The sequence below is a fragment of the Rhodococcus sp. KB6 genome (assembly GCF_001445685.1).
Taxonomy (GTDB): domain Bacteria; phylum Actinomycetota; class Actinomycetes; order Mycobacteriales; family Mycobacteriaceae; genus Rhodococcus_F; species Rhodococcus_F qingshengii.
Window position 1 is genome coordinate 854,240 of record NZ_LNAK01000134.1, and the last position, 57,671, is coordinate 911,910.

Genomic DNA, 57,671 nt, shown 5'->3' on the forward strand with positions numbered 1-57,671 from the left:
GCGGTGGATGTCTTTGAGCACGTCGGGACGGGTGTCGTTGAGGATCTCATTGCACCCCTCGAGGCCGAGGAAGTCGTCCAGGGTGAGGTCCGCGGCCTGCAACATGGTGCCCATCGCTCCGTCGCCGATGACAACGCGCTGTTTCAGCGCATCAAGCAGGGCAGAGTTAAATGGGGCAGACATGCCGTCCAGAGTAGTGGGCGCACCGACAAGCTCTGGCCGTAGGCTGGGTGGGTGAGTCCAAGTGAGTTCCCCGTCACTCCCGACGGCCCGGTCGATTTCGATGATTCCGCGGCCTTCGAGAGCCCTGACGGCTTTGCCGTCGACAGCAGCGACCGCCTCGAGGGCGACATCCCTGTCCTACGTGATCCCATCCTCGTTGCAGCTTTCGAGGGCTGGAACGACGCCGGTGACGCAGCCAGCGGTGCGGTCGAACATCTCGAGCTGATCTGGGATGCCCAGCCGCTCGCCGAACTCGATTCAGAGGACTACTACGACTATCAGGTCAACCGCCCCACAGTCCGGCAGGTCGACGGTGTCACTCGCGAAATCGTTTGGCCGGCAACACGTTTGTCGGTCTGTTCGCCTCCTGGCAGCGAGAGCGACATCGTCCTGCTTCGCGGGATCGAGCCCAACATGCGGTGGCGCAGTTTCTGCGAGGATCTGCTCGAGCTGATCGACCAACTGAACGTCAAGACGGTCGTCATCCTCGGCGCCCTGCTCGCCGATACTCCGCACACCCGACCGGTCCCGGTGACGGGCACGGCCTACAGCAGTGAATCCGCCGCCCGATTCAACCTGGAACAGACGCGGTACGAAGGCCCGACGGGCATCACCGGGGTTCTTCAGGACGAGTGCGTTCGTGCTGGTGTACCCGCTATTTCGTTCTGGGCGGCGGTTCCGCACTACGTCTCGCAGCCACCCAACCCGAAGGCCACAGTGGCCCTCCTTCAACGAGTCGAGGATGTTCTCGACATCGAGGTCCCACTCGGGGAGCTCCCGGCTCAGTCGGAGGATTGGGAGGAAGCGGTCAACGAAATGACCGCGGACGACGAGGAAATCGGCGAATACGTGCGCACCCTGGAAGAACGGGGAGACGCCGAAACCGACATCAGCGAAGCAATCTCCAAGATCGACGGCGATGCCATCGCCGCGGAATTCGAGCGCTACCTCAGACGGCGAGGCCCCGGCAGCTTCGGACTGTGAGCAAGAACACTCCAGAAGAAGGCGGAAGTACACAGCGCCCACTGCGCCTCCGGCTTCAGCTGATCGCGCTGTACGCCGGCGGGTTCCTCGGCCCGTTCGGCGGCGGCGTGGTTGCTTCGATCCTTCCCGAGATCGGTGACGATCTAGGGGTCGGTCCGTCGGCGGCCGCCTCTTCCCTCACCGCGTACCTGCTCCCCTTCGCCGCTCTGATGTTGGTGTCGGGGACACTCGGGACGCGGTGGGGCAAGGTTCGGACGGTGCGCATCGCTTACGGCGTCTACGTCCTCGCGTCGTTGGCATGCTTCCTCGCCCCGACACTCGAGATCTTCCTTGCCGCCCGGGTACTGCAGGGCTCCGCGAACGCATTCACCACGCCGCTACTGCTTGCCTCGTTGGCGGCCGCAACACCGCAGGCACGGCTGGGTCGAGCCCTCGGAGCCTTCGGCGCTTTCCAGGCCGCAGGGCAGTCGTCGGCTCCGTTGATCGGCGGACTGGCGGCCGAATTCGACTGGCGTCTGGCCTTTCTCGTCATCGCAGTGGTCGCGGGCATTCTGGGAGCCGTCGGACTTCCGAAGTCCGAAGCACCGGCAGCGACCACTCCCGCCCGTCTCCGCGATGCATTACGCCCCGAAGTGCTCCGCATCGGTATCGCTGCATTGCTCGGCTGGGGCGCCCTCGGTGGACTGAGCTTCCTGCTCGCCTTCCGCTTCGAAGACGAGTTCGGGCTGTCCCCCACCGTCCGCGGCCTACTGCTCACCGTCTTCGGCGTGGCCGGCATCCTCTCGGCCCGGCGCATCGGAATCCTCATCGATCGCATCGGCGCACGCTCCTCCGTGATGATCGGCGCCCTGGGCGGAGCAGTTCTGGTCTCCGTAGTCGGCCTTGCCGGCTTGGTGCCGGTGATCGCGATCGCATGGTTTGTCGCAGGCGTCGCGAGCCAGTTCGTGCTGGTCGGCGTCAACGCGGCGGTCCTCGGATCCGCGGGGCCGAACCGTGGCGGCGCCGTGTCCGTCGTCCAAGCGATGCGCTTCGGCGGCGCCGCTCTTGCTCCCCTGTCCCTGACACCGATTTACGACTCTTCGCCTGCCGCGAGCTTCCTGATCCCCGCACTACTGCTCGCCGTCGTCGCTCCCCTGATCATGCCGAAGCAACGCTGATCGGTCTCGGCAATTTCGAATTTGAAGTTGTGTAGGTAGTGAGTTTCTCGGCGAAAGCGACCACCGTTGTCGCGAGGCTGTCAGGCCGAACGTTATTCGGAAAATCTTGTGTTTCCGTCGTCGACAGATATTGATACCATTGGAACATGAGCGATTCTGAGTCGGAACCGGAACGGCCGATCGACATTTTTCGGCGATCGGTTGCCGTCATCGAAGAAAATTTGCCTCCTACCTGGTCTTTGTCGACGCAGCGCTCCCCCGACCTGTCCGAGGCGCCACTCCGACTCGACCTCCGCTCCCCTGACGGCTCGGTGGCCAAATTCGGCGTGTACGCCGCTCACGGTGTCCTGAGCAGCGACGTTCCCGGTATCGCCGATCGCTTCCCCACCGGTCAACCCGGCTTCGTGTGCGCAAAATATCTGTCCGAGCCGGTTCGCCGGCAGCTCGATTCCCGCGCGATTTCGTACGCAGACGCCACGGGCAACGTGTCGTTGACCGCTGATCGACCCGCCGTCTGGGTGCGTGGACGCGGAGCCGACGCCGATCCGTGGCGGGGGCCCGGACGTCCTTCCGGACAGCTGACGGGTGATCCGTCAGCTCGCGTCGTGCGTGCGCTTGCCGATTTCGCGGCGCCACTGGCGATCACTGCCTTGGTGCGCCTGGCCGGTGCGTCGACGGGAGCAACCTATCGGGTGGTTCAGACACTGTCGGATCGTGAACTGGTGACCAGGCTCCCCCGCGGTGGGATCGGTGACGTCCGCTGGCCGAAGATGCTTCGTGAATGGGCGGCTGAGGCCGGGGCCAAAGCGCCGACGCCTCACGGCTTTCACGCGCCGGACGGGTTGGAAGCACTCTTCGATCAACTGCGTCAGCTCAGCGGTCACATCTACGCCGGTACCGCCTCGGTGGCCGCCGCACCCTTTGCTCGGTACGCGCCCACTCGACGTGCCCACTTCCATGCCGACAACGTCGATCAGTTCGCCGACGCTCTCGGACTACGGCGGGTGGAATCCGGCGGTGACGTGTGGATCACCGCTCCCCTCTCACCGTCTGCCTTCGACCGATTGCTCACCCGCGACGGCATCCGCATCGTCGCCCCCAGCCAAGCGTTCGCCGATCTGCTGGTCGGCCCGGACTCCGACGAGGCGGCGGCCGAGCACCTGCTCACATGGATGATCGAGAACGAATCGCAGTGGCGACGCGCCGCATCCCCTGCTACGGATCGCCCGTAGGAAAAAGAGGGGGCGTCTCTCGCCTACCCTGTCATGGTGGAAGAAACGAGTGCGCCCGATTACGCCGCGTACGCCGACACCAATCGACTGAAGCTGTTTTCGTTCACGATCGCGGAAAAACGGGCCGAGTACCTCTGGGTACTTCGTGCCTTCGACCATGCTCGCGCCAACTACACCGTCCTGCTGCATGCCGGAGCCGTCGCGCAAATCCTCGAGAAGATCGGTGGATCGGATCCGGCGGCCGATCTGTCGGCAGCAGAGGTCACTCCCCTGTTGGATCAGCTCCACGTGTGGGAGATCCTCGAGCGCAGCTACGACGGCACCCGCGCGGCCACGCTGGCCGAGTACCGCAATCGCCACTTCGTCTACCAGTTCGGTCAGGCCGGATACCAGGTCTATCGATCAGTCGAAGACGTTCTCGCCGCACGCCTGGACTCGGCGTCGCTCTCGCGTCTCGCTTTGCCGGACCTGCTCGCAGACATGTCCGAACTCGCCGAGGCCAACCGAAGCTCCGACGGCGATCTGATCTTCCGCAAGCTCAAGCGCCTCGACTCGACACTCTCCGACATGGCTGATCGAGCCGCGCACTTCTATCTGACCCTCGGGGACCTCGTACGGACCACGGAGATCACTCCGCAGGCTTTCCTCACGCACAAGGACGCTCTGCTCACGCACATGCGGGAGTTCAGCTCCGATCTGGCGCGCTACGCCCCCAAGCTCAAGGAAGCGATCGAGCACGTCGAATCCACCGGGGTCGATCGCATGATCCGCCTCGCCGCCGCCAGTGACGAACGGGTGTTCGTCCCGATCTCCGAACGCGAGGACGACTGGGCTGCGCGTTGGCGAGGATTGACCGCCTGGTTCGTCTCCGCGGAATCGGGGATCAGCGAGTCCGAGCGTCTACGTGAGGGCACGATGAGCGCGATCGCCGCGGTTCTGGCGCTCCTTCGCCGCGTCACGGAAACCCGTCGCGGCGGCGTCAGCCGTGAGAGCCAGCTCCGGCACCTCGCCGGCTGGTTCGCCGCCACGCCGTCCGAAGACGCAGCTCATGCTCTGTTCCAGGCAGTGTTCGACCTCGGTCGTCCACGCCATCTCTCGATGGTGCATCCGGACGCCGACATCATTTCGCACTCACGCTCGTGGTGGGAGGCACCGCCGGTCGAGATCGCGCGAACACTCGCCGAAACCGGTCGCCCGCCCTCACCCGGCTTGCCGAGCAAAGTCGCCCGCAACGACGGCAGCATCCGCCGCCTGCGCGAAGAGCAGTTGGCGGCGCAACGTACGCGCAGTGCCGCGGCGCAATCACTCGCGTCGAACGGCGTCTATCAGCGTGAACTCAACGAGCAGGAGACCGAAGTTTTGCTGAGTCTGCTCAATGCAGCACTGACCGCGCGCGTTCCGGTGGTGGGACGCGTCAAGAGCTCCACCGGTAGTGAGAACGGGGTGAAGCTGACGCTCAGTCCCTCGGACGGTTCGACCACCATCAAGACCGCCCGCGGGCGTATGCACCTCGACGGGATCGAGGTCAGTGTTCGATGAGAGCTCGCGAGATCACGCCCCTTGCCCTCGACTCGTATCAACGCGCGGCGCGAGTGATCCTGTCCAACCACCTGATCACCTCGACGTACCCGGATCGAATTGCGTTGCCGCTCTTGCGCCGGTGGGCCACCGAGCTGCGTGACGACCTACTCGAACTGTTCGGCTACCGCCTCGAGGTGACGGAGACCACCGCGCGCCTGTTCACGGTGTCGGATCGACTCAACCCGTCGGCACCGGCCCGAACTTCCTCCGAGCGAACCTTCGATCGCACGCGTTACGCCTACCTGGCATTGTGCCTGGCCGCGTTGGGCCGCGCCGGAAACCAGATCACGTTGTCGGAGTTGGCCGATCACGTCGCGGCCGATGCTGCACAAGTCGACGGCGTCGAACTCTCCACCGATCGTGCGTCCGACCGCGACGCCTTCGTCGACGCAGTGGGCTGGCTCGGAGTCAGAGGCGCCATCGCCCTCGCCGACGGTGACGCAAACGGCTGGGCGTCCAATCCCGAAGCGGGAGAAGCGCTCTACGACATCGACCGTTCCGTCGTCGTAGCGCTGTTCCGTCCACCGCGCGCCCTGCAGCACCTTCACTCCATCCGCGGACTCCTGGCCGCCGAGACCTCGAGCGCCTCCGAGGACGACGGAATTCCCGTGGACGCGAAAGAGATCGGACGCCGAGTACGTCGGGCACTCGTCGAGCGCCCGGTCGTACTGGCCGGTGAACTCGATCAGCACGAATTGATCGCGTTGGCGCAGCCCAAGACCGCGTCGGAAGTCGAACTACTGACGGGGTTGGTGGCCGAGCGCCGCGCCGAGGGAATCGCGATGATCGATCCCACCGGTCGCCTCTCCGACGTCCGCTTCCCGAGCACCGGAACGATCGCTCAGGTGGCACTTCTCCTGGCCGGCGAGATTGCCGACCGCGTACTCGACGTCGACGCTCCTGAACTGCCGAAACTTCCGATCCCGCACGTGTCGGACGATCACCTGATCGAACAACTCGATGCCGCCATCCCCGAGGCCGGGATCTTCGAGGACCTCGCCGACGAGGACGACGACTTCGTGCTGCCCGCCGGCGAACCGGCCGAGCCACCGCCACCCGTCACGTACCCGAAAATCGACGACGACTGGCTCGCTGACAAGGTCACCGAGTTGGTGGACCAGTTCGGGCGAACTTTCGCGGCGCAGTGGCAGGCCGATCACAACGGGCTGCGCAAGCAGGCGCTCGGGTTGCTGCAACGTCTGCGCCTGACGCATGCGGTCGACGGCGGCGTACTGGTGTTGCCCGTCCTTGCCCGGTACCGCGACGTCGTGGTCTCCGTGCGCGAACGCGATCCTCAGATCGACTTCGCGGTGGACAACTCCGCACCGGATCCGGTCGACGAATTCGGCCCCGAACCTTCCCCCAACGGCGAACTATCAGAGGTAGAGAACGTATGAGCAACGCCCGCTTCCGACCTACTCGGGCTGGAATCATCAACCTCTGGGATTACCGAGACCAAGAGTTCTCGTTCGCCGACGGTCGACTGGTTCTGCGGGGACCCAACGGATCCGGCAAGACCAAGGCCCTCGAGGTCCTGTTCCCGTTCGTCTTCGACGGCCGCATCGAACCGCGGCGCCTCAACCCGTTCGCCGGTGAAGAGCGCACGATGAAGTCCAACCTGCTCTACCGCGGTCAGGACAGCGCGCACTCCTACGTGTGGATGGAGTTCTGCCGCGGCTCCCTCGAAGATCCCGAGTCGGTGACCGTGGGCATCGGCATGCGCGCAACCCGCACCAACGACAAGGTCACCCGCTGGTACTTCGTCGCCGACGGCCGCGTCGGAGTCGACTTCTCGCTGATCGGCAACGACGATCGTCCTCTCACCAAGAAGCAGTTGGCCGAACAACTCGGCAGCGATTCCATCACCGACCGTCCCCTCGACTACCGCACAGCCATCGACGCGCGAATGTTCGGTCTCGGTGTGCAGCGCTACGACCAGCTGATCAATCTCATTCTCACGCTTCGCCGCCCCCAGCTCGCGAAGAACCTCGACCCGAAGGGCCTTTCGCAGGCACTCACCGACGGTCTCCGTCCACTCGACGATCAGTTGGTCCTCGAAGCTGCGCGTTCGTTCAGCGACATGGAGGAAGTCGGCCGCGCGCTCGAGGGGCTCGCGGCCGCCGATCAGGCAGCCCAGAGTTTCATCGGGGTCTACACCAAGTACCTGCGTCAGCAGTCTCGCGGAGAGATCGAACAGGTCAGCACCCGCCTCGCAGCGGTCACCAGAGGTGTTGCCGCCATGGACGAGTCGTCGCTCGCCCAGACCCGCAGCCGTGAGGCGCGGGCAGCAGCCGAGGAGCGCTTCAACCAGGCCGAGCAGGCACTCGAGAACGCGCGCGCCAATGTCGAAGCACTGCAACGCTCGAGCGCGTACGAAGGCAAACAGCAACTCGACGACCTCGCCCAGGCCGTCGCGACGCTCAAGCTCTCGACCGAGCAGCAGGCAGACAAGTCCCGGAAAGCGCAGGCCGCACTCGCTCAACGCGGCGACGAAGCCGACAAGGCTGCATCGTCGGTCAAGCGTGCGGCCGAAGCACTCTCGCGCGCCGAGGACGAACTTCAGGCAGCAGCCGAGGACGCCGGCATCGTCTGGACTCCCCTGCCCGACGGCTCACGCAGTGACCAGATCACGGCAGCCGTCCGTGGCCATGCCGAGGAGCGTGACGGTGACGTACGCGTCGTCCGCACCGCACTGGCGACCGTCGAGAAGGCGGCGACCGAACGAACCCGGGCCGAAAACAGCTCTCGCCGTGGACAAGAGCTGCTCGAAGCGTCCAAGGCCGCGGTACTCGAGGGCGAAGCTGCCGTGGAACTCGCACGCAGTCAGTGCGCCAGCGGGCTGCGCGCGTGGTGGACCGATCACTCCTCCCTGTTTTCGGCTGTCGGCGCCGACACGTCGCTGTTCGAAGCTCTCGACGCGGCGCTCGCCGAGGTCGGCGACGAAGACGCTCCGGCGCTGTCCGCAGTTCTCGCCGAGCACACCGAGGCCGGCACCGAGACGCTGCGCGAGCGTCGACGTGAGGCCGAAGCTGAAATATCTGCATCACACGCCTCCATCGCGGCTCTCAAATCCGAGCGCAAGGCCGTCTCCGCGGAACACGACGACGCTCCGCCTGCCTTCCACGCACGCTCCGACAACCGCAGTGAACTGGGTGGTGCACCGCTGTGGCAGTTGGTGCGCTTCGCCGATTCCGTCGAACCAGACGTGGCCACGGGAATCGAATCCGCACTCCAGGCGGCAAATCTGCTCGACGGCTGGGTCTGCCCGGACGAGAAGATTCCCGAGCACGTCAGCGAGCAGTTCCTGACGGCTCTGCCCGTCAAGCAGCGTCCGAAGGGACGAACGCTGGCCGACGTCCTCGAGGTCGAAGGCAATGCCGACGTACCCGACGCTCGGGTACAGGACATTCTCGCGTCGATCAGTCTCGTCGAGGCGCCGGGCGACTCCGACGCAAGCGTCGCGATCGGCGTCGACGGCCGCTTCTGGCAGGGCGTCGCGCGTGGCCGGCACGTCAAGGCCGACGCCGAGTACATCGGCACCACAGCACGGGCGCGTCGACGCGAGGCTCGGATCACCGAGATCGACGCGGCTCTGGAAGAACTTGCCGCGGCAGTCGATACGGCCAAGGCACTGGTGGCGCAGACCAACGAGCAACTGAGCCGGATCAACTCTGCGGCAAAGGAATTGCCGAAGACAGGTTCGATCCTGCGCGCAATCAAGACGGTCACCGAATCCGCCGGCGCACTCCGTACTCGCTCGGAGGCCACGGAAACGGCACAACGCGAACTCGATGCGGCGATCGCTGATCTCGCGGCGAAGGAAAAGCAACTCCGAGCGACGGCGTCGCAGCACCGGACGCCGCATATCGGCCGTGAACTCGACTCCCTCGCGGCGGCGATCCGTCATTTCGAGAAGCAGGGCGAACTGGCGCTGCGCTGCCGACGGGAGCATGCCAAGGAAGTCGAACTCGAACGCGAGTCTCGCGACCGTCTCGACGAATCACGCGCCAATGCGGAGGAATTCGCCGAGGAAGCCGCCATCGCCGAGGAGAGTCTGCTCCAGCAGGTGCAGCGTCTCGAGACGCTGCGCGACACCCTCGGTGCCAGCGCCGAGCAGATCGACCTGGACCTGGCAAAAGCCCGCGCGAAGATCGAAGAATGCAAGGTCGAACAGCGTGCGGCGCGAAAGGCGTACGACGCCGCCGTCCTCCAGATCGGCACGGCGGAGGGTGCGTACAACACCGCCGTGGAGACTTTGCGTCACACCCTGACCGAAACCCGCAGTGATGCAGAGCGACTCGCACCCTACGCGCGCCCGGACCTTCTCGAGTTGTTGGGCGTCAAGGAACATCTGAGCTGGCCGGCAAGTTCAGCGGCGTGGATGAGCCCCGATCAGTTGGTCTACCGCATCCAGAACGAAGATCGCAGCGAGGACGCAGCCCACCCGCCCGTCCTCCCCGAAGACGTCGACAAGTTGTACCGAGCGCTCGAGGCTGCGACCTCGGCAGTCCGAGTCACCGACGGCGCCCGAAAGGCAACCCGCACGGCACTGACCTCGGCGCTGCAGGACTTCGACGCGCAACTCGCAGCAGCCGGACAGGACTACCGTCTGCAGTGGGATGCACCGGATGGGCTGACCGTCGTACGAGTCCAGGACGATCAGGGCTATTCGTCGATCGGCGAGTTCGCAACGCGGATCCACGACGCTCGCGGCGATCAGGAGCAGTTGCTCACCGAATCCGAGCGTCGCATTCTCGAAGATGCCCTGTTGACGGGATTGGCTCAGCAGATCCACGAGCGCACGGTCGACGCACGCGAGTTGATCGCACAGATGGGCACCGAGATGCGTGAGCGTCGGATGTCCTCAGGTAATACCATCGGCGTTCACTGGGTGCTCGCCGACAACCTCGACGACAGCTCGCGGGCGATCTCCAAGCTGCTGGATCGAGACGCGTCGGCCCTCGGCGTCGATGAACTGGCAACTCTGCGAGCACATTTCGCGACGCAGATCCGTACCGCCCGCGCGGCGCACCCCGAACGCTCGTACCCGGAGATTCTGTCCTCGGCGCTCGACTACCGTCAATGGCGCGTGTTCTCGTTCACCCTCATCAGCGGTGAGGGCAAGGAAGACCGTCTTACCGTCGCGCGGCACAGCGCGCTGTCCGGTGGCGAGCAGTCCGTCTCGCTGCACCTTCCTTTGTTCGCCGCGGCGCACGTCATGTTGGACTCGGCCGACCCGCACGCCCCGCGTCTGCTGGCACTCGACGAGGCCTTCGCCGGTGTCGACGACAACGGTCGCAGCGAGCTTCTCGGCTTGAGCGTTCAGTTCGACCTGGACCTCTTCATGACCGGCTACGACCTGTGGATCACGTACGCAGACGTCCCCGGCTGTGCGCACTACGACCTCGCGCACTCCACGGCCGAACAGGCTGTCAGCGCCGCGCTGCTGGTCTGGTCGAACGGTGAGCTGCTCGCCGAGCACGACGGAACGGATCTGGCGAGGGCATTGGGCTCGCCGCTACGGCGCCGGGTGCCGACACCCGCCGAAGGTGCGTTGGACTACGCCTAGAAACTGCTGTGCGCCTTTATTAACCGCGGGCGGTTTATAAAGGCGCACAGCAGGGGTTCAGCGAAGCGAAATACCCAGTAGGGCGTCGACGGCATCGGCGAACTCGCCGGGTGCCTGCGTGTCGGATCCGCCGCCCTCGATGGCGCGGCGGGCCCAACCGTCGAGCGCGTCGAGCGCCTTCGGGGTGTCGAGATCGTCGGCCAGGTGCTGACGCAAACGCGCAACAGTGTCAGTGGCTGCCGGCGCAGAACCGAGAGCCGCGGCCTCGCGCCACACCTTCAGGCGCGACTGAGCATCCGCGAGGACCTGATCAGTCCACGCGCGATCCTGGCGGTAGTGGCCGGACAGCAGTCCGAGACGGATTGCCGCTGGGTCCACCCCCTCACCGCGCAGCTTGGAAACGAAGACCAGGTTTCCGCGACTCTTCGACATCTTCTCGCCGTCGAGACCGATCATGCCGGTGTGCACGTAGTGCCGCGCGAAACGGCGATCACCCGTTGCCGATTCGGCATGCGCGGCCGAGAACTCGTGGTGCGGGAAGATCAGATCGCTGCCACCGCCCTGGACGTCGAAGCCGGAGCCGATGCGGTTGAGTGCAATGGCCGCGCATTCGATGTGCCAGCCGGGGCGCCCCGGCCCGAAGGGTGAGGGCCACGAGGGCTCGCCCGGACGCTCCGCACGCCAGACAAGTGCGTCGAGCGGATTGCGCTTTCCGACGCGATCGGGATCTCCGCCGCGTTCGGCAAAGAACTTCTCCATCGTCGCGCGGTCGTAGCCCGACTCGTAGCCGAACTGCTCGGTCGCGTCGGCACGGAAGTAGACGTCGGGGAACTCCGCGTCGTCGACGATGTACGCGGCGCCGGACGCCACGAACTTCTCCACCAACTCGACTACTTCGTTCACCGATTCGACGGCGCCGATGTAGTCCTTCGGCGGAAGCACACGCAGCGCTTCCATGTCCTCGCGGAAGAGTGCCGTCTCACGCATGCCGAGGACGATCCAGTCCTCGCCGTCGCGATTGGCTCGCTCGAACAGCGGGTCGTCCACGTCGGTCACGTTCTGGACGTAGTGGACATCGTGTCCGGCGTCGCGCCAGATGCGGTTCACGAGGTCGAACGTGAGGTACGTGGCCGCGTGGCCGAGGTGGGTGGCGTCGTACGGGGTGATGCCGCAGACGTACATCGTCGCCTTCTCGCCCGGGGTGACGGGGCGAACCTGACGGTCGGCTGTGTCGTACAGCCGCAACGGCGGCCCCTGACCGGGAACGGACGGGAGTGCGGTATCGGACCAAGACTGCATGCTGCCGAGCCTAGTGGAGACTGCTCTGAGGCTGGGAAGGTGCTGGCTGATCCTGCTCTGGTTCGGGCGTCGACGCGAGCTTGCTCGGCCACCAGATCTTCTGACCGATGTCGTAGGTCAAGGCCGGGACCAGCAAGGATCGGACGATCAGAGCGTCGAGCAGGACACCGAACGCCACGATGAACGCGATCTGGGCGAGGAACAACAGCGGGATCACCGCCAACGCCGAGAAGGTTGCTGCCAGAACAACTCCGGCAGATGTGATCACCCCGCCGGTCACCGTGAGTCCCCGCAGAGCGCCCGCCCTGGTGCCGATCTTCAGCGCTTCCTCACGCACCCTCGTCATGAGGAAGATGTTGTAGTCGATTCCCAGAGCCACGAGGAACACGAACGCAAAGAGCGGGACCACCGGATCCGCGCCGGGGAAACCGAAGATGTGGTCGAACACCAGCGACGAAATGCCCAGTGTCGCAGCAAACGAGAGCACAACGGTGCCCATGAGAAGCAGCGGTGCGAGAAGCGAACGCAGCAAGAGCGAGAGAATCACGAACACCACGATGATCACCACGGGAATGATGAGTGTCCGGTCCCGTGTCGAGGTGGTCTTCGTGTCGAGGTCGGTCGCAGTGACGCCACCGACCAATGCGTCGGCGCCCTCCACTGAGTGAACTGCATCACGCAGTCGCACGATGGTGTCTTCGGCCTCGAGCGAGTCGGCAGCGTCAGTCAACGTCGCCTGCAGGGAGACTCGCCCGTCGACAACCAGTGGGGCTCCCCCGTTCTGCACGACGCTTACGTCGCTGACACCCTCCACGCGACTGGCTGCCGCAACGGCATCCACTTGGTCTGCATTCGCGATGACCACGGCCGGTGAACCCGAACCCGCGTCGAAGTGCTCGCCGAGAATCTCCTGGCCTGCAACCGAATCGACATCGAGCAAGAAGATGTCGGACGACGAGACACCGCTGGCTTTGAACTGCGGCATCATCATCGCGAAGATCACCAGCACCAGCGTCGACGCCACCCAGAAGCGGCGCGGATGCCTACCGATTCGAGCAGCGAGCCCGGCCCAGAACCGGTGATCGTTCGCCTCGTCGTGGTGCTCGCGGTCGGCATCGAACTTCGGCTTGGTCGGCCAGTACGCCGTCCTCCCGAACAGAACCAGGACAGCAGGTAGGAAGGTCATCGATGCGAGGAAGGACGCGGCGATACCGATGGCGGCCACCGGACCGAGTCCGCGGTTCGAGTTCAGGTCGGAGAGCAACAGGCACAGAACGCCCGCGATGACCGTTCCTGCAGACGCTGCGACAGGTTCGAGCGTCGCGCGCCACGCAGTGCGCATTGCTGCGTACTTGTCCTTCTCGATCCGCAATTCTTCCCGGTAGCGAGAGACCAGCAGTAGCGCGTAGTCGGTGGCGGCACCGAACACCAGGATGAACAGGATGCCCTGGCTCTGACCGTTCAGTGCGATGACGTCCGCGTCCGCGAGCAGATACACGAGCAAGCTCGACAATCCGAGTGCGAAGATCGCCGAGAAGATCACCACGAACGGCAGGATCGGGCTTCGGTAAACGATGATCAGGATCACGATCACGACGGATCCGGCTACCAACAACAGCAATCCGTCGATACCGGCGAATGCTGCCGACAGATCCGCAACCTGCCCAGCGGGGCCGGTGACCTTGACTGTCAGTCCGTCAGGGCTCGACTCCAGCGCCGCGCGCAGCGCTTTCACGCTGTCCTTGACTTCGAGGGTGCTGTCGACCGGCAGGAACATCTGGAGTGCCTGGCCGTCGGCCGACGGGATCGGCGGCGATGAGGCGTCGCCGAATCCTTCGGTACCGACAAACGAATCGACGGTCTGGGAAAGGAAGGTGGAGTCGGCGGGCTCGAGGCCACCCGGTCGTTCCGCCACGATGATGGCCGGCACGAAGCGCGTGTCCGTGAAGCTCTCTTGAAGCTTTGCCACCTCGGTCGCTTCGGCCGACGCGGGCAGGAACGACGTGTTGTCGTTCTGCTGCACCGTGCTGAGCTTTCCGGCGAACGGACCGCCGAATCCTCCGATTGCCAGCCAGCCGATCACGAGGAGAGCTGGCACAATCCATCGAAGGCGACGAACAGGACGATTTTGTACTGGTGTGCTCACTGGGTCTCCAGGGATCGGCAGCAGAGGACTTGCCGACTATTTTGTTCAGCATGCTGAGTAATTGCAAACGGAAGGCAGAAAAATGAGCAGCGACGGCCTGGACGACTGGCCCACCGGCCGGCTGTTGTCCACCGCTGCACGCCTGGTGGAGCACTCATGGGAGAAGGTCTTGCGGTCTCAGGACATGACGCACGCGGGCCTGATCGTGCTCCACTCGATCGCCGGTGGGGCGGCGTCTCAACGCGACATCGCGAAGAACGCCCGAGTCACCGATCAGACGATGAGCCGCACGATCGACCGTCTCGAACGAGCGGGTTACGTCACTCGTGACACCGATCCGAGGGACGAGCGTCGGCGCGTGATCGCGATAACCGACGCCGGAAGACTGACGTACGAGCGACTACTGACGCTCGAGAAAGAAGATGCGGCGTTGACCGTCGGCGTCGGGGATGTCGCCGCGCTGCGCGAACAACTACTGCGATTGGTTCGCTCACCCGGATTGAAGACGGCAACTCGCGAACAGCAGGAAACGTCTCGCGACTAGAAGGCCGGCCAGGGAATCGTTCGATGGCCGTTCGGCTCAGGCATCACAGCGGACTCGGCGAACTGCATCGCCCGCACCGCCAAGGCCACGATTTCCTCTTCGGTGATCAGTTCGGACAACTCGTCGCCGAGATCCCCGTCGAGAGTTGTCGCGAATTCGGCGACGTCGGCGATCAAAGCACCGGGTACGGGCTGCCCGGCCCACCCCCACAACACGGTCCGCAGCTTGTTCTCCGAGTGAAGACAGATTCCGTGATCAACGCCGTACACCGAGCCGTCGACGCCTTCGAGGGCGTGACCACCTTTGCGGTCGGCGTTGTTGATGAGGACGTCCAGAACGGCCATTCGCTGCAGCCGTGGATCGTCCGCATGGATCAGGGAGACTGGTTCACCCTCCGAGTCGAACGCCTGCAGGACCTCGAACCACCCCGGCGGAACGTTGCCGGGACTGCACAGGTCCACCATCTCGAGTCCGCCAGATCCATCCGCGCGGCGATCGACGGTGTCGATCCATCGCTGCACCATGCCTGGACCGAAGGGGCCGTCCCGCAACACTGTTCGCGGAATCACTCCCCAACCCAGCGCCTCGGACACGCGGTACGACGCGACCTCACGCCCCGCCAGAGTGCCGTCCGGGAAATCCCACAGTGGGCGTTCACCCCGGACCGGCTTGTAGACCACGCGGGTGGACTTCTCCCCCAGAGTCGACTCACATACCAGCGTGGCGTTGCTCGCCGTGGTGATCTGACCGATCAGAGTCAGATCACCCTCGAGCAGAACGTCCGGCACACCAGATTCGGACACGACGTCAGACCTCGTCGTCGTCTGCATCGTCGATCGCGAAACCGAAGGACTCGCCGCGTCGGTACCCATTGGTGCGGATGCAGACGTGCCCCTCGGGCGCCAACGGTTCACCACACAGCGGGCACGGCGCGCGTCCCGCCGCGATGACGCGTTCGGACCGCAGCGAAAACTCGCGCGCTTGCTCCGGAGTCAGGAACACACGGACTGCGTCCGGACCGTCGTCGGCGTCGTCGAGGACAACCGATTCGTCGAACTCCGTCTCGCTGACGGCAAGCAGCTCCACGACGACCGCCCCGGCATCGGCGTCCCAACCGAGCCCCATCGTGCCGACCCGGAACTCCGCGTCGAGTGGTGTGACCAGCGGGCTGAGGTCGGAGACGTCGTCGGCTTGTGGCGGAACCTCGGTTCCGAAGCGTCGATGTACCTCTTCGAGGAGTAAGCCCATGCGATCGGCGAGGACCTGAACCTGCTGCTTCTCTAGCAGCACACTCACCACCCGTGATTCGTGCACGGCCTGGAGATAGAAAGACCTGTCACCGGGTTCGCCCACCGTTCCTGCGACAAATCGGTCAGGAGTGCGAAATACGTGAATCGCGCGCGACATTGCACCTCCTCGAGTTCGAGCAGAACATCACTGAATACCCATTATCCGTCACAGCTCACGCACCGACCTCTCCGCCGGGGACGGACTCCTGCGCGGGAGCCGAACCGTTGGTCGCGGCCTTCGCTGCACCGATCGCGGCGAGTACGTCTCCGGTGTCGTTGACGCGAAGAACGAACGGCAGTGTCGCCGTGTAGCGAATCACACTGACCGAGGCGGGCTCGGCGACGATGCGCTGGAACGAATCGAGATGCATCGCAAACGCGTCGGCGAGAACCGATTTGATGACGTCACCGTGCGTGCACGCGATCCAGACGACGTCCTTGCCGTGTTCTTCGGCCAGCCGTGCGTCGTGCTCTCGGATCGCGGCAACGGCTCGCGCCTGTACCTGGGCCAGCCCTTCACCGCCGGGAAACACTGCACCGGAAGCGTGGCGCTGCACCACTTTCCAGAGCGGTTCTTCCAAGAGTTCCTTGAGCGGGCGACCCGTCCAGTCGCCGTAATCGACCTCGATGAGGCGATCCTCGACCACCGGCGTCAGACCACGGTCGACGGCAATGGGGCCGACCGTCTGCTCACACCGCAACAGCGGCGAGCGGACGATCTCCGCGATGTCCAGACCGACCAGCCGATCGACGACGCCTTCGGCCTGTTTCCGGCCGTGGTCGTCGAGTTCCACACCCGGCGTTCGACCGGCCAGGGTATGGGCAGTGTTGGACGTCGACCGCCCGTGCCGCAGTAGGACAACTGTCATTCCACAACCCTAATGGGGCGGTGGCCGCACGGACGGGTGGTCGACGTCGAAACGGGCCCTATGTCGCGGACACGACCCCTGTGGCCAGCAACGCAAGGACGACTACGCCGAGAGCGATTCTGTATCCGACGAACCAGTACATGGAGTGATCGACAACAAATCGAAGCAGCCAGGCGATCGCTGCGTAACCGACCGCGAAGGCGATGACGGTTGCCACCAGCAACTGCGGACCGCTCGCGTTCAGACCCTCACCGGCCGGCTCGAAGGCATCCGGGAGGCTGAACAAACCGGAGGCGAGAACTGCCGGAATCGCCAACAGGAACGAGTAACGGGCTGCGGCCTCACGGGTGAGTCCGAGGAAAAGGCCGGCACTGATCGTGCCACCCGAACGTGAGACACCCGGGATGAGCGCGAGCGCCTGAGCCGAACCCATGATGATGCCGTCACGCGCTGTGAGCGATTCGATCGGGCGCGTCTTGCGTCCGTAGTACTCGGCAGCAGCGATGACGAGCGCGAACACGATCAGCATCGTGGCAATCAGCCACAGATTGCGTGCGCCGGTACGGATCTGGTCTTTGAAGAAGAACCCGAGGATGCCGACCGGGATGGTGCCGATGATGACGTACCAGCCCATCCGGTAATCGAGATCGCCCCGGTGCTCGGCATTGAACACACCTCGGAACCAGGCAGTGATGATCCTCACGATGTCGCGTGCGAAGTAGATCAGGACCGCCAACTCGGTGCCGAGCTGCGTCACCGCGGTGAACGATGCGCCGGCGTCACTGCCGAAGAATATCTCCGACACGATTCGCAAATGTCCGGAAGACGAGATGGGCAGGAACTCGGTCAAGCCCTGCACGAGGCCCAGGATCACGGCCTGGAGCCAGGTCATCGCTTCGCCCATCACTCACCGATCCCGGCTGATTCGAATGGGGTTACTGCACACAGGTTTCGTGTGTCGGGTTCACGTTTCACCGGCGCCACGCTACCGGGGCCCACGGCGCCGCGCCGCGCCCGGCACGTCCGTGTCCGAATACCCCGACTCGAGGCGACCGCCTACTAGTCTGCACGTGGTGAGATCTCTCGGGTGCCGCACTTGCGCACACGAGTCGGGCGCGAGATGCAGGCGGTTATGAAGCACAGATCTGTCGGAACGAGCGGACTTCGGGTCTCGCGACTTGGGCTCGGCACACTGACATGGGGACGCGACACGGACGGCGACGAGGCTGCTGCGCAGCTACTCGCGTTCGCCGAGGCCGGCGGAACCCTGGTCGACACCTCGCCCGCCTACGGCGCCGGTGCGGCGCAACGGATCCTCGCCGAGTTGCTCGACGACGTCGTTCCACGTGACGAACTCATCATCAGCTCGAGCGCCGGCATCGACCCCACACCGATCGGCACCGACCGCGTCGACTGCTCGCGGCGCGGATTGCTCCGCCAGCTCGACGCGACTCTTCGTGAACTCGGAACCGACTTCCTCGACATGTGGCAGGTCGCAACCTGGGATCCGCTCACGCCCGTCGACGAGGTTGCAGCAACCCTCGACTACGCCGTCTCGAGCGGCAAGGTGCGGTACGTCGGAGTTCGCGGCTACCTCGGCTGGCAGCTCGCGACGGCCGTAGGAGCCGGTGGCGCAACAACACTCGCCGCGACGCAGGCCGAGTACTCGTTGCTCGCACGCGGCGTCGAGGAAGAATTGTTCGCAGCGGCGGCCCATCACGGCGTCGGAGTGTTCGCCGCAGTACCCCTCGCGGGCGGTGTGCTGACCGGCAAGTACCGCGACGGCATTCCCGTCGATTCCCGCGGCGCCGACGAAGCACATTCGCAGGATGTGCAGAGCTATCTGACCGATTCCTCGATCCGGGTGGTCGACGCAGTCGTTACCGCTGCCGACGGTCTGGGTACTTCCCCACTGGCGGTGGCACTGGCCTGGGCGCGCGATCGCGCCGGGGTGGCCAGCGCCGTCGTCGGCACGCGTGATCTCGCCCAGTTGACAGGAGTACTGGCAACCGAAGAATTGGAACTTCCGAAAGCGATTGCCGCGGCTCTCGACGATGTGAGCGCTTGATCTGTCCCGCTGATCGAAATACCGGAGGTATCGCGTTGGCGAGGGCAGGCTAACCTAGTAGGCAACGCTTGACTACAGCCTCAGGAGAATCAATGACCACGCTCGACGTAGACAGCCTTTCCGCAGACGCAGGCCCAGCCTTCTCCGAACGAATCAAGACCGAGACGGACGCAGCACACCGCGAGACGGAGCAGTCGCGATTCGTAGGCGCACTACTCGGCGGTGAGCTGACCACGGCTGGCTACGCCGCACTTCTGGGACAGACGTACCTCGTCTACACGAGCCTCGAAGAGGCCGGCCGCACACACGCCGACAACGAGTTGGTCGCCCCGTTCCTGTCCGAGGATCTGTTGCGCGTGGCTTCACTCGAGGCCGATCTCGAGTTCCTCGGCGGACCGAACTGGCGCGACGAACTCGTGGCACTGCCGGCAACCGAGCGCTACATCGCCCGCCTGAAGGAGGTGGCGTTCGACTGGCCTGCCGGCTTCGTCGCACATCACTACCTTCGGTACATGGGCGATCTCTCGGGCGGACAGATCATCCGCCGGATGCTCGAACGCGCCTACGGATTCGAGACCGACGGACTTCGCTTCTACATCTTCGAAGGCATCCCCAAGCCGAAGCCTTTCAAGGACGACTACCGCTCGAATCTGGATGCACTGCAGATTCCCGCCGAGGAACAGCAGCGTTTCATCGACGAGGTGAATCTGGCGTACCGCCTCAACGGCGACCTGTTCGCCGACCTCGAAGGCGACATCGAGAGCTACCTCGTCAAATGATGAAGCGCTTGGCCGCGGCGGCTCTGGTCGCAGCAGCCGGTTTCGGTCTGGTGGCTTGCGGGTCCAGCGACACTTCGACGACATCTCAGGGTGCCAGGACCGCGGTACTCGAAGATTCCAGCCCGGTTCCCGTGTCCGACAACCCGACCGCGACACTGCCCGTGACGGTGAAGAGCTTCGACGGCGTCGACGTGACCATCACCGACAACAGCCGGATTGTTGCGGCCGACCGCTACGGGACGCTCGCGACGACGACGGTGGCGCTCGGCCTCGGTGACAATCTCGTCGGCCGCGACACCGCCGCCAAGTTCCCCGCGGTCGCGGACGTGCCGGTTGTCACGGTCGGCGGCCAATCGCTCAACACCGAGGCAATTCTCGACCTCAATCCCACCGTTGTTCTCACCGACACCAGTATCGGGCCCAAGAGCGTCCAGGATCAGTTGCGCGCCGCCGGTGTTCCCGTCGTCTTCTTCGATCCGACCCGAACACTCGAGGGTGTGCCAGGACAACTCCAGGCCGTCGCCGACGCGCTCGGCGTCCCTGCCCAGGGCGCGGCGCTGGTCGACCGGACCGAATCGGAAATCGCTGGAGCTCGTGACCTGGTCCCCACCGAGGGCGATCCACTGAAAATCGCATTCCTCTACATGCGCGGATCGGCCATCACCATGATCGGCGGTGAAGGGTCCGGAGCAGATTCCTTGATCGAGGCACTCGGCGCCACCGATGCAGGAACCGCCTCGGGCATCACACAACAGTTCGTGCCCATCACCAGCGAAGCGCTCATCGCCGCAGCGCCTGACGCCCTGCTGATGATGACGGACGGATTGGCATCGATCGGCGGAATCGACGGCCTCGAAAAGGTCCCTGGCATCGCTCAGACGCCGGCTGGAAAGAACAAACGAGTAGTCGACATGGCGGACGGTGTACTGCTCAGCTTCGGGCCGAACACCGGACGCGTCATGGCGGCACTCGCCGAAGCGATCTACGAGCCCGGTGGATCGTGAGCAAAGATTCGTGAGTGCTGATTCGTGAGTACAGAGACAGGTAGTTCCGAAGCAGGTAAGACTGTGTCCGCAGCCGAGGATTCACACGACGTCGGGGGCGCCGACAAGTCGGCGTCTGGCCCCGCGTCGCGGTCGCGGGTGAGTGCGGTTCTGGTCAGCTTGACTCTCGCCCTGGTGATCGTCGCGGTACTGTCGGCGTGCATCGGCCAAGTTCCGACGTCGCCTCTCGAGGTTTTGGGCAGCATCCTGCATCGCATCGGGCTCGACCTCGGTCCGATGCCCGCCCATCCCAGCGGTGAAGTGACTTTGTGGGAGGTTCGTTTCCCCCGCGTCGTGCTCGCCATCTGTGTCGGCGCGGCGCTGGGATGTTCCGGTGCGCTCCTGCAGGGTGTGTTCTCCAATCCGCTCGCAGAACCCGGAGTGATCGGAGTGTCTGCGGGCGCGGCAGTTGGCGCGAGTGCTGTCATCGTCGTCGGGGGAACGTTCGTGGCCGGCTGGGCCGTTGCTGCGGCTGCGTTCGTCGCCGGGCTGGTCACCACCGCGGCGGTCTACCTTCTGGCTCGGCACGAAGGCCGAACCGAAGTAGTGACGTTGGTGCTGACGGGCGTCGCGATCAACGCGTTCGCCGGCGGGCTCATCGCGTTCTTCACCTTCGTCGCCAGCCCGTCCGCTCGCGATCAGATCGTGTTCTGGCAACTCGGCTCACTCAACGGCGCTTCCTGGAACGCAGTCCTGATCGTGGCGCCGATGACCGTCGTCGGGATCGCCGCGACCATGATGATCGCCCCACGTCTCGACCTGCTGGCGCTCGGTGAACACGCGGCCCGTCATCTGGGCGTCAACGTCGAACGGCTTCGCCAGTTCGCGGTACTGATCGTCGCTCTCTTGGTCTCGGCGAGTGTTGCCTTCACGGGAATCATCCTCTTCGTCGGCCTGGTCGTTCCGCACCTGATGCGCATTCTCGTCGGACCTGGCCACCGCGCGCTGATTCCGGCGAGCGCCCTCGCCGGCGCACTGGTTCTGCTTGTCGCAGATCTGGGCTCGCGGTCGCTGATCGACAACGCAGACCTGCCCCTCGGAATGCTGACCGCTCTGGTGGGCGGCCCCTTCTTCTTCTGGCTTCTCCGACGCACGCGCGCGCAACAGGGCGGGTGGGCATGAGCAGCCTCGTAAGAAACTGGCGCGAACTGTTCGGCCGCGTCACCCCCGAACCGAAGAGCCCAGCCATCGGTGATGTCACCCTCGAGGCGCGCGACATCACAGTCGAACGCGGTGGTCGGCAGATTCTGGAAGGCGTGTCCATCGAAGTCCGGGCAGGCGAGCTAGTCGTTCTCGTCGGACCGAACGGCGCCGGTAAGTCGACTCTTCTTGCGGCGTTGGCCGGTGATCAGCCCGTCATCGCTGGGCGGGTGGACGTTGACGGCACCGACCTCACTCAGTGGTCGCCGATCGACATGGCGCGCCGACGCGCGGTGCTCCCCCAGAAACACACCATCGGATTTTCGTTCAGCGCTCGCCAGGTGGTTCGTATGGGACGTGCGCCATGGACCGGAACTCGCCGAGAAGACCGCGACGGCGCTGCTATCACCGCGGCGATGAAGACCTGCGATGTCGAGGGGTTCGCCAATCGGCCGTTCGCCGTGCTGTCCGGCGGCGAGCAAGCGCGGGTCGCGCTGGCCCGGGTACTGGCACAGGAAACGTCGACCATCCTGCTGGACGAGCCGACTGCAGCTCTCGACCTCGGACACCAGGAAGCGGTGATGTCCGTGGCGCGCGCTCGCGCTGCGGACGGCGATGCCGTCGTCGTCGTTTTGCACGACCTCGCGTTGGCAGCGGCGTACGCGGATCGGATCGTCGTGCTCGAAAACGGCCGCATCGCCGCTGACGGTCCCCCGGAATCGGTGTTGCACGAAGAGCTTCTGACCCGCGTCTACGGTTATCCGGTCGAGGTGTTCCCGCATCCGACAACCGGAGCAACCCTGGTCATCCCGCGCCGAGAATTCACCGAACAGAATCGATGATCGATCCCAGCCTGTTCAGGACGGCTCTCACCGTCGGCAGGCTGCGGCCGTCTCCCTCGCGAACTCCGTCACCGGGACCGGGCTGTGACCAATCAGCCTCCGTGGACAGAACTGCGTCGCGGACCACACCGGCGATGCTTCGCTCGTCGGTCAGATCGATGTCGGTCACCGATCGCTCCGCGGTGGCGACAACGTCTGCAGGGGTCGGCACACTGTGCTCGCAGTATTCGCCGTATACCTCGACGAACAGCATGCTCTTTCGTACGCGGAACGCGAAAGTTCGACCGTCGGACCTGCCGAAACCGTGTGCATGGGCGCCGACGGTGAGGTCCTCGATCTCGAAGCCCGGCCGCGCCGGTTCGGGCGACTGCGCGCCGGAATCGGTGGGTTCTGTGGGAATCACAATGATCTCCTCGGTGATTGCAGCGTCAACCGCAATCGCTGTTCGTACGGTATCGCGTCAAGGGTGTGAGCGGAATGGTCGGTAGTTCCTCGACGCGATGAACGGCGCCCGACTGCGATCAGGGATGATCGATGACAGTCGCACTGCGTGAAGAACAGATGACAAGAAAAAGAGGAACTACACATGGCTCGCCTAGGGATCCGCACCACTGCAGCAGCAATGGGGGCGGCGGTTCTGCTGGTCACAGGATGTTCTTCCGGAGATGGCGGAGACGACCTCATCACGATCGATCCCGCAACGGCAGCGGTCTCACCGGCCACCACCAGCACCCCGGACGGCGTGGTTCACCCGTATTCAGGTCTGATCGATTCCATCACATTCGACCCGATCACGCGCAGCGCTGTTCTGGTTGCCAACGACCCACGATCGGTGCTGGTCGTTCCTTCGGACAGTTTGGCCGGCGCCGACCCCGCCTCTGCAGGTCGTCCGACAGCCCTGGATTCCGACGTACGCGACGTTTCGATCGGCTCTGACGGTAGCGCTCTTCTGTCGATGGATCGCCAGGTCGTGAAGCTGAATCTGACTTCGGGCGAACGGACGTCCATCCCGGTAGACGGGCAGGCGAATTCAGCGGTCGAACTCAACGACGGCCGCATCGCGATCGGCACGGACAATGGTTCAGTTCACATCGTCGACCCGAAGACCGATCAGTCACAGACGGTTTCGGGATTCGCATCCGTCGACGAACTCGCGGTCACCGGCGACAACCTGAGCGCCCTCGATCACCGTCAGACCTCGCTGACGGCGATCAATCTCGAAGACGGCAAACTCGGCGTCGCTCTTCGCGCCGGTGAGGGCGCAACTCATCTGGCCACCGATCGCTTCGGACGCATCCTTGTCACCGACACCACCGGGAACGAACTGCTCGTCTTCACTGCCGATCCGCTCCTGATGCACCAGCGCTACCCCGTCGGCGAGTCGCCATACGCCGTCGCCTACGACGAGGCCGCGGATCGGGTGTGGGTGACACTGACCGCGACCAATGAAGTGGTCGGCTTCGATCTGTCGTCCGGCATCCCCGTGGAGACCGGACGGTTCAAGACGGTGCGACAGCCGAATTCGTTGGCCGTAGACTCTTCCAACGGCAATCTGATCGTCGGATCGGCAACCGGTGACGGGCTGCAGGTCATCCCGTCACGGGAGAACTGATGGAAAAGCGTACGCGCGGGATCCCCGCGCAGTGGGAGACGTCGGACGACAAGTTCGACTATGTGCCCCTTCGACTACCGCCGAATGTTTCGCGGGTCACGGCGTCGATGCGTCTGGCGATCTCCGCCGAGTTCGGCGGATGGGAACTCTCCCGAGTCCGTCTCTACCCCGACGGCAGTCGTCGCGTGCTCCTCAAGCGAAAGAAGACGCCGCTGCACGTGACCGATCCGGACGGCATTCAGCACTGATCGTCCAACAGACGACCAGGGCCCGCCGCTGTCGAAACCGCTGACAAAATCACACCATCGAAGAGCTGGAGAATCGTGTACCAACTGCTGCTGAGCCTGATGTTCCGGGTCCCACCGGAACGCATCCACCACATTGCCTTCACCGCGATGAAACTGGTGACACGGTTCGCTCCCCTTCGCTGGCTGGTCGCAAAAGTCCTTGTCGTCGACGACCCGGTTCTGCGGAGTCAGGCATTCGGTCTGACGTTCCCGGCACCTCTCGGCCTCGCCGCAGGATTCGACAAGGACGCCACCGGCGTCGACGCCTGGGGCCCGTTGGGATTCGGTTTCGCCGAGGTCGGAACAGTGACGGCCCAGGCTCAGCCCGGTAACCCCGCGCCGCGTCTCTTCCGTCTTCCGGCCGACCGCGCTTTGATCAACCGGATGGGCTTCAACAACCACGGCGCTGGTCACGCGGCGAATTTCCTGCGACAGCGCCGCGTCACGGTCCCGATCGGTGCCAACATCGGCAAGACCAAGATCGTCGAAGCCGCCGACGCCGCTGCCGACTACACCGCCAGCGCGCAGCTTCTGGGTCCGCTGGCCGACTTCATGGTCGTGAATGTCAGCTCGCCGAACACGCCCGGACTCCGTGATCTGCAGGCCGTCGAATCACTGCGCCCGATCCTGCAGGCCGTGCTCGACACCGTCAGCGTGCCGGTACTGGTGAAGATCGCGCCCGACCTCTCGGACGAGGACGTCGACGCGGTCGCCGATCTGGCAATCGAACTCGGGCTTGCCGGAATCGTCGCGACCAACACCACGATCCGTCGCGACGGTTTGAAGACCCCGGACGCCGAGGTAGCTGCACTCGGCGCAGGCGGGCTGTCCGGTGCACCGGTCGCCGAGCGCTCACTCGAAGTACTTCGGCGCCTGTACGTCCGAGTGGGCGACAAGATGACCATCATCTCGGTCGGCGGTATCGAGACGGCCGATCAGGCGTGGGAACGGATCCTCGCCGGCGCGACACTGGTGCAGGGATACACCGGCTTCATCTACGGCGGACCGTTCTGGGCTCGCAGCATCCACAAGGGGATAGCCAAGCGGGTCCGCGCAGCGGGTTTCTCGTCGATCGCCCAGGCTGTGGGAGCTGAGAACCCTCGCTAGAAAGTGCTGTGCGCCTTTATTAACCGCCCGCGGTTAATAAAGGCGCACAGCATAGTGACTATTCGACCTCGAACGTCCCGGTCAGGGTTGCACGCGCAATCGCGTGATGGAACACGTTGAAACCGAGGAACGCCGGCGACGAATCAGGGGTGACTCCGTCGAGCGCCTCCACGTCGAGGGCATGCACCGCGACGATGTAGCGATGCGGACCGTGCCCGGGAGGCGGGCCTGCACCGATGAAACCGAACCCACCACCGTCGTGGCGGAGGGTGACGGTTCCGGCGGGCAGGACATCGCTGTCCGCCGCGCCGGCACCGGCGGGGAGCTCGGTGACGGAAGCGGGGATGTTCGCCACGGCCCAGTGCCAGAACCCCGACGCAGTCGGTGCGTCCGGATCGAACACCGTCACGACGAAGCTCTTCGTCTCGGCCGGAAAGCCGGACCACGAGAGCTGCGGTGAGATGTCTTCGCCACCGGGGACACCGAAGGCTCCACTGGCCTGAGCAAGCTTCAGCGGCTGGCCCGCAGTGATGTCGTCACTGGTCAGCTCGAAACTCGGCAACTTCGGCAATGGTTCGTACGGATCGTGCGCCATGCGAATCCTTTCTGTGACAAGAGAGCTCGATGTGCGTCGAGCTCACGGATCTATCTACGTGCTCGTCAGGAATTGAGCAGGAAATGTTCCAGAACACGTGTCCCGAACAGTAGTGCGTCCACCGGAACTCGCTCGTCGACGCCGTGGAACAGCGCGCTGAAATCCAGCTCGGGCGGCAACTGCAACGGCGCGAAGCCGAAGCAGCGAATGCCCAGTTTCGCGAATGCCTTCGCGTCGGTTCCGCCGGAGAGCATGTACGGAACTGTGCGAGCCTCCGGATCGTGGGCGAGGATCGCCTCGTTCATGGCGTCTACGAGGTGGCCGTCGAACGTTGTTTCGTACGAATCCAGCTTGGTGATCCACTCGCGGGTCACGTCGGGACCGATCAGTTGGTCCACCGTTCGCTCGAATTCGGCCTGACGTCCCGGCAGCACGCGGCAGTCGAAGACCGCCTCGGCCGTCTGCGGAATGACGTTCGCCTTGTATCCGGCCTTGAGCATCGTCGGGTTCGCCGTGTCACGGAACGTCGCGCCGATGATGTTGGCGATCGTGCCCAGCTTCGCGAGAGTCCCGTCGATGTCGGGTGATCCCGGATCGAAGTCCAATCCGGTCTCCTCGCCGACGGCGGTCAGGAACTCCGCGACCGAATCCGAGATCACGATCGGGAACTGGTGGGCAGCAAGCCTCGAGACCGCGCCGGCGAGTGTCGCGACTGCGTTGTCGTCGTGGAGGAAGGAGCCGTGTCCGGCGCGTCCCTTGGCAGTCAGACGCATCCAACCTAGGCCCTTTTCCGCAGTCTCCACGAGGTAGAGCCGGCGGTCGGTTCCGTCAGGCCGCGGAACCGTCAGCGAGAAACCGCCGACCTCACCCACGGCCTCGGTCACTCCCTCGAACAGATCCGGGCGGTGCTCGACCAGCCACTGGCATCCGTACTTTCCGCCCGCTTCCTCGTCCGCCACGAAAGCGAACACCAGATCACGCGGCGGTACGACGCCTTCCGCCTTGAACTGTCTGGCGAGGGCCAGGATCATCCCGACCATGTCCTTCATGTCCACGGCGCCGCGCCCCCAGACGTAACCGTCCTGGACGGTGCCGGCAAAGGGATGGACGCTCCAGTCGGCGGGCTCGGCCGGAACTACGTCGAGGTGACCGTGAAGCATCAACGCACCACGACCCGACTCGGCTCCCTTCAAGCGAGCAAAGACATTTCCTCGGCCGGGTGCTCCGGACTCGACGTATTCCGTCTCGTAACCGACTTCTTGAAGCTGCGCGGCAACCCACTCCGCGCACGCACGCTCGCCTTTGGTGGTTTCGAGTTCTCCCGTGTTCGAGGTGTCGAAGCGGATGAGGGAACTGACCAGTTCGACTACTTCTGCTTCGGCTCTGCTCGGATTCGGATTATTCGGGGTTGTGGTCATTCCACTTTCCTACCATCGAATCAAACGACGCGGGCGACCGGAATGCCCCGCAACCTGGCGATTTGGGGCAGCTCACCTAATCGGATACTCTTTCCCAGCACCGAGAAATCGGGGCCGAGTCCGAGTGGCGGAATGGCAGACGCGCTAGCTTGAGGTGCTAGTGTCCTATTAACGGACGTGGGGGTTCAAGTCCCCCCTCGGACACTCGAATACAGCAGAAAGACCCCAGCCTGATCAGGCTGGGGTCTTTCTGCTGTGCGCCTTTATTAACCCCCGGCGGTTAAAAAAGGCGCACAGCAGTGGGGCGATTTGGGACCTGGGGATGGCATCGGATACTCTTTCCCAGCACCGAGAAATCGGGGCCGAGTCCGAGTGGCGGAATGGCAGACGCGCTAGCTTGAGGTGCTAGTGTCCTATTAACGGACGTGGGGGTTCAAGTCCCCCCTCGGACACTCTGTGTTGAGACAGACAGGAAAAGCTCCGGTTCATCGAACCGGAGCTTTTCTCGTAATTGGCGAAGTTCCCGCACCAGGGAACAGTCCGCGCGAGCGGCGATCGAGATGGAACAGAAGTTCGAAGTGGATACAGACACCAAGAAGTCGGATGCACTGCAGGCAGATTCGCTGGAAACAGCCGATTCAGAATCTGCTCGAGCCGAACTCACCGGCCTCGACCCCGCGGAACTCGAAATCTGCCTGAAGGTCCTTTCCGAAGCCGCCGAACTCGACGACGAGCATCCCGATTCGATCACCATGCAGCGCGCTGTCGGCCATCTGTTCAAGCGGCTCAAGAAGAAGCGTCGCCTCGCCTCGCGCGCAGCCGTCAACGAAGCCGACCGCCAAGTAGTCGCTGCGACTGCCACCGGTTCACCGGATCGCATCGACGACGAGACCGCAGGCATTCCGATCAAGTCGAACACCGCCGGCGCCTCCGCCGGAACGCTCATCAAGGCGCGGCCGTGCTACATCTGCAAGCAGCGCTACACCGCAGTCGACGCCTTCTACCACCAACTGTGCCCCGATTGCGCTGCCACCAGCCGCAGCAAACGTGATGCCAGCACTGATCTCACCGGCCGACGCGCACTTCTGACCGGCGGCCGCGCGAAGATCGGCATGTACATCGCGTTGCGCCTGCTGCGTGACGGCGCACATCTGACCATCACGACGCGATTCCCCAACGACGCGATCCGCCGATTCAAAGCGATGGAAGACAGCAACGACTGGATTCACCGTCTGCGCATCGTCGGCATCGACCTCCGCGACCCCGCCCAGGTTGTTGCACTCGCGGATTCCGTTGCCGCGCAGGGTCCACTCGACATCCTCATCAACAACGCCGCGCAAACCGTCCGACGCTCCCCCGGTGCCTACGGCGCTCTGGTCGACGCCGAGTCCGGAGCGCTGCCCGCCGGTGAACTGCCTGATGTCCTGACCTTCGGCAAGACGAGCGACGCTCACCCCGCGGCTCTGGCCGGATCGCTGTCGGATGTCGCAAGCATCACCTCCGGAAATCTGTCCGCCGACGCGGTCAGTTCACTCGCACTCGTCGCCAAGTCGGCTTCACCCGATCGCATCGAGCAAGGCATCGCCATCGACGCCGGCGGGCTGCTGCCGGACCTCGCGCACACCAACAGTTGGGTCCAGACCGTCGAGGAGGTCGATCCGATCGAGCTTCTCGAAGTCCAGCTCTGCAACTCGGTCGCGCCCTTCATCCTCGTTTCGCGCTTGCGCCCGTCGATGGCCGCGGCCGCTGCACGACGCAAGTACGTCGTGAACGTTTCCGCCATGGAAGGCCAGTTCAGCCGCGCGTACAAGGGCCCTGGCCACCCGCACACCAACATGGCCAAGGCAGCACTGAACATGCTGACCCGCACCAGCTCCAAGGAAATGCTCGACGACGGCATCCTCATGACCGCCGTCGACACCGGTTGGATCACCGACGAACGCCCGCACTTCACCAAGATGCGGTTGGCCGACGAAGGTTTTCACGCACCACTCGACCTCGTCGACGGTGCCGCCCGCGTCTACGACCCCATCGTTCAGGGTGAACTGGGCGTCGACCTGCACGGCTGCTTCCTCAAGGATTACAAACCTTCGCCGTGGTGATCGGCAGCACGCCGCATTCGTGATGGGCAGCACCCAGCCGCCCCGATGTGGCGATCTCGTCACCCCCAAACCCCCGTGTCGAGTAGCTCATTTCAGGTAGAGCACAGCATTGCAGGCGATAATGGAGCCGACACTGCTCACCGACTCGGAGGAACCATGACGATCGCCGTCGTACACAAGGACAGCCCGGAAGGCCGTGCCGCAATCGTGGCCGCTGCACGGGAATCCGTGGGTCGAAGCGAGGAACTGCTGGTTCTGCACGTCCTGGACGACGTCAACATCGGAGGCACGGTCAACCTCGGAGACACCGAGGACGATAGGGCCGCTCTTCGCGGCGAGATCCAGTCAGCGCTCGACGCCGGTGGATTCTCGGAGACGAAGTGGGATCTGCGCACCACCGAGCACGACGGCGATCCGGTTACCGCACTCGTCGACCTGGTCCACGACGCGGGTGTCGATCTCCTGATCGTCGGAACACGCCGGATGTCCCCCATCGGCAAGTTCCTCCTCGAACGCCCGCTGCAACGCCTGTTGCTCGAAGTCGAGGCTCCGATCCTCGTCGTCAAGGAGCCCCTCCCCGCCGAGTGACCGCGGTCACATCACTTTCGACTACTCGTTTGTAGGCTGGCTCCATGACTGGAACCTCGCCCGCCCGAGAACTCGACATCATCGTCTACGGAGCGAGCGGCTTCGTCGGTAAGCTTCTCGCCGACTACCTCGTCAAACATGCTCCCGAAGGCACGAAGATCGGCCTCGGTGGCCGCTCCCTCGAAAAGTTGGCAGCCACTCGCGCCGATCTGGGTACTGCCGCTGCCGATCTCCCCTTGATCATCGCCGACGCCGACGACGCAACCGCACTGAAGGCACTCGCCCAGCGAACCCGGGTCGTCGCCACCACGGTCGGCCCGTATGCCAAGTACGGCCACGCCCTTGTTCACGAATGCGCCTCCGCCGGAACTCATTACGTCGACCTGACCGGTGAGGTGCTGTTCCACCGCGAGAGCATCGACGACAACCATGAGCTGGCGGTCTCGACCGGTGCCAAGATCGTCCATTCCTGCGGATTCGATTCCATCCCTTCCGATCTCGGAGTTCACGTCCTGCACGAGAAGGTCGCCGCCGACGGCGCCGGCGAGCTCACCGACACCACCCTGGTGGTCACGGCCCTGCGCGGCGGCGTGAGCGGTGGCACCATCGATTCGCTTCGCAACCAAATCGACGTGTCGAAAGACGATGCGCGCCTGCGGAAACTTGCTGCCTCGCCGTACTCGCTGAGCCCCGATCGTGATCGGGAGCCCGAACTCGGACGCCAGAGCGACGTGAGCGTAATCGACGGCAAGAAGATCGATCCGTCGTTGAAGGGGTGGAAAGCGCCGTTCGTGATGGCGTCGTACAACACACGAGTCGTCCGTCGCAGCAATGCGCTCCGAGAGTGGGCGTACGGCAAGAAGTTCAAGTACAGCGAGGTGATGAGCGTCGGCTCATCGGTGGTGTCACCGGTGATTGCGGGCGGCGTGGCGGTCGGCCTCGGCGCGCTGGTCGCCGGACTCGCTCTACCTCCGACACGTTTCCTTCTCGACAAGGTCTTGCCGGCTCCCGGTGAAGGTCCGAGCGAGAGCACCCAGAAGAAGGGCCACTTCACGCTCGACGTGTTCACCACGACCACGACCGGCGCCCGATACACATCACGAGTGAAGGCGAAGGGCGACCCGGGATACAGCGCGACGGCGGTAATGCTCGGCGAATCTGCGTTGTCGTTGGCGAAGGACCAAAAGGCTCTTCCCCCGGCCACCGGCGTTTTGACTCCAGCGACAGCGCTCGGCGACGTCCTGGTCGAGCGTCTACGCGCGGCTGGTTTCGAGATTTCCGCGCGCAAACTCTAGACAGAACGAATTTCACTTGATCGTTTCAGCTCTTCGCGCCCGATTATCGCAGCTCAGGGCGCGGACAGCGGTGGGAATACTCCCAGGTAACATTGATGTTGGTTCATGGCATCCATATGTGATGCTCCGCTTTCGGAAAAGTGAGGCTATTCATGACTGAGCGCGTTCAGGTCGGCAGTCTTCAGGTTGCCAAGGTTCTCTACGACTTCGTGGTCGAGGAGGCTCTTCCCGGCACCGGTGTAGACGCCGAAACGTTCTGGGCCGGCGCCGACAAGGTCATCACCGAGCTCGCACCGAAGAACCGCGACTTGCTTGCCAAGCGTGACGATCTGCAGGCTCAGATCGATCAGTGGCATCGCGATCACGCCGGCGCTCCCATCGACGCCGCCGCGTACAAGGCGTTCCTGCAGGAAATCGGCTACCTCCTGCCGACGCCTGCCGAGTTCTCGGTCACCACCGCGAACGTCGACACCGAGATCACCTCGACGGCCGGCCCGCAGTTGGTCGTGCCGATCCTCAACGCGCGCTTCGCACTCAACGCGTCCAACGCCCGCTGGGGTTCGTTGTACGACGCGCTGTACGGCACCAACGCCATCTCCGAGGAGAACGGCGCCGAGAAGGGTTCCGGCTACAACAAGGTCCGCGGCGACAAAGTCATCGCCTGGGCGCGTGAATTCCTCGATGCGGCAGCACCTCTCGCGTCGGGATCGCATGCAGATTCAACCAAGTACGTTGTCGACGGCAGTGAACTGAAGATCACGTTGGCAGACGGTACTGTCACCACGCTCGCCCAGCCGGAGAAGCTCGTCGGCTACCTCGGCGAGAAGGACGCACCGACGAGCATCCTGCTGCTCAACAACGGATTGCACGCCGAGATCCAGATCGACGCCTCGTCCCCGATCGGCAGCACCGACGCCGCCGGCGTCAAGGACGTCGTTCTCGAATCCGCCGTCACCACGATCATGGACTTCGAGGACTCGGTCGCCGCTGTCGACGCCGACGACAAGGTTGTCGGCTACCGAAACTGGTTGGGTCTCAACCGCGGTGACCTGTCCGAGGAGATCAAGAAGGGCGCCAAGTCCTTCACCCGCACGCTCAACGGCGACCGTAAGTACACCGCAGTCGACGGCAGCGAACTCAGCCTGCACGGTCGTTCGCTCCTGTTCGTCCGCAACGTCGGTCACCTCATGACCAACCCCGCGATCCTCGACGCCGACGGCAACGAGGTCCCCGAGGGCATCCTCGACGCCTTGATCACCAGTGCCTGTGCAGTGCACGGCCTCTCGATCAGTGACGCCAACGGACCGCTCGACAACAGCCGCACCGGCTCGATCTACATCGTCAAGCCCAAGCAGCACGGTCCCGAGGAAGTTGCCTTCACCACCGAACTGTTCGGCCGTGTCGAGCAGGTCCTCGGGCTTCCGGAGAACACGCTCAAGGTCGGCATCATGGACGAGGAGCGTCGTACGACGGTCAACCTCGCCGCCTGCATCAAGGAAGCCGTCGACCGCGTCGTGTTCATCAACACCGGCTTCCTCGACCGCACCGGCGACGAGATCCACACCTCCATGGAAGCCGGCGCGATGGTGCGCAAGGCCGAGATGAAGAAGCAGAAGTGGATCGGTGCGTACGAGGACTGGAACGTCGACACCGGACTGGCCTGCGGCCTGCAGGGCAAGGCGCAGATCGGCAAGGGCATGTGGGCCATGACCGAGCTGATGGCAGACATGCTCGAGCAGAAGATCGGTCACCCCAAGGCCGGCGCCAACACCGCATGGGTACCTTCGCCGACCGGCGCAACGCTGCACGCGACGCACTACCACCGCGTCGACGTATTCGCAGTTCAGGACAGCCTGAAGGGCAAGCCTCGCGCGAGCGTCGACGACATCCTGACCATCCCGCTCGCTCCCAGCACCGACTGGACGGACGCGGAGAAGAAGGAAGAGCTCGACAACAACTGCCAGTCCATCCTCGGCTACGTGGTCCGTTGGATCGACGCGGGCGTCGGCTGCTCCAAGGTTCCCGACATCCACGATGTCGCGCTCATGGAGGATCGCGCCACGCTGCGCATCTCGAGCCAGCTGCTCGCCAACTGGCTGCGTCACGGCATCGTCAGCGAGAGCGACGTTGTCAGTGCACTCGAGCGCATGGCCCCGGTTGTCGACCGTCAGAACGAGGGCGACGCCGAGTACCGCAACATGGCACCTGATTTCGATTCCAACATCGCGTTCCAGGCTGCCAAGGAACTCATCCTCGAAGGCGCGAAGCAGCCCAGCGGATACACGGAGCCGATCCTGCATCGCCGCCGCCGCGAGTACAAGGCCGCCAACGCCTGATTTCACCTTCTTCGAACTCGAAGCTGAACCCGAACAGCCTCGGCACCGCTCCCGGTGTCGAGGCTGTTCGCGTAGGCCCCGAAGTTTCGTCACTAGACTGGCCGAGGACAAAGTCCGTTCAACAGACATTCTTCGAGTGACCAAGGTAGGGCAAGGTACGTGGGCGAACATCGCGGCGGGTCAGGCGCCAGAGGTATCAGTAAGGGGCCGATTCTCGTCGTCGTGCTGATCGTCTTGATCGTGGCAGGCTTCTTCGGATGGAAGGCCCTCAGCAACCGGATCGACCATCAGGGACAGCAGGCAGCCGGTACGTGCGTCGAGGGCAACAAGACACTCGACGTCACCGCGGATCCGTCCATAGCCCCACAGGTCGAGGAACTGGCGAAGCGGTACACCCAGACCTCGCCGGTGGTGCGTGATCACTGCATCGCCGTCGTGGTGCACGGTGCGCCGTCCGCGTCGGTCTCGACGGCACTCGAAGCCGGTCCGGCGGCCCCCTGGGACGACGCAGCATTGGGACCGCGTCCCTCCCTGTGGATCCCGACGAGTTCGTTCGAACTCGCGCCACTGTCGGGCAAGGCCGTGATCAACGGTGATCCTCGCTCGCTCGCGAGTTCCCCGATCGTTCTGGCAGCCGGTCCCGAGACCGCGGCAGCATTGGCCGGCGCAGCATCGAGTTGGAAGTCTTTGCCTTCCGATCTGACGGTCGCCCTGCCGGTCGGAAGTACCGAAACCTCGATGGCTGCACAGGCGATCGCTGCCGACGTCGCCGATGCGGGTGCCGGTCCGGTCACGACGGATCAGGCGAAGTCCGCTCAGGTCAACGCTGCGCTCAGTGCACGGGCGTTGCAGTTCCAATCCTTGCCGACTCCCCCCTCGTCCACCGCCGAAGCCCTCGGAGCACTGAGCGCCGGAACACCGGATTCGGTGAAAGCCGTTCCGGCCACGGAACAGTCGATAGCGCAGAGCGCGAACGCGGCGATGACGACGTACTCCCCCGCCGGCGCAACGCCAGTCGCGGACTATCCGGCGGTCATCGTCTCGGGCAGCGGGATCGACGAAACCGCGTCGCGCGCAGCGGCACAGTTTGCCGATTTCATGCGTGAGCCGAATCAGTCACAGTTGTTCGTCGGCGCCGGTTTCCGGGTCGAGGGCCAAGACCTTCCCGATCTCGGGGCGGTGTCCCCGGCCAAGATCTCGTCCACGTTGAAACCGGCTTCGGCGGAGACCGCAGCGGCGCTCGGTGACATAGTCGCCAACCCGGTCTCGCCGCGTAGTGCCACCATCCTGATGGACACGTCGGCGTCGATGGGTACCGACGACGGTGGCACTACCCGCTTGGCGAACGTTGCCTCGGCGGTGAACACCCAATTGGGTCGCAGCCCTGACGCTTCGGACATCGGCCTTCGCGAGTTCAGCACGGGCACCGACGGAAAACCGTCCGAGCGCATCCTGGTTCCGGGCGGTTCACTGTCCGAGCCGAATCGGCGTGCCACGATCACCGATTTCCTCAACGGGCTTCGGGCCGGCGGAAAGACCTCCAAATACCCGGCGCTTGCCAGCTCCTACAAAGCCGCCGTGGACGGTTTCGACGCGGGGCGAGTCAACTCGGTGCTGCTGATCACCTCGAGTACGCCTGACGAATCCACCACGACGCGAGCCGAACTGCTCAGCGCGATCGCCGCTGCGGGCAATCCGTCGCGTCCGGTACAGGTCGACGTGATCGTCGTCGGTGCGGGCGACGACGTCTCCACACTCCAAGACGTCTCGGATCGGACGGGCGGCACATTGGTTCGGGTCGATTCGACGTCCGACCCCGCTCTCGCGGCCGCAGTGACCAAGATGCTGTCCTGATGGGGCGCGTCGCGGTTTTTGCAGTCCTTCTCGCCCTTCTGACCTGGTTCCTGCATCGCCGACTCGTTCGCGCCACCGGCATCCCGAGGCGATGGGCTCGTCTCGCCGACACTGCGCTTGTCGTCTTGGCGGTCTCGACGCTCATAGGGGTCGGCAGCGGCGAAGTCTTTCCGACATCGTGGGCGCGACCGATCGGATTTGTCGGATGGGTCTGGCTGGCTTCGTGGCTGTATCTGATTCCCGGACTGCTCGTGATCGGCCTGTTCGCCGGGATCGGTCGACTACGTGCACGCCACACGGATACCACGACCGAAGTCGACCCAGCCAAGCGTCGTACGTTGCAGTTGGCTACAGCAGCAGTCACTCTCGCGGCGATCAGCACCGCCGGCTACGGCGTCTACGAGGCGTCGGGCCCCAAGATTTCCCGCGTCCGCGTGCCGCTCGCTCGTCTACCTGAGGGCTTCAACGGATACCGGATCGCCTTGATCACCGACCTGCACGTGGGACCGGCCCGCGGGGTCGACTTCACCCGCAAGGTGGTCGATATCGTGAACTCGCAGAATGTCGATCTGATCGCGATCGGCGGCGACCTCGTAGACGGAACCGTCGCGAAAGTTGCTCCCGATCTTGCTCCGCTCGCCGATCTTCGGGCGCCCGACGGAATCTTCGGAGTCAGCGGAAACCACGAGTTCTACGCCGACGACGGCGGCAAATGGCTCGACGTGTGGGAGACATTGGGGATCACCACACTTCGCAACAGCCGCACCTCGATCCAGCATGGCGGCGATACCATCGACATCGTGGGCATCCACGACTACACGTCGCCGGCCCCGTACGAGCCGAACCTGACTGCCGCGCTCGCAGGTCGCGATCCGAATACTTTCGCCTTGCTTCTCGCGCACGAACCGCGTCAAGCGATCGAGGCATCCGAGATGGGTATCGATCTGCAACTGTCCGGGCACACTCACGGCGGTCAGATGTGGCCGCTGCGGTATCTCGTTCCGCTGCAGCAGCCTTCGGTGCAAGGCTTGGACAGGGTCGGAAACACAGTGCTGTACACGACGCGTGGCGCCGGGGCTTGGGGTCCGCCGGTACGCGTCGGCGCCCCGCCGGAGATCACTGTTCTCGAACTCGTACACGAGAGGTGATGATCTCCGGCGGGCACACGCCTTAGTTGCCTGCGAACGCTTCGATCGGCGGGCAGGAGCAGACCAGGTTGCGGTCGCCATGTGCACCGTCGATACGACGCACGGACGGCCACACCTTCGGGCGAGCCTTGCCACGCGGGAAGACGGCGATCTCACGCGAGTACGGGTGATCCCACTGCGCTGCAATGCTTCCCGCAGTGTGGGGAGCACCGCGTAGCGGGTTGTCCTCCACCGTCCACTCGCCCGCTCCGACGCGATCGATTTCGCCGCGAATGGCGATCATCGCCTCGCAGAACTCGTCGATCTCTTCGAGGTTCTCGCTCTCGGTGGGCTCGACCATCAGTGTGCCGACCACGGGGAAGCTCATGGTCGGAGCATGGAAACCGTAGTCGGCCAGACGCTTTGCGACGTCGTCGACTGTGACGCCGGTGTCCTTGGTCAACCCCCGGAGGTCGAGGATGCACTCGTGCGCGACCATGCCGTTCTCGCCGGTGTAGAGAACCGGGAAGTACTCGTCGAGTCGACGCGCGATGTAGTTGGCCGACGCGATGGCGGTCAGGCTGGCGCGGCGCAGGCCCGCAGCTCCCATCATCCGGATGTAGGTCCAGGTGATGGGCAGAATGGACGCACTGCCGTAGGGCGCTGCCGAGATCGTTCCTCTACCACCGAGTTCGGGCGCCATCGGGTGTCCGGGCAAAAACGGCGTCAAGTGTGAGCGCACACCGATCGGGCCGACGCCGGGTCCGCCGCCGCCGTGCGGGATGCAGAAGGTCTTGTGCAGATTCAGGTGGCTGACGTCGCCGCCGAATCGGCCCGGACGGGCAAGGCCGACAAGCGCATTGAGGTTGGCGCCGTCGACGTACACCTGGCCACCGGCGTCGTGTACCGCTGCGCAGATGTCGGCGATCTCGTGCTCGTAGACACCGTGTGTTGAAGGGTAGGTGATCATGATCGCGGCGAGACGCTCGGCGTGATCGGCGATCTTCGCGCGCAGATCGTCGACGTCGACGTCACCGTTGGGACGGCAGGCGACAACCTCGACGCGCATCCCGGCCATGACGGCAGAAGCCGCATTGGTGCCGTGAGCACTCGACGGAATGAGGCAGGTGTCGCGGTGGTCGTCGCCCCGGCTGAGGTGGTAGTTGCGGATCGCGAGCAGGCCCGCGTATTCCCCCTGGCTGCCGGCGTTGGGTTGCAGGCTGACGTTGTCGTAGCCGGTGACCGCGACCAGCCAGTCTTCGAGATCCTTGATGATCTTCAGCAGACCGGGCGCATCCGATGTCGGCGCGAACGGATGGATCGCGTTGAACGCGGGCCAGGTGATGGATTCCATCTCGGCGGTCGCATTGAGCTTCATGGTGCACGAACCCAGCGGGATCATGCTGCGATCGAGCGCGATGTCCTTGTCGGACAGCGCGCGCAGGTAGCGAAGCATTGCCGTTTCCGTACGGTAACGGGTGAAGGCTTCGTGCTGCAGGTAGTCGGAGGTGCGCTCCTGAGCAACCGGAACCGAATTGCCCTCGGCTTCGATGGCGACAACAGCATCCTCGATCCCGAACGCGTCGAGCACGGCAAGGACGTGGTCGGCGGTCGTGGCCTCGTCGCAGGAGATACCGACATGATCGGCGTCGACCAGACGCAGGTTGATCCCGGATTCCTTGGCCGCAGCGACGACGTCGGCCGCCTTGCCCGGAACCTGAGCGAGCACGGTGTCGAAGAACGAATCGTGGACAACGGTCACGCCGCCTTCGCGCAGGCCGTTTGCCAACGCGTGTGCGCGGGCAGCGACGCGCAACGCAATCGCCTTGAGTCCCTCGGCGCCGTGGTAGCTCGCGTACATCGCAGCGAGGATGGCGAGGAGCACCTGAGCGGTACAGATGTTGGACGTCGCCTTCTCGCGGCGAATGTGCTGCTCACGTGTCTGCAGCGCCAGGCGGTATGCCTTGTCTCCGTCGGCGTCGATGGAGACGCCGACCAAGCGGCCGGGCAGCTGACGCGCATGCTTGGAGTGCACGGCCAGGTAACCGGCGTGCGGTCCGCCGTATCCCATGGGAACACCGAAACGCTGGGTGGTTCCGAAGCACGCATCCGCGCCGAGCTCACCGGGTGAGGTGATGAGCGTCATCGCGAGGAGGTCTGCGCCGACGGCAACCAGTGCGCCGCGCTCGTGAGCTTCCGCGATGATCGAGGTGTAATCGACGACTCGTCCCGAGGCACCTGGGATCTGGGCGATGACGCCGAAGAAGTCACCTTCCGGAAGACCAGCGGTGAGGTCCGCAGAGACGATCTCGATTCCGAGCGGCTCGGCGCGAGTCTCGATGACGGCGAGGGTCTGCGGGTAGAGATCGGCGTCGACGACAAATCGTGGGGACTTGCTGCGGTTCGCGCGGCGCAGGAGCGTCATGGCTTCGGCAGCGGCGGTGGCCTCGTCGAGCATCGACGAGTTTGCCAGTTCCATGCCGGAGAGATCGGCGACCATGGTCTGGAAGTTGAGGAGGGCTTCGAGACGGCCCTGGCTGATCTCCGGCTGATACGGGGTGTACGCGGTGTACCAGGCCGGGTTCTCGATGATGTTGCGCAACAACACCGGCGGCGTCAACGTGTCGAAGTAGCCGAGGCCGATCATCGACGTCGCGACGGTGTTCTGGGCTGCGAGTGCAGTCAGTTCGGCAAGTGCCTCGTGCTCTCCGACCGGAAGCGGCAGAGCGTCGAGTCCGGCAGCGATGCCGTTCGGGGCAGCGTCGAGGATGACGGAGGGAACGGCCTTGGTTGCCAGTTCGTCGAGTGAATCGACCCCGACGAGTTCGAGGATGCGCGCGAGTTCCGCGGCGTTCGGACCGACATGGCGGTCGGCAAATATACGGCTTGCAGCGTCGATCACGACAACTCCCAGACAGATCGGAGGATCAGGACACACACCGAACTGCGGTGTGTTCCTCCCCCTCTGTCGCATGCTCGATTCCCGAGCGCCTGAGAGATTCGGTAGTGATCCGCCGAAGGCGGAAGCCACAGCCTTTCCCCGTCGGCGGGTGGGTTGTCCCACCGCTTTCCAGAGGCGTCGGAGCCCGTACGGTCCTTGGTGCCTGAGAGATTGACGGGGAGGTATTGCTCCTTCGGCGCCCTGATCCCGCTCACGACTGACCTTTGAGACAAAGACTGAAACAAAGACAAGTTCGGTGAATCGGTATCCGAGGCTCTCCCGTACGCCGGCGACGCAGGCCCAGTCTAGTTGACCGAAACGCCTACCTGCACCGTGGCATCCTCCAAAGAGATGTGACGTACGTTATCCGGTTTTGCGGCTGGCGCGATTCTTGCGTCGCGAAGCCAACTCGTCTTCCGGGTTGGGATCACTTTCGCCGCCGTCGGCCCGCTCGGCGGGGAAGTCGGCGATCGTTCCGGTGAGTTCACGCATCGCGCCACTGACTGCGATGCCGAATACGCCCTGCCCACCCTGGAGGAGGTCGACGACCTCTTCGGGGGACGTGCATTCGTACACGGTGGTGCCGTCGGAGAACAGAGTGATGTTGGCAAGATCGCGGACGCCACGCTTACGGAGGTGATCGACGGCAACGCGGATGTTCTGCAGTGAGATGCCGGTATCGAGCAGACGCTTCACGATCTTCAGAACGAGAATGTCCTTGAAGGAGTACAGACGTTGGCTTCCGGATCCGGCAGCGCCACGGATCGACGGAACAACCAACGACGTCCGTGCCCAGTAGTCGAGTTGGCGGTACGTGATCCCGGCGATCTGGCACGCACTGGGTACTCGATATCCGACGAGGTCGTCGGGGATGGAATCGTCCGGGAACAAGCCCGGCTGCAGCTCTTCGGAAGACATTTCTGCAGTCGCGGCACTACCGGCTATGCCCGTCCCGCGCTCATTCGACTGTTCTTCCACTGCCGTCTCCCTCTCGCTTCGCCATCATGTAACCAACCTGTGCTATCAGCAGTCACGAGAATCCCGTGCCGACCGAACTTTCAGATGTGAATCCAAGGCAGGTAATTCCATGAGTGGACTTACCCAGAGTACGCCTCGATCGACAAGGCGAGAAGATCTCCACCGCACGCAACGGTAAGTCCAGGAGGGTGCATGGTCAACGCAACACGCCGACCGAGACTCAACCTCTACTTGAGAGTTGAAGACTAAAGTCCGCAACCAGTCAATTCAGGCTAACCATCAGTGGCTTTGAAATCGTCCGGCGAGATGGTGTCGAGGAATTCCTTGAACTTCTCGACCTCGTCTTCGCGCTCGTCGGGAATGACCAGACCGGCCTCGGCGAGAACAGCCTCCGACGCGAAGATCGGAACGCCGATGCGCAGGGCCAATGCAATCGAGTCCGACGGACGTGCCGAGACAGTGGTCTGCTCGTCGAAGACGAGATCCGCGTAGAAAGTGCCCTCTTGCAGGTCCACGATCCGAACTTCCTTGAGGCTCCGACCGAAAGATTCGATCAAGATCTTGATCAGGTCGTGAGTCAGCGGCCGCGCCGGCTCGACTCCCTGTTGTTCGAGAACAATCGCGGTAGCTTCGGTTTGCCCGATCCAGATCGGCAGGTACCGATCGCCGTCGGACTCTCGCAGCAACAGGACCGGCTGATTCTGAGGCTGCTCGACACGAACTCCGATCACACGCATTTCGCCCATCGAGCTTGCCTCCAACCTGACGTGATCCAGCCGACCGACTCCGATGCGGTCGTACTGAAATTCTATTCGAGTGTGCCCCGCTGATCGAGGAACTCAGCGATCGAGACTTCCCCGAACTGCCGATTTGACCAGACACGTGTGCAAAGTCAGTGACAGAGCGGCCAGCTCCCGCACCATTTCCTCGGCACGATCACGTGCTCCGGCGTCACGACCCTTGGCAACCGGTCCGGCGATCTGAGTCACCAGTCCCGCTTCGCGATCAGCAGCCAACTTGAACGCGCGCAGATGGCGCACCTCCAAGCCGTACTCGGACATCGCCTTAGCGGTGCGCGCCAACGTCACGGCATCCTCGTCGAAGAAGCCCGCCGCGCCGGGAACGACCAAACCGGTGCGGATCAGATCGGTCAGAAACCGATCGTCGATGTCGGCGCGCGCGAGAAGATCCTGACGACCGACTCGAACTTCGCGATCGACCCGGAACGCCTCGGGTGAGACATCGCCCGTAGCGATCGACAGGACGCGAGCACGACGAGGCGCAGGAACTTCTGCACTCACCGTCGCTGCGCCACTGTCGATCGCTTCGAGTTGTTCTTTGATCACTTTGAGCGGCAGGTACTGATCGCGTTGAGCGGTCAGCACGAAGCGAAGACGCTCGCAGTCCTCGACAGAGAATCTGCGGTATCCCGACGGTGTCCGTTGCGGGCTGATCAAGCCCTCGGACTCGAGGAAACGGATCTTCGAAATCGTCACGTCGGGAAAATCTGGACGCAACCGATCCAGCACGGAACCAATCGACATTCCGGGCTGGCTCTGCTGCCGCACTGCCGTCATTAGCTACCCGCACCTGCTGACGACTCGCCGACCTGCGAACCGCCGGCACGAGGGCCGGTGAGGAACACCAGACGGAACTTGCCGATCTGAACCTCGTCACCATTCGCGAGAACTGCCGAATCGACAGGCTCACGGTTGACGTAGGTGCCGTTGAGGCTTCCGACGTCGACGACGTGGAAATCTGCATCTTCCTGACGGAACTCGGCGTGACGACGGCTGACGGTCACGTCGTCGAGGAAGATGTCGCTGTCCGGGTGCCGACCTGCCGACGTCGTCGGCTGATCGAGCAAGAAGCGGGATCCTGCATTCGGTCCCCGCTTGACCACCAGAAGTGCGGCTCCGGCGGGAAGGCCTTCCACGCCCGAAACCGGCTGCTCGGCGGCCGGTGCTGCAGAGGAGGTGTTGTCGAGCTCATTGAGGAAGTCCGCGCGGAAAACCGAAGTGGTCTCCGCCGGCGACTCCCCATAGCCCGCGTCGTTACCGTTCTCGCTCACTGTTTCTCCTCCTGGGTCAATCATCCAGATCATGAATCACTGGACTACGCAGTGCACTTTCTTCACGAGCATCTTTCACAGTCACGTTCGATACGGCCCTGCGCCCCGACTCGGCACATGCGTACCTAACGACCGTACCCTGCGCAGACCGCCGTGTGCAGCGAGACAGGCCGCGACACAACACGAGTTGGCCGGTCCACGCGCAGGTTTTCTACTCGGACGTGAGTCCCTTGTATGCCTCCGCGTCCAGAGTTGCCGCGAGTGCGGCGTCGAGTGTGGCCTCGTCGGCAACCTCGAGTTCGACCAACCAACCCGTGTCGTACGGGTCGGTGTTGACGAGGTCGGGCTGTCCGTCCAATTCACCGTTCGCTGCAAGAACTTTCGCAGTGAACGGAGCAAAGATGTCGGAGACGCTCTTGGTCGACTCGACCTCACCGAGCGATTCACCGGCGGTCACGTCTTCGTCGACAGCGGGAAGCTGGACGAACACGACGTCACCGAGCTGCGACTGAGCAAAGTCGGTGATACCGACTCGAACTGAGGTCGGGCCGGTTCGCTTCACCCACTCGTGCTCCGCGGTGTAGCGCAGATCGGTAGGTGTATCGAGCTCACTCACAGTGGCTTCCTTTCACAGGCCGTCCGAAAGTCGGACGCAAAAAGATCAATTTCCGGGTTGAGCGTATTGGCGCGGATTCAATTGTCGCAAGACGGAGATCGTGACCTGCTGCGATTGCTCGACGGACGACGTTCCGCCATTGCGTGCGACATTGTCGAAGACGCCTCCGGGAATGTTCAACGCTGCCGCCAATGTCGGCGGATCTCCGATCGCGGTCACAGTGTACGGCTGCTCGATCCGGGTTCCGTCTAATTCGATCTCGCCGCCGCGCCCACTCACCCACGAGTTCACGCCGATACGAATGGGTTCGCCGTTCGCACCTGCGATCGAGATGGCTTCGGCACCGGCAGCACGCAGTTCCTGGATGAGATCGAGAATCACTTCCGATCCGACGCCGCCCGCCGGATCTGTCAGGGTCATCGTCACACCCGGTCCAGTGGCCGGAGCGGTCCCCACTTGAATGGAGAGTGAGGTCAGCCGCGCCCGCGCCTCGTCCAGCGCTGCTCCCGTGTTGCCACCGGCTTCCAAAGTGGCAAGCGATTCCTGAAGATTCGCGACTTCCTGCCTCAGCGCGGCTTCGCGCCGATTCAAATTGTCGAGAACCACCAGGAGGTCGGCAGGGCGCGCGGCGTCGAGTGAATCTCCGGCCACTGTGCTGCGTACCTGTGTGGCAATCGCAACGCCGAGCACGCCCAACAGCACAGCAGCGAGGATTGCGAAGACGACGTTGGTGCGGTGTTTGGACGGTGAACGCAACTCGTGACGACCTTCACCCGCAGTGGTGACGGGAGGTTCTTCTTCCGGTTCGGTCGTGGAATGTTCCGCCATGACTCACGCTCCGAACAGTCGGCGTCGCAATGCCGCTGCGTTGCCGAAGATCCGGATACCCAACACGACGACGATCGCCGTCGAGAGTTGAGTACCGACACCCAACTGATCACCGAGCCAGACGATCAACGACGCGACGAGCACGTTGAAGACGAAGGAAACCACGAACACCTTCGCGTCGAAGATTTCGTCCAGGTACGCGCGTAGTCCACCGAAGACGGCGTCGAGCGCCGCAACGACAGCGATCGGAAGATAGGGCTGGATCACGTCGGGCACCTGCGGGCTGAAAACTACGCCCAGGACGATGCCGACGACCAGTGCTGCGAGTCCGTACAGGGCGGAACCGGCCTTCATCGAACTCCTTCTGTCACTTGGGTTCTGTGGGTTCTGTTGCCACTCGGACGGCGCGAGGCGCCGCAGGCGGCAGAGTCAACGAATCGTCTTCGGCCACCGCGAAACCGACTCCGTACAGTTGCGAGACGCTAGACATTCTCACGTAGGCGTCGCTGACGACGAATTTCCGCTGCAGTGCTCGCGTGTCTCCGATCGCCTCGACGAGGTACGGGGAGAAAACAGGTTGGTTGTCGACGAGCATCGCGCCGCCCGCCTGACGGATGGTCACCGTCGGCCCGATTCGCACGCCGCCGACTGCGATCGCCTCGGCGCCGCCCGCCCATAATGCGTTGACGACGGTCTGCAGATCGCGATCGAGAACGACGGTCTTGCCGCCGACACTCCGTTGCGACGCATCCGAGAGGTTCGGGCGTCCGGCCGGGTCCGTCAACGTCACCACCAGTCCTTCCCCGTGAACAGCTTCGGCTCCTGCGCCGGATTCGACCGCTCGCAGTTGGTCGAGGACGGCGCTGCCGCGTGCATCGCCTTCGAGCGCCACGCCGCGCGCGGCGTCGACGGCGCCGCCGAGTGAATCGCGGGACGCGGCCAGTGAATCGATTCGATCCTCCGCATCACGGACCTTCGCCACCAACTCGCTTCGAACCTCTTCGGTGCCGGTCACCTGCTTCGTCGCCTGAACAGCCGAGACCGTGACGATGAACCCGATCAACAGTGCGCCGAGGGCCAGCCACGGCCCCGTCTTCGAGGATCTGTTCTTGGTGTGCTCGTGCTGGCGTTCGAATGCAGTTGCCTCGTAGCCCGGGTCGAGATGTTCGGTCATGAGTGACCGAAGCAGCGACGGTACCGGGTTACGACGGACGTCCTCCCCGGTCGACTTCATCGGGGCACGACCTCGTGGGTTCGCGCAACGTCAACGGCCTTGAGCACGTAGATCGCGGCAGTCCACACGTACAGGACGGTTCCCCAGATCAGGAAAGCGAAACCGAAGGCATGGGTGAACGGTCCGATGGCCCAGTCTCCGTGCCCGGCAAGAATCAACGGCAGCGCGAACATCAGCAGGAAGGTCGCAGCCTTGCCGAGATAAACCACCTCGGGCGGTGGCAGGCCACGCCTGCGGTAGATCGGCAGCGTCAACGCAAGCAGAAGATCACGGCCGATGAGTATCGCTGCGACCCACCAGGGAATGAAATCGCGGGCGACGAAGGTGACCAGTGTCGTCACGACGTACAGACGATCGACCAGCGGGTCGAGAAGCGCTCCCAGACGCGAGGTCTGTCCGAGCACTCTGGCCAGCTTGCCGTCGAGCCAGTCGGTGAACCCGCTGAGCATCAGCAGCGCCAATGCCCAGCCGTCCGAGTGCGTGACGAGCAGCAGGTAGGCGAACAGTGGCAGAGCGAGTAGACGCACGATACTGAGCACGTTGGGAACAGTGAGAATCCGATCCGTGGGGATCGGTTCTTGTTCGCCAGAGTTCACTGCACACACCTCGCGTCGTTCGATTGCCGTGCGGCCAGCTTTCCACAGCACGACGGACTATTCGCCGAGGCGCCGTAGCCTGAACTGTCCCGAGCGTGTCGAGCTGCCCTTATCGCCAGGCGAACACCGGCTGCTCGAGCTTGTCGATGCGCGTGTGCCGTCCGTTCAGCACTTCGCGGAACTGATAGATGACGGCTCCGGTCGGCGCATGGATCAGGCTCGTTCGGAACGGCCATTGGATCACCGGGTTCGGTGACTCCGCGATGGTGACGAAGCGCGAGTCCACGTCGAGCTCCTCCGACGTGACGGCATACACCTGGGCCACCTCGTCGGGATTGGGTACCAGTCCCCCGATGTCCTCGCCCGACCACATGACGAACGGCCGGATCACGAATCCCGAACGAGTGACGTAGTCGTCGAGCCGGCCGATGATCTTCGACTCGGGAACGTCGACACCCAGCTCCTCGGAAAGTTCCCGAACCGCTGCCTGTTCGGACGACTCGCCCGGGTCGACGCTTCCGCCCGGCAACGCGAATTGACCGGGGTGGGCGCGCATCTTGCTCGGCCGCTTCGTCACCGGGAACACTGGTGTTCCGTCCGCTGTCCGCATGACGACGATGACCACCGACGCCGAGCGCCTTCCGTCCAATTCGACCGACCGAGGTTCGAAAGCGGCAAGTGAGGCGACCACGTGGTCCCGATTCAGTAAATCTCCGTTCACCATGGCTCGACAGTAGCGCCACGAGACTGAGACCCTCAGCCAGTCTGGTCCATTTTGGCCGCTTCGCCTGATTATCGGTCTGTATTCCTGTCATGCTGAACAGGCAGAATCCACCGTGCGGCATGGCGAGAAGAGAACCTCGATGGCTGAGCAGTCCCAGACCCCCACCCCGCAGACCGACCAGAGCGCGCCGGGCGCGTCGAATCGGGCCTCTCGCTTTGCTTCCGACACGCTGAGCGTCCTGCGGCGCGTGCCGTTCACTTCGATCGTCGTCCTCACCATCACCGTCGTCGGGATCGCGACCGGCGCCCTGTGGAATCACGTCCGTACCTACTCGTGGTTCAACGACATCGCCTACGGAGTTCCTGCCTTGCAGGAAGGCAAGTGGTGGACTCTCGTCACGGGGTGGTTCTTCGGATTGACGCCGGGTCAGTATGTTTCGATCATCGTCGTTTTTGCCTTCGCGGTCGGCTGGTGCGAATGGCGCCTGGGAACCAAGAACGCGGCCATCGTCACGATCAGCGGTCAGTTGGCGGGCGAACTCGGTGCATCGCTCCTCCTCTGGGCGGGCAGCCACACCGACTGGGATTGGGCTCGCAACCTCGCCACCCACCGCGACGTCGGCGTGACTACCGCAATCATCGCCGCACTCGCCGCGACCACAGCAACACTCCGCTCGCCCTGGCGAATGCGAGTGCGCGCCATTCTGTGTGCGTACATTGCGATCGCGTTCCTCTTCGAAGGCCGCCTCGCCGACGTGCAGCACCTCATCGCGGTCGCGATATTCCTGCCGGTGGGCGAGAAGTTCTTCGGCGACGGAGAGCGCGGGTTCATCCCCCGAACGCGACGCGAGATCCGCCTGCTCGGATTCATCGGCCTGCTCCTGATCGGCGTGGTCGAGATCGCCGTCTGGCTGTTCCCCGGAAGCGGACCGTTCGGGCCGACGGAAGCCGAAACCGGTTCGGGCTGGACGGCATTGATCGACGTGGTCATCGTTGCCCTGATCGCGGACCAGTTGCGACGAGGTCGCCGCTGGGCCTGGTGGGTTGCCGTGGTGTTCGGTTCACTGACGGTCTTGGCCACCGCCCTCGTCCTCGTTTCGGTCATCTTCTTCGACTACGAGAGCGCCGGCGCCGTCACGGTCGGTACCGCGCTGCTCTGGCTTCTCGAACTCATCTTGTTGATCAAGGGCCGCCACGCTTTTCACGTACCGATGCGGCGCAAGATTCGAGGCGGGCCGTTGTCCGGGAACGATCCGCGCGCCGCCGCTCGGGAACTGCTCAAACGGCACGGCGGCGGAACCATGTCGTGGATGACGACGTGGGACGGCAACAGTTACTACTTCGGCGAGTCGGGTGAGAGCGTCGTTGCATTCCAACGGCATGTCGGTGTCGTCGTGGTCCTGGCCGATCCGATAGCGAGCCCCGACCGACTTGCCGCAGCGGTCGACGAATTCACGACGATGTCCGAAGCCAACGGCCTCACTCCCTGCTTGTTCTCCGTGGGGAAGGAGACAGCCGACGCCGCCACCCGGCGTGGCTGGCGCACCGTTCAGGTCGCCGAAGACACGATCGTCGACCTACCAGAACTGCAGTTCACCGGTAAATCCTGGCAGGACATCCGCTCGGCGCTCAACAAGGCCAAGAAGGACGACATCACCTTCCGGATGACAACATTGGCCGACGAGCCGTTCTCCGTATTGGCTCAGGTGCGCGCCATCTCCGAGGAATGGGTGGGCGACAAGGGGCTACCCGAGATGGGGTTCACCCTCGGAAGCGTCGAGGAGGCGCTCGATCGCGACGTCCGTGTCGGCTTGGCCGTCGACCCGACCGGAAGCATTCACGGCGTCACCTCGTGGTTGCCGGTGTACGGCGAAGGCGGCGTGGTTCAGGGTTGGACACTCGACGTCATGCGTCGACGTCCTGACGGGTTCCGTCCGGTGGTCGAGTTCCTCATCGCATCGTCGGCCCTCGAGTTCAAAGAACAAGGTGCCCAATTCGTCTCACTGTCCGGAGCACCGCTCGCCCGCAGCGACGACGGCGCCGACGCCGCATCGATGGACCGCCTACTGGACATGCTCGGTGCCGCGATGGAACCGCTCTACGGCTTCCGGTCTCTTCACGCGTTCAAGAAGAAGTTCAAGCCGAGGTACGAACCCGTTTTCCTGTGTTTCCGCGACGAGGCCGACCTGCCTCGGATCGGAATCGCACTGACGCGTGCCTACCTGCCCGACGCAACGGCTCCTCAGCTGATCAAGCTCGCCACCAGCAAGAGTTGACGCCGTGCGGTCCTGGTTCGAGCACACGGTCGTCGACACCGGCAGGCTCCCGCTGTTCTTCCTCCTACTCGCCTTTGTCCTGACGTTCCTGTTCATCCGCTTCAGCGTCCGGATGATCCGGGCCGAGGTCTCGTGGTGGCCAGGCAATGTCACGCCCGGTGGAATGCACATCCACCACATGGTTTTCGGTTTGATGATGATGCTCGTGTCCGGCTTCGCCTTCATCGCTCTGGCCGACTATCACACCCCGATCGCCAATTGTGTTCTCGCGTCGGTGTTCGGCATCGGCAGCGCGTTGGTCCTCGACGAGTACGCGCTCGTGTTGCATCTGCGCGATGTCTACTGGGCCGAGGAAGGTCGCTCGTCCATCGACGCAGTGTTCGTTGCCATCGCGATCTCGTTCCTTTTCCTTCTCGGGGTCCACCCGATCGGGTTCGCGGGAGAGTTCGACCCGTACGAGCAGGACCGCAGCCTGGCGACGTTGATCGGCGTTGTCGTCGCGATCGTGATCCAACTCGGACTCGCCGTGATCACGTTGATGAAGGGCAAACTCTGGACCGGCCTGATCGGGCTGTTCTTCACCCCACTTCTGTTGATCGGAGCAATTCGGTTGAGTCGCCCGGGTGCGCCGTGGGCGCGCTCGCGTTACCGCGACAAGCCGGCGAAGATGAGCCGGGCAGTGGCCCGTGAACAGCGTTATCGCGAGCCGATGATCCACGCGAAGATCTACGTTCAGGAAACGGTGTCGGGAAGTTTCGGTTCCACTCCCCCGCCCCCACCACCGCTCCCCGTCGTCGACACCGCAACCCCCACGTCGAAGGTCGGATTGTCGCGGCGGCTCTCGGACAGAATTCGCTGGCGTCGAACTCGCCGACGACTACGAACAGTCCCCGTCTGGCGTCTCCCCGTGATCCTCGTCGTCCTGTCCGTCGTCACCGCGAACATCCTCGTCGGGATCGACGGAGACCTGGTCAGCGACGGCGACGTCGGTACCATTTCCGAGGGCGTCGACGCCGGGGCCACCGCGACGCTGCTCAGCGTCATCGCCGGCGGGATGATCACTCTCACCGGTCTGGTGTTCACCGCCATCACCCTCGCAATGCAGTTCGGCGCCTCGCAGATTTCGGTGCGGGTGGTCCCGATGCTTGCGCAGCAGCGGGTGATGCGGTGGTCGATCGGCATGTTTCTGGCCACGTTCGTCTTCTCCTTGATCATTGCGCTCGATCTGGCGCTCGATTCAGAGAATTCCTCACCGACCATCTCCACGGCGATCGCACTGCTTCTGGCATTGGCCAGTGCGATCCTGTTCATCGCGTTGGTGGCGAAGGTCGGGTCGATTCTCAATTCCAGTCGGTTGCTGCGTTGGATAGCGGCCCAGGGCCGGAGCGCGACGATTCGTGCCTATCCGCTGTACGAGGACTTACCCTCGGGCGCACCGAAACCCAGTCAGCCACTTCCCCTCCACCAACCGCACGAGTCCGAAACCTCCGAGAGCGCCGACGCACTGGTGATTCGCCTGCGCCATCTCTCACCCGACGGCCGGATTCTGCTGGCGATCGATCTCGCACGCCTGCAGCGGTTGGCCGGCCGCTGGGACGTCTCGGTCGAGGTCGTCCCCAGCATCGGCGAGTTCGTCGCCCAGAACGCGCCCCTCTTCGAGGTACGCGGACCGTCGCTGAAGGTACGCCCGGACACCTTGATGTCGTGCTTGATCTTCGGTGACACGCACAGCCCGGTCGTCAGCCCCGGTGCAGCGCTTCAGTCGATCGTGGACATCGCGCTCAAGGCGCTGTCACCCGCCATCAACGACCCGGGCCGAGCCGTGCAGGCTCTCGACCACATCGAAGATCTTCTGGTACTTCTCGCCCCGCGGGTCCGCTTCGACACGTCAACCTCGGATCTCACGCTGATCCGAGGGCAGCAACGCACCTGGACCGATTACGTGTCCGTCGCCACCGACGAGATCCGGCACTTCAGTACCAATTCCGCGCAGGTCCAGCGTCGTCTACGCGCGGTATTCGCGACCTTGCTCGAAGCCTGCCCGCCGGACCAGCACCCTCCGCTACTCGAGCGCGTCGACGCACTCGATGCGCAATTGACCCGAGAATGGACCGGCGCACTCGACCTTCGGCTCGCGAGTGTGGCAGATCCGCAGGGATTGGGCTCCGAAGCCGGGGCGACCGGAAGAATTCACCCGCTGATCATCGGGTCTTCGGAACTTCCAGACGATCGTTCATCCGGGCAGACCGAGTCGCGTTCCCAGCCAACCTAATTGACTCGCCAACCCAGCCGACCACACCTGGAAGCTGTGTCCTCCGTCGACCTCGGCGTATTGGACGTCCATCCCTGCGGCCTTTGCGGCTTCGTAGAGCGTTTGAAGACCTGGGCGGTAGTCGTTGTCCTGTTTGCCGACCACGAACACCCCGGCGCTGTCGGGGAACTTCTTCTCCCGGAGCAGATCCTGCGGATTCACTGCCACGAACGCGGCTTCATTGCCGCCGAACGCTGCATCGACCGTCTGCTTGCGATCGCCGAGTGTGGGTTCGATCTGACCGGACAGATCCAGGAACGTCGGATATACCGCGGGGAAGTTCGTTGCCATCTGGAACGCGCAGGTACCGCCGTAGGAAAGTCCCCCGATCGCCCACTTCCTCGGGTCGGGATCCACCTGGAGGTTCCCGCGCACCCAGTCGGGAACATCGCGCGAAAGGTACGTTGCGACGTTCCCGAGTTGAGAATCGACGCAGAGCGGATTCGCCAGTTCCGACCCGGTCCCGTCAGCAACGACGACAACGGGAGCCAAGCCCGAATGCGCAGCGGCGTAGGTGTCCATGGTCTGGACGAGACGTCCGCCCTGTAGCCAGTCCTCGGGCGCGCCTGGTTGGCCGGCAAGCAGGACCAACACCGGCAACTCCGGTCGTGGGTTGGTGAAATACGCGGGCGGTAAGTAGATCTCGGCGTCGCGGGCGCTGAATCCGGAGACCGTCCCCGCAATCGTGACCGTGCTGACCTTGCCGGCCGACGGCATGTCCGCGGGAGCCTTCCATTGCGAAACCGGTACCGCCCCGTCCTTGCCGTCGTCCAGGTCGGCGAGTGAAACCTTCTCCGCGTCCGAGAGTCCCAGCGCTGTTCCCAACGTCGGATACGACTGGAACTGCAGATTCACGTGAGCCGCGCTCGACACGACCACCAGGAGCACGGAGACCACGGTGAGCACGCGACCGTCGATCCGCGTCGCCGCAAATACCCGCGAAACACCCAGCAGCACGCCGAGAATGCCCAACCCGATCCACACGTAGACGGGACGGGCAATCGGATCGGGGAACGGGTGCCACACCTTCTCGATCAGCCAGTACAGCACGAGAGTGATCGCGATTGCCGCGACGATGCAGACCGGAATCGAGATCAGCACGTGACGCCTCGATCTCGAGAAGATCAGCCAGAGAAGTGCCAGAATTCCGAGCACCGTCACCACGGGCGGAACCGGGCCCGTGACCAGCGACAGATCCGTGATCGTGTGCACGTCGTCTCCCGTCGCAGCCCTGTTTAGACAATATCCAAGAACAGGACATTTCGGAGCTGATGGCGTCAGATCACTGCGTTCGATGCCTGGGCACGTAGGTCTCGGGCCAGGTGATCCCGACGCTCGAGAACAAGCCTCCGCAGCGACGCGGGCGCCTCCGCATTGGCCTGGATCCAGGAATCGGCAGCAGAGGTGTCTTCAGCTGCTGGGAAGAGTCCGTTCACCAACCGTCGGGCGATCTCGATGCTGCGTTCGGACCACCACTTCCCCAGGGACGAGAAGTACTCTGCCGCATATCCCTCGATCAACGACGGGTCCGTGCCCGAACGGAATCCGGCGATCGTCGCATCCAGGCGGTCGTTTGAGAGTGAGCCGTCAGTGGTCGCCGACGCCCAGGCAGCCGCCTTGGTCTCGGCATCGGGAATCGACGCCACAGCGCGGACGTACGCCGTTCGACCCGCTGACGTGCTGTCCTTGCTCAGCTCACCGTCGAAGTCGCTCACACTCGCATGGCCGGTCGCCGACAGGGCGATCCACAATGCCCACCGCAGATCAGGATCGAGAGCCAGTCCGACCGGCCCCGGGCAGGTGCCGTCGAGTATCGACCGCACCTCGTCGGCGCGAGCATCGTTGACCGCTGCAGCGGCCGACAGAGCCCGTGCCCACGCCAGCTGTCTTCCGGACTCCGGTTCGGCTTCGAACACCGCCTTCCAGGTCGTTTCCAACCAGCCTGCACTTACATTGGGCCGCAAGCTTTTCGGAACGTAGTGAAGAACCGCGTATTGGGCATCGGTCAGGATCGAGCTGAGAATCGCAAGATCTGTCTCCGCGGGAGCGAATCGTTCCACCATGTCGAGGTACCGGAACACCGAGAGCTGCGCATCACGCACCGAGTTCCACAGCGACGACCAGATCACCCCGCGCGCAAGCGGATCGCTCACGCGGTCCAGGGATGCCTCGACAGTGGACAGAGATTCCGCGTCCAATCGCACCTTGGCGTAGGTGAGGTCTTCGTCGTTGAGCAGTGTGAGTGCTCCGGGCGGAAGGTCGACCGACGTGCGTGATTCGGTGATGTCGAGTTCGACGCGTTCGGTGCGAACAAGGTCTCCGGACTCGTTGTAGTCGTAGATTCCGACTGCGAGCCGATGCGGCCTCGGGTCCGTCTGGACCAGGTCTGTTCCGTCGAGCGACAGCGTGGACACTCCGGTGGTCTGCAACCAGATTCGGGCCCATTCGCGCACATCACGTCCGGAAGTCTCCGCGAGCACGTCGAGCAGATCAACCAGCGTGGTGTTCCCGAAGGCGTGGGCCTTGAAGTACCGTCGTGCCGCTTCGAAGAACGCGTCACGGCCGACGAACGCCACGAGTTGCTTGAGGACACTGGCGCCCTTGGCGTAGGTGATTCCGTCGAAGTTCAGCTTCGCAGCTTCGAGATCGACGATGTCGGCGACGATAGGATGCGTGGTCGGCAGCTGATCTTGGAGGTACGCCCACGCTTTTCGCTTGATGGCAAATGCTACCCAGGCATCGGTGAAGCGAGTAGCTTCGGCGCTGACCAGCGATCCCATGAAGTCGGCGAAGGATTCCTTGAGCCACAAGTCGTCCCACCAGACCATGGTCACGAGATCGCCGAACCACATGTGCGCCATTTCGTGCAGGATCGTGTTGGCGCGGCGCTGATGCTGCTCGTCGGTTGCGGTGCCGCGGAACACGTATGCCTCGGTGAAGGTCACCAGTCCCGGGTTCTCCATGGCGCCGAGGTTGTACTCGGGGACAAAGATCTGGTCGTACTTGCCGAACGGATACGGATAGTCGAAGTACTCGGCGTAGAAGTCCAACCCCTGACGGGTGATGTCGAAAACGTTGTCTGCATCGAGGTGTGGAGCCAACGACGCCCGGCACAGCGCACCCAACTCGACAGTGAGTTCGCCGCGACTCCACGACGACGCCACGCGGTGATACGGCCCGGCCGCGATCGCGGTGATGTAGGTCGAGATCGGCAGCGTCGGGGCGAAAGTGACGCGTTGTGCACCGTCCACGGAGAGAGTCTGGGTCGCGGGCTGATTCGACAGGACTTCCCAGCCGTCAGGTGCTGTCACCTCGAATGTGAAGGGCGCCTTGAGGTCCGGCTGCTCGAAGCAGGCGAAAACACGCCTGGCATCGGCGGGCTCGTATTGCGTGTACAGATACGTCTGATCGTCAGCGTCGTCGACAAATCGGTGCAGCCCTTCACCGGAACGGCTGTAGTTGCCGTGAGCTGCCACCCGAACGACGTTCGATCCGCCGAGTCCGCGCAGCACGATCCGGGATCCGTCGTACTCCACCGGAATCGACGCACCGTCGACGTCCACGGAATCGACTGCAGCACCGATGAAATCGAGCCACGTGGACTCCACCGAGGACGTCAGATCAATTGTCGTGACCGTCGAAAAGGTCTTCACGGCGGAGTCGACCGCCGATCGCAGATCCAACTCTACCCGGTAACCGGCGACGGAGATGGCTCGAGATCGTTCGGCGACTTCGCTTCGATTCAGGTTCGCAGTACTCACGCACTCGATCCTGCCAGGCCGCGCGCGGCGATGTGAGCCGCCGTGCGCCTATCCCTTGAACGCGCCCTGCCAGACGGTGTCGAACGGCGTGTGTGCCGAGACGCGGCCTTCGATGCCCGCCGTGACGAACTTCTTTGCCAGAGCGACGGCTTCTCCCACGTCGGCGCCTTTTGCCAGCTCCGCGGTCACTGCGGCGGCCAGCGTGCAACCGGCACCCGAGACGCGCTCTTCGCCGACCTTGGGGGCGGAGAGAACCGTCACGTCGGTCCCGTCGAACAACACGTCGACGGCGTCGCCACCGGCGAGTTCGACACCGCCCTTTGCGAGCACGTACTTGGGTCCGAGGTCATGGATACGACGTGCGGCCTCGATGAGGTCGTCGACGCTTTCGATGCTGTCCATTCCGGCGAGGGTGCGTGCCTCGAACAGGTTGGGTGTGACGACGGTGGCGAGCGGGAGGATCGAATCACGAAGTGCTGTATCGGTATCGAGAGCCGCGCCGGGCTCCTGGCCCTTGCAGATCAGGACCGGGTCGAGGACGACGTGGCGCCAGGACTGCCGACGCAGGCCCTCTGCCACAACCTCGATCGTGGCGGGAGTTCCCAACATTCCGATCTTGACGACGTCCAGATCGTGAGCTGCCGTGGCAGCCTCGATCTGATCGGCGATCACGTCAGGAGCGATCGGCACGAAGCGATGACCCCAATTGTTCTTGGGATCGAACGAGACGATACATGTGGTGGTCGCTACGCCGTAGACGTCCAATGCCTGGAACGTCTTCAGGTCGACCTGCAGGCCGGCACCGCCAGTCGCTTCGGACCCAGCGATGACATAGGCGAGGTCAACCACAGCACAATCTCCTTCTTCGGACTTTCGAAACGTGCGTGGATGGCCACGAACGCGGGACCCAGTTTATCAACCGTTCCGACGTCTGGTTTTCGGCTATGCGGGCACCGGAGTTCCCCACGCGACGTCGTTGTCCTCGTATCCGAACGGCGGACCGACGAACTCGCCGCCGCAGGTGATCAGCGCGAGGGTTTCGGGTCCGTCGAGGCTGTTCAATCGCTCGACCGGCAGCTCGCCGTCCTTGCCGTAGTGATCGACCGCATCGATACGGTAGTTCCAGGTCTGTCCCCCGGCGCCCGCCACGGTCACGACCGAGCCGATTTCCAGTGTCGAGAACTTCTTTCCGAAACCGTCACCCTGATAGATGTCGTTGACGTGTCCGGTGATCACCACAGTGCCCGCGCCGGAGCCGGGAAATGCCGAATCTGCCCACCATCCGATCTCACTGACATCCTCGGGCGGAATGAGCGAGCCGTCCGTCGTCGTCTTGATCGGCAGGATGTCAGCGGTGCTGTTGCCTGTGCGCAGCGTGGTCGGGACATCCGGACCGTCGACTGCGGCGCGAACTGCCGGCGGCAAATCTTGTTGGCCGGTCGCGAGGACGCGGGTCGGCGAGTCACCGTCGTCGGAACATCCGCCGATCAAGAGCATTGTCGCCACTACTGCAGCGGCCCACGTTCGGCTGGCCGTGGATCCAGGTGCCGCTGTCACGGACGAGAAGTCGGGCCGGACGGAATCTGGGCAATTGGTACTCGGTTTCCTACGTCACGACCGGGAAGTGCGTCACCGGAATCCCCACCGTTCCCACCGGAACCGTCACCACCGCTGCCGTTTCCGCCACCGCTTCCATTCCCCCCGCCGCCGGGGCCGGGGCCGGGGCACTCACCTCCCGGATCGGTGGTGTCGCCTGCCAAGACAATCTTGACTGCCGAGAGGTTGACCGTCTGGTTCTGCGCGACTTGTCCAGGAGTTGTGACGTCGAATGCGAGCTTGGCACGTACGGGGATGACCGAACCGTCGTCAGCGTCGGTGACCGTTGACCCTGACCGGCCGAGATCTTGGGTCAACGTCATTTTGGAGATCAAATCCTGATCTCCGGTCAAGCCGGCGCCGTCGATCCGAAGGGTCCCTCGGACGGGACTTCCGTGGGCTCTGATCGTCACCGATGCGCGAAACTCGAGGATGTCTCCCGGCACTGTCCGCCACGCCTCGATCGAGTTGATTTTCGTTCCAGGCGATCCAGTCGAGATGTCGTACCAACCGTCGATCACGGCCGGATCGAGTGACATGGAATTTTCGTTGATTTCCGAGTTGCACGCGCGGGTGAGCGAAACGGGGGCAGCCGATCCCACTGCGGGGAGTGCTGTCGACACAACGGTCGCCAAGACGAAGGCCGTCGCGGTGA

General features: G+C 63.8%; 49 protein-coding genes, 2 tRNA genes and 1 riboswitch (1 of these 52 cut by a window edge). Of the genes, 25 read left to right on the forward strand and 26 right to left on the reverse strand.

What is annotated here, in order from left to right:
• The coding region (locus tag ASU23_RS34315; RefSeq protein ID WP_058038809.1) for a homocysteine S-methyltransferase family protein at positions 1 to 183 on the reverse strand (183 nt) is incomplete at its 3' end.
• 168 nt (positions 184 to 351) lie between these two features.
• Here ASU23_RS34315 and ASU23_RS23795 point away from each other — a divergent pair.
• From ASU23_RS23795 to ASU23_RS23820, 6 genes are all read left to right on the forward strand, one after another.
• Positions 352 to 1,206, forward strand: coding sequence for a PAC2 family protein (locus ASU23_RS23795; protein WP_223257810.1), 855 nt, complete (start codon positions 352 to 354; stop codon positions 1,204 to 1,206).
• 41 nt (positions 1,207 to 1,247) lie between these two features.
• The gene (locus tag ASU23_RS23800; RefSeq protein WP_172827087.1) at positions 1,248 to 2,363 is read left to right on the forward strand and encodes an MFS transporter; all 1,116 of its coding nucleotides are present in this window, start codon (positions 1,248 to 1,250) and stop codon (positions 2,361 to 2,363) included.
• A 146-nt stretch (positions 2,364 to 2,509) separates the two neighbouring features.
• Complete coding sequence (locus tag ASU23_RS23805; RefSeq protein WP_058038811.1) at positions 2,510 to 3,595, forward strand: hypothetical protein; 1,086 nt, start codon at positions 2,510 to 2,512, stop codon at positions 3,593 to 3,595.
• A 33-nt stretch (positions 3,596 to 3,628) separates the two neighbouring features.
• Complete coding sequence (locus ASU23_RS23810) at positions 3,629 to 5,134, forward strand: TIGR02677 family protein (protein ID WP_058038812.1); 1,506 nt, start codon at positions 3,629 to 3,631, stop codon at positions 5,132 to 5,134.
• A complete protein-coding gene (locus ASU23_RS23815) occupies positions 5,131 to 6,573 on the forward strand; it encodes a TIGR02678 family protein (protein ID WP_007733762.1) in 1,443 nt (480 codons plus the stop codon). The genes ASU23_RS23810 and ASU23_RS23815 overlap by 4 nt, the downstream gene beginning before the upstream one ends.
• Positions 6,570 to 10,745: a TIGR02680 family protein gene (locus tag ASU23_RS23820; RefSeq protein WP_058038813.1), complete on the forward strand. Its 4,176-nt coding sequence runs from the start codon at positions 6,570 to 6,572 to the stop codon at positions 10,743 to 10,745. Before ASU23_RS23815 ends, ASU23_RS23820 begins: the two co-directional genes overlap by 4 nt.
• 57 nt (positions 10,746 to 10,802) lie before the next feature.
• Here the strand turns inward: ASU23_RS23820 and mshC are convergent, their stop codons facing one another.
• Together mshC and ASU23_RS23830 are read right to left on the reverse strand one after the other, a co-directional pair.
• Entirely contained in the window at positions 10,803 to 12,044 is a 1,242-nt protein-coding gene (gene mshC / locus ASU23_RS23825) for a cysteine--1-D-myo-inosityl 2-amino-2-deoxy-alpha-D-glucopyranoside ligase (RefSeq protein WP_058038814.1), read from the reverse strand.
• Positions 12,045 to 12,054: 10 nt separating this feature from the next.
• On the reverse strand, positions 12,055 to 14,145 hold the full coding sequence (locus ASU23_RS23830; protein WP_225320402.1) for an MMPL family transporter: 2,091 nt from the start codon (positions 14,143 to 14,145) through the stop codon (positions 12,055 to 12,057).
• A gap of 127 nt (positions 14,146 to 14,272) precedes the next feature.
• Between ASU23_RS23830 and ASU23_RS23835 the strand changes: the two genes are divergently transcribed.
• On the forward strand, positions 14,273 to 14,734 hold the full coding sequence (locus tag ASU23_RS23835; protein ID WP_003946187.1) for a MarR family winged helix-turn-helix transcriptional regulator: 462 nt from the start codon (positions 14,273 to 14,275) through the stop codon (positions 14,732 to 14,734).
• On the opposite strand, the gene ASU23_RS23840 is transcribed toward ASU23_RS23835, so the two are convergent.
• From ASU23_RS23840 to ASU23_RS23855, 4 genes are read right to left on the reverse strand one after another with little or no spacing between them, the layout of a single operon-like run.
• Positions 14,731 to 15,537, reverse strand: a complete 807-nt coding sequence (locus ASU23_RS23840) for an SCO1664 family protein (RefSeq protein ID WP_082661460.1) — start codon at positions 15,535 to 15,537, stop codon at positions 14,731 to 14,733. The genes ASU23_RS23835 and ASU23_RS23840 overlap by 4 nt on opposite strands.
• Positions 15,538 to 15,541: 4 nt before the next feature.
• A complete protein-coding gene (locus ASU23_RS23845; protein ID WP_003946200.1) occupies positions 15,542 to 16,141 on the reverse strand; it encodes a DUF3090 domain-containing protein in 600 nt (199 codons plus the stop codon).
• Positions 16,142 to 16,196: 55 nt separating this feature from the next.
• A complete protein-coding gene (locus ASU23_RS23850) occupies positions 16,197 to 16,892 on the reverse strand; it encodes a histidine phosphatase family protein (protein ID WP_003946173.1) in 696 nt (231 codons plus the stop codon).
• 58 nt (positions 16,893 to 16,950) lie between these two features.
• The gene (locus tag ASU23_RS23855) at positions 16,951 to 17,796 is read right to left on the reverse strand and encodes an undecaprenyl-diphosphate phosphatase (protein WP_030537531.1); all 846 of its coding nucleotides are present in this window, start codon (positions 17,794 to 17,796) and stop codon (positions 16,951 to 16,953) included.
• A 228-nt stretch (positions 17,797 to 18,024) separates the two neighbouring features.
• Between ASU23_RS23855 and ASU23_RS23860 the strand changes: the two genes are divergently transcribed.
• From ASU23_RS23860 to ASU23_RS23880, 5 genes are all read left to right on the forward strand, one after another.
• On the forward strand, positions 18,025 to 18,960 hold the full coding sequence (locus ASU23_RS23860; RefSeq protein ID WP_003946175.1) for an aldo/keto reductase: 936 nt from the start codon (positions 18,025 to 18,027) through the stop codon (positions 18,958 to 18,960).
• Positions 18,961 to 19,052: 92 nt separating this feature from the next.
• Positions 19,053 to 19,739, forward strand: a complete 687-nt coding sequence (locus tag ASU23_RS23865; protein ID WP_003946162.1) for a heme oxygenase (biliverdin-producing) — start codon at positions 19,053 to 19,055, stop codon at positions 19,737 to 19,739.
• Positions 19,736 to 20,743 (forward strand): hemin ABC transporter substrate-binding protein, encoded by a 1,008-nt coding sequence (locus ASU23_RS23870; protein ID WP_042450998.1) that lies wholly within the window; start codon positions 19,736 to 19,738, stop codon positions 20,741 to 20,743. Before ASU23_RS23865 ends, ASU23_RS23870 begins: the two co-directional genes overlap by 4 nt.
• A gap of 63 nt (positions 20,744 to 20,806) precedes the next feature.
• Positions 20,807 to 21,904 (forward strand): iron ABC transporter permease, encoded by a 1,098-nt coding sequence (locus ASU23_RS23875; protein ID WP_030537529.1) that lies wholly within the window; start codon positions 20,807 to 20,809, stop codon positions 21,902 to 21,904.
• A complete protein-coding gene (locus tag ASU23_RS23880; RefSeq protein ID WP_058038816.1) occupies positions 21,901 to 22,764 on the forward strand; it encodes a heme ABC transporter ATP-binding protein in 864 nt (287 codons plus the stop codon). Before ASU23_RS23875 ends, ASU23_RS23880 begins: the two co-directional genes overlap by 4 nt.
• Here the strand turns inward: ASU23_RS23880 and ASU23_RS23885 are convergent.
• Positions 22,745 to 23,167 (reverse strand): hypothetical protein, encoded by a 423-nt coding sequence (locus ASU23_RS23885; RefSeq protein WP_007733387.1) that lies wholly within the window; start codon positions 23,165 to 23,167, stop codon positions 22,745 to 22,747. The genes ASU23_RS23880 and ASU23_RS23885 overlap by 20 nt on opposite strands.
• A 183-nt stretch (positions 23,168 to 23,350) precedes the next feature.
• Here ASU23_RS23885 and ASU23_RS23890 point away from each other — a divergent pair, with 183 nt between their 5' ends.
• The 3 genes from ASU23_RS23890 (at position 23,351) to ASU23_RS23900 (ending at position 25,770) form a co-directional block, all read left to right on the forward strand.
• Positions 23,351 to 24,376: a lipoprotein gene (locus ASU23_RS23890; RefSeq protein ID WP_042451002.1), complete on the forward strand. Its 1,026-nt coding sequence runs from the start codon at positions 23,351 to 23,353 to the stop codon at positions 24,374 to 24,376.
• Positions 24,376 to 24,624 carry a DUF5703 family protein gene (locus ASU23_RS23895; protein ID WP_003946171.1) on the forward strand — a complete coding sequence of 83 codons (249 nt, stop codon included), beginning with the start codon at positions 24,376 to 24,378 and terminating at the stop codon, positions 24,622 to 24,624. The genes ASU23_RS23890 and ASU23_RS23895 overlap by 1 nt, the downstream gene beginning before the upstream one ends.
• Positions 24,625 to 24,699: 75 nt before the next feature.
• The gene (locus tag ASU23_RS23900) at positions 24,700 to 25,770 is read left to right on the forward strand and encodes a quinone-dependent dihydroorotate dehydrogenase (protein WP_054187384.1); all 1,071 of its coding nucleotides are present in this window, start codon (positions 24,700 to 24,702) and stop codon (positions 25,768 to 25,770) included.
• A gap of 58 nt (positions 25,771 to 25,828) precedes the next feature.
• Here ASU23_RS23900 and ASU23_RS23905 read toward each other — a convergent pair whose 3' ends face one another.
• Both ASU23_RS23905 and ASU23_RS23910 read right to left on the reverse strand, forming a co-directional pair.
• Positions 25,829 to 26,365 (reverse strand): YbhB/YbcL family Raf kinase inhibitor-like protein, encoded by a 537-nt coding sequence (locus ASU23_RS23905; protein WP_054827756.1) that lies wholly within the window; start codon positions 26,363 to 26,365, stop codon positions 25,829 to 25,831.
• 65 nt (positions 26,366 to 26,430) lie between these two features.
• Positions 26,431 to 27,783 carry a M20/M25/M40 family metallo-hydrolase gene (locus ASU23_RS23910; RefSeq protein ID WP_003946170.1) on the reverse strand — a complete coding sequence of 451 codons (1,353 nt, stop codon included), beginning with the start codon at positions 27,781 to 27,783 and terminating at the stop codon, positions 26,431 to 26,433.
• Between the two features lie 118 nt (positions 27,784 to 27,901).
• On the opposite strand from ASU23_RS23910, the gene ASU23_RS23915 reads away from it, so the two are divergent.
• The 8 genes from ASU23_RS23915 (at position 27,902) to ASU23_RS23950 (ending at position 37,106) form a co-directional block, all read left to right on the forward strand.
• Positions 27,902 to 27,987: transfer RNA gene (locus tag ASU23_RS23915), tRNA-Leu, on the forward strand.
• A gap of 162 nt (positions 27,988 to 28,149) precedes the next feature.
• Positions 28,150 to 28,235, forward strand: a tRNA-Leu gene (locus ASU23_RS23920).
• Positions 28,236 to 28,343: 108 nt separating this feature from the next.
• Positions 28,344 to 29,885 (forward strand): SDR family NAD(P)-dependent oxidoreductase, encoded by a 1,542-nt coding sequence (locus ASU23_RS23925; RefSeq protein WP_074447104.1) that lies wholly within the window; start codon positions 28,344 to 28,346, stop codon positions 29,883 to 29,885.
• A gap of 156 nt (positions 29,886 to 30,041) precedes the next feature.
• Entirely contained in the window at positions 30,042 to 30,473 is a 432-nt protein-coding gene (locus ASU23_RS23930; RefSeq protein WP_003946198.1) for a universal stress protein, read from the forward strand.
• A 44-nt stretch (positions 30,474 to 30,517) separates the two neighbouring features.
• On the forward strand, positions 30,518 to 31,768 hold the full coding sequence (locus tag ASU23_RS23935) for a trans-acting enoyl reductase family protein (RefSeq protein ID WP_042451005.1): 1,251 nt from the start codon (positions 30,518 to 30,520) through the stop codon (positions 31,766 to 31,768).
• A 152-nt stretch (positions 31,769 to 31,920) separates the two neighbouring features.
• Positions 31,921 to 34,104 carry a malate synthase G gene (locus tag ASU23_RS23940; protein WP_058038817.1) on the forward strand — a complete coding sequence of 728 codons (2,184 nt, stop codon included), beginning with the start codon at positions 31,921 to 31,923 and terminating at the stop codon, positions 34,102 to 34,104.
• A gap of 159 nt (positions 34,105 to 34,263) precedes the next feature.
• Positions 34,264 to 35,958, forward strand: coding sequence for a VWA domain-containing protein (locus ASU23_RS23945; RefSeq protein WP_058038818.1), 1,695 nt, complete (start codon positions 34,264 to 34,266; stop codon positions 35,956 to 35,958).
• Positions 35,958 to 37,106: a metallophosphoesterase gene (locus ASU23_RS23950; RefSeq protein ID WP_058038819.1), complete on the forward strand. Its 1,149-nt coding sequence runs from the start codon at positions 35,958 to 35,960 to the stop codon at positions 37,104 to 37,106. Before ASU23_RS23945 ends, ASU23_RS23950 begins: the two co-directional genes overlap by 1 nt.
• 22 nt (positions 37,107 to 37,128) lie before the next feature.
• On the opposite strand, the gene gcvP is transcribed toward ASU23_RS23950, so the two are convergent.
• The 11 genes from gcvP to ASU23_RS24005 form a co-directional block, all read right to left on the reverse strand.
• Entirely contained in the window at positions 37,129 to 39,987 is a 2,859-nt protein-coding gene (gene gcvP, locus ASU23_RS23955; RefSeq protein WP_058038820.1) for an aminomethyl-transferring glycine dehydrogenase, read from the reverse strand.
• A 53-nt stretch (positions 39,988 to 40,040) separates the two neighbouring features.
• Positions 40,041 to 40,169, reverse strand: a riboswitch (glycine riboswitch).
• Positions 40,170 to 40,389: 220 nt separating this feature from the next.
• Complete coding sequence (locus ASU23_RS23960) at positions 40,390 to 40,944, reverse strand: MerR family transcriptional regulator (RefSeq protein ID WP_021344354.1); 555 nt, start codon at positions 40,942 to 40,944, stop codon at positions 40,390 to 40,392.
• A 332-nt stretch (positions 40,945 to 41,276) separates the two neighbouring features.
• Positions 41,277 to 41,750, reverse strand: coding sequence for a bifunctional nuclease family protein (locus ASU23_RS23965; protein WP_003946194.1), 474 nt, complete (start codon positions 41,748 to 41,750; stop codon positions 41,277 to 41,279).
• Positions 41,751 to 41,843: 93 nt separating this feature from the next.
• Positions 41,844 to 42,581: a MerR family transcriptional regulator gene (locus ASU23_RS23970; RefSeq protein ID WP_003946161.1), complete on the reverse strand. Its 738-nt coding sequence runs from the start codon at positions 42,579 to 42,581 to the stop codon at positions 41,844 to 41,846.
• The gene (gene garA / locus ASU23_RS23975) at positions 42,581 to 43,075 is read right to left on the reverse strand and encodes a glycogen accumulation regulator GarA (RefSeq protein ID WP_003946166.1); all 495 of its coding nucleotides are present in this window, start codon (positions 43,073 to 43,075) and stop codon (positions 42,581 to 42,583) included. The genes ASU23_RS23970 and garA overlap by 1 nt, the downstream gene beginning before the upstream one ends.
• 211 nt (positions 43,076 to 43,286) lie before the next feature.
• Entirely contained in the window at positions 43,287 to 43,691 is a 405-nt protein-coding gene (gene gcvH / locus ASU23_RS23980) for a glycine cleavage system protein GcvH (protein ID WP_003946160.1), read from the reverse strand.
• A 45-nt stretch (positions 43,692 to 43,736) separates the two neighbouring features.
• The gene (locus tag ASU23_RS23985) at positions 43,737 to 44,519 is read right to left on the reverse strand and encodes a DUF881 domain-containing protein (RefSeq protein WP_007731994.1); all 783 of its coding nucleotides are present in this window, start codon (positions 44,517 to 44,519) and stop codon (positions 43,737 to 43,739) included.
• Positions 44,520 to 44,522: 3 nt separating this feature from the next.
• Positions 44,523 to 44,873 carry a small basic family protein gene (locus ASU23_RS23990; RefSeq protein ID WP_003946178.1) on the reverse strand — a complete coding sequence of 117 codons (351 nt, stop codon included), beginning with the start codon at positions 44,871 to 44,873 and terminating at the stop codon, positions 44,523 to 44,525.
• Between the two features lie 13 nt (positions 44,874 to 44,886).
• Entirely contained in the window at positions 44,887 to 45,753 is an 867-nt protein-coding gene (locus ASU23_RS23995; protein ID WP_003946177.1) for a DUF881 domain-containing protein, read from the reverse strand.
• Positions 45,750 to 46,349 carry a CDP-alcohol phosphatidyltransferase family protein gene (locus tag ASU23_RS24000; RefSeq protein ID WP_030537518.1) on the reverse strand — a complete coding sequence of 200 codons (600 nt, stop codon included), beginning with the start codon at positions 46,347 to 46,349 and terminating at the stop codon, positions 45,750 to 45,752. The genes ASU23_RS23995 and ASU23_RS24000 overlap by 4 nt, the downstream gene beginning before the upstream one ends.
• Before the next feature lie 109 nt (positions 46,350 to 46,458).
• A complete protein-coding gene (locus tag ASU23_RS24005; protein ID WP_054781509.1) occupies positions 46,459 to 47,073 on the reverse strand; it encodes a CoA pyrophosphatase in 615 nt (204 codons plus the stop codon).
• Positions 47,074 to 47,212: 139 nt separating this feature from the next.
• On the opposite strand from ASU23_RS24005, the gene ASU23_RS24010 reads away from it, so the two are divergent.
• Both ASU23_RS24010 and ASU23_RS24015 read left to right on the forward strand, forming a co-directional pair.
• Positions 47,213 to 49,348, forward strand: coding sequence for a bifunctional lysylphosphatidylglycerol flippase/synthetase MprF (locus ASU23_RS24010; protein ID WP_058038821.1), 2,136 nt, complete (start codon positions 47,213 to 47,215; stop codon positions 49,346 to 49,348).
• A 4-nt stretch (positions 49,349 to 49,352) separates the two neighbouring features.
• On the forward strand, positions 49,353 to 51,620 hold the full coding sequence (locus ASU23_RS24015; protein ID WP_058038822.1) for a DUF2254 family protein: 2,268 nt from the start codon (positions 49,353 to 49,355) through the stop codon (positions 51,618 to 51,620).
• Here ASU23_RS24015 and ASU23_RS24020 read toward each other — a convergent pair.
• The 5 genes from ASU23_RS24020 to ASU23_RS24040 all read right to left on the reverse strand — a co-directional run.
• Positions 51,582 to 52,871: an esterase family protein gene (locus ASU23_RS24020; RefSeq protein WP_021333504.1), complete on the reverse strand. Its 1,290-nt coding sequence runs from the start codon at positions 52,869 to 52,871 to the stop codon at positions 51,582 to 51,584. The genes ASU23_RS24015 and ASU23_RS24020 overlap by 39 nt on opposite strands.
• A 65-nt stretch (positions 52,872 to 52,936) precedes the next feature.
• Complete coding sequence (pepN, locus tag ASU23_RS24025; RefSeq protein WP_058038823.1) at positions 52,937 to 55,420, reverse strand: aminopeptidase N; 2,484 nt, start codon at positions 55,418 to 55,420, stop codon at positions 52,937 to 52,939.
• Positions 55,421 to 55,468: 48 nt separating this feature from the next.
• A complete protein-coding gene (thiD, locus tag ASU23_RS24030; RefSeq protein ID WP_003946192.1) occupies positions 55,469 to 56,269 on the reverse strand; it encodes a bifunctional hydroxymethylpyrimidine kinase/phosphomethylpyrimidine kinase in 801 nt (266 codons plus the stop codon).
• A gap of 93 nt (positions 56,270 to 56,362) precedes the next feature.
• The gene (locus ASU23_RS24035) at positions 56,363 to 56,977 is read right to left on the reverse strand and encodes a class F sortase (protein WP_228401006.1); all 615 of its coding nucleotides are present in this window, start codon (positions 56,975 to 56,977) and stop codon (positions 56,363 to 56,365) included.
• Positions 56,974 to 57,671 carry the 3' portion of a hypothetical protein gene (locus ASU23_RS24040; protein ID WP_021333507.1) on the reverse strand. 31 nt of this gene lie beyond the right edge of the window, so only the last 698 of its 729 coding nucleotides appear in the window; its start codon lies off the right edge, out of view; its stop codon occupies positions 56,974 to 56,976. The genes ASU23_RS24035 and ASU23_RS24040 overlap by 4 nt, the downstream gene beginning before the upstream one ends.

What these genes read in the sequence shown, in the direction of transcription:
- ASU23_RS23940 (WP_058038817.1), top strand. Translation starts at nt 31,921, where the DNA reads ATGACTGAGCGCGTTCAGGTCGGCAGTCTTCAGGTTGCCAAGGTTCTC.
- ASU23_RS23850 (WP_003946173.1), bottom strand. Translation starts at nt 16,892, where the DNA reads ATGACAGTTGTCCTACTGCGGCACGGGCGGTCGACGTCCAACACTGCC.
- ASU23_RS23810 (WP_058038812.1), top strand. Translation starts at nt 3,629, where the DNA reads ATGGTGGAAGAAACGAGTGCGCCCGATTACGCCGCGTACGCCGACACC.
- ASU23_RS23950 (WP_058038819.1), top strand. Translation starts at nt 35,958, where the DNA reads ATGGGGCGCGTCGCGGTTTTTGCAGTCCTTCTCGCCCTTCTGACCTGG.
- ASU23_RS23865 (WP_003946162.1), top strand. Translation starts at nt 19,053, where the DNA reads ATGACCACGCTCGACGTAGACAGCCTTTCCGCAGACGCAGGCCCAGCC.
- ASU23_RS24010 (WP_058038821.1), top strand. Translation starts at nt 47,213, where the DNA reads ATGGCTGAGCAGTCCCAGACCCCCACCCCGCAGACCGACCAGAGCGCG.
- ASU23_RS23935 (WP_042451005.1), top strand. Translation starts at nt 30,518, where the DNA reads ATGACTGGAACCTCGCCCGCCCGAGAACTCGACATCATCGTCTACGGA.
- ASU23_RS23905 (WP_054827756.1), bottom strand. Translation starts at nt 26,365, where the DNA reads ATGGCGCACGATCCGTACGAACCATTGCCGAAGTTGCCGAGTTTCGAG.
- ASU23_RS23995 (WP_003946177.1), bottom strand. Translation starts at nt 45,753, where the DNA reads ATGAAGTCGACCGGGGAGGACGTCCGTCGTAACCCGGTACCGTCGCTG.
- ASU23_RS23990 (WP_003946178.1), bottom strand. Translation starts at nt 44,873, where the DNA reads ATGAAGGCCGGTTCCGCCCTGTACGGACTCGCAGCACTGGTCGTCGGC.
- ASU23_RS23870 (WP_042450998.1), top strand. Translation starts at nt 19,736, where the DNA reads ATGATGAAGCGCTTGGCCGCGGCGGCTCTGGTCGCAGCAGCCGGTTTC.
- ASU23_RS23960 (WP_021344354.1), bottom strand. Translation starts at nt 40,944, where the DNA reads ATGTCTTCCGAAGAGCTGCAGCCGGGCTTGTTCCCGGACGATTCCATC.
- ASU23_RS23835 (WP_003946187.1), top strand. Translation starts at nt 14,273, where the DNA reads ATGAGCAGCGACGGCCTGGACGACTGGCCCACCGGCCGGCTGTTGTCC.
- ASU23_RS23880 (WP_058038816.1), top strand. Translation starts at nt 21,901, where the DNA reads ATGAGCAGCCTCGTAAGAAACTGGCGCGAACTGTTCGGCCGCGTCACC.
- ASU23_RS23815 (WP_007733762.1), top strand. Translation starts at nt 5,131, where the DNA reads ATGAGAGCTCGCGAGATCACGCCCCTTGCCCTCGACTCGTATCAACGC.
- ASU23_RS23820 (WP_058038813.1), top strand. Translation starts at nt 6,570, where the DNA reads ATGAGCAACGCCCGCTTCCGACCTACTCGGGCTGGAATCATCAACCTC.
- ASU23_RS23910 (WP_003946170.1), bottom strand. Translation starts at nt 27,783, where the DNA reads ATGACCACAACCCCGAATAATCCGAATCCGAGCAGAGCCGAAGCAGAA.
- ASU23_RS23860 (WP_003946175.1), top strand. Translation starts at nt 18,025, where the DNA reads ATGAAGCACAGATCTGTCGGAACGAGCGGACTTCGGGTCTCGCGACTT.
- ASU23_RS23965 (WP_003946194.1), bottom strand. Translation starts at nt 41,750, where the DNA reads ATGGGCGAAATGCGTGTGATCGGAGTTCGTGTCGAGCAGCCTCAGAAT.
- ASU23_RS23930 (WP_003946198.1), top strand. Translation starts at nt 30,042, where the DNA reads ATGACGATCGCCGTCGTACACAAGGACAGCCCGGAAGGCCGTGCCGCA.
- ASU23_RS23890 (WP_042451002.1), top strand. Translation starts at nt 23,351, where the DNA reads ATGGCTCGCCTAGGGATCCGCACCACTGCAGCAGCAATGGGGGCGGCG.
- ASU23_RS23855 (WP_030537531.1), bottom strand. Translation starts at nt 17,796, where the DNA reads ATGGGCGAAGCGATGACCTGGCTCCAGGCCGTGATCCTGGGCCTCGTG.
- ASU23_RS23805 (WP_058038811.1), top strand. Translation starts at nt 2,510, where the DNA reads ATGAGCGATTCTGAGTCGGAACCGGAACGGCCGATCGACATTTTTCGG.
- ASU23_RS23970 (WP_003946161.1), bottom strand. Translation starts at nt 42,581, where the DNA reads ATGACGGCAGTGCGGCAGCAGAGCCAGCCCGGAATGTCGATTGGTTCC.
- ASU23_RS23985 (WP_007731994.1), bottom strand. Translation starts at nt 44,519, where the DNA reads ATGGCGGAACATTCCACGACCGAACCGGAAGAAGAACCTCCCGTCACC.
- ASU23_RS24005 (WP_054781509.1), bottom strand. Translation starts at nt 47,073, where the DNA reads ATGGTGAACGGAGATTTACTGAATCGGGACCACGTGGTCGCCTCACTT.
- mshC (WP_058038814.1), bottom strand. Translation starts at nt 12,044, where the DNA reads ATGCAGTCTTGGTCCGATACCGCACTCCCGTCCGTTCCCGGTCAGGGG.
- ASU23_RS23925 (WP_074447104.1), top strand. Translation starts at nt 28,344, where the DNA reads ATGGAACAGAAGTTCGAAGTGGATACAGACACCAAGAAGTCGGATGCA.
- ASU23_RS23845 (WP_003946200.1), bottom strand. Translation starts at nt 16,141, where the DNA reads ATGTCGCGCGCGATTCACGTATTTCGCACTCCTGACCGATTTGTCGCA.
- ASU23_RS23895 (WP_003946171.1), top strand. Translation starts at nt 24,376, where the DNA reads ATGGAAAAGCGTACGCGCGGGATCCCCGCGCAGTGGGAGACGTCGGAC.